Origin of the sequence: Agromyces sp. NPDC058104, from assembly GCF_042884835.1 — a bacterium.
GTDB lineage: Bacteria > Actinomycetota > Actinomycetes > Actinomycetales > Microbacteriaceae > Agromyces.
Map to the genome: position 1 here is coordinate 128571 of NZ_JBHVTD010000003.1, position 54451 is coordinate 183021.

Annotated in this window: 60 protein-coding genes and 2 tRNA genes (1 of these 62 running past the window's edge); 39 read left to right on the forward strand and 23 right to left on the reverse strand. The window is 70.8% G+C overall.

The window, feature by feature from the left end:
- Positions 1-138: 138 nt before the first annotated feature.
- The gene (locus ACFVTH_RS14380) at positions 139-1332 is read left to right on the forward strand and encodes a histidine kinase (RefSeq protein WP_387092211.1); all 1194 of its coding nucleotides are present in this window, start codon (positions 139-141) and stop codon (positions 1330-1332) included.
- A complete protein-coding gene (locus ACFVTH_RS14385; protein WP_387092214.1) occupies positions 1329-1997 on the forward strand; it encodes a response regulator in 669 nt (222 codons plus the stop codon). The genes ACFVTH_RS14380 and ACFVTH_RS14385 overlap by 4 nt, the downstream gene beginning before the upstream one ends.
- Before the next feature lie 4 nt (positions 1998-2001).
- Here the strand turns inward: ACFVTH_RS14385 and ACFVTH_RS14390 are convergent, their stop codons facing one another.
- Together ACFVTH_RS14390 and ACFVTH_RS14395 are read right to left on the reverse strand one after the other, a co-directional pair.
- Complete coding sequence (locus ACFVTH_RS14390) at positions 2002-2697, reverse strand: serine hydrolase domain-containing protein (protein ID WP_387092217.1); 696 nt, start codon at positions 2695-2697, stop codon at positions 2002-2004.
- A 2-nt stretch (positions 2698-2699) separates the two neighbouring features.
- The gene (locus tag ACFVTH_RS14395) at positions 2700-3011 is read right to left on the reverse strand and encodes a serine hydrolase (RefSeq protein ID WP_387092220.1); all 312 of its coding nucleotides are present in this window, start codon (positions 3009-3011) and stop codon (positions 2700-2702) included.
- A 104-nt stretch (positions 3012-3115) separates the two neighbouring features.
- Between ACFVTH_RS14395 and ACFVTH_RS14400 the strand changes: the two genes are divergently transcribed.
- The 3 genes from ACFVTH_RS14400 (at position 3116) to leuA (ending at position 7305) form a co-directional block, all read left to right on the forward strand.
- A complete protein-coding gene (locus ACFVTH_RS14400) occupies positions 3116-3877 on the forward strand; it encodes an ABC transporter ATP-binding protein (protein ID WP_386941683.1) in 762 nt (253 codons plus the stop codon).
- A gap of 11 nt (positions 3878-3888) precedes the next feature.
- Positions 3889-5274 (forward strand): FtsX-like permease family protein, encoded by a 1386-nt coding sequence (locus ACFVTH_RS14405; RefSeq protein ID WP_387092222.1) that lies wholly within the window; start codon positions 3889-3891, stop codon positions 5272-5274.
- 258 nt (positions 5275-5532) lie between these two features.
- Positions 5533-7305, forward strand: a complete 1773-nt coding sequence (gene leuA, locus ACFVTH_RS14410; RefSeq protein ID WP_387092225.1) for a 2-isopropylmalate synthase — start codon at positions 5533-5535, stop codon at positions 7303-7305.
- A gap of 52 nt (positions 7306-7357) precedes the next feature.
- Here the strand turns inward: leuA and ACFVTH_RS14415 are convergent, their stop codons facing one another.
- Entirely contained in the window at positions 7358-8044 is a 687-nt protein-coding gene (locus tag ACFVTH_RS14415) for a trimeric intracellular cation channel family protein (protein ID WP_387092228.1), read from the reverse strand.
- Between the two features lie 52 nt (positions 8045-8096).
- Here ACFVTH_RS14415 and recO point away from each other — a divergent pair, with 52 nt between their 5' ends.
- The 3 genes from recO to ACFVTH_RS14430 are packed head-to-tail and all read left to right on the forward strand — an operon-like array spanning position 8097 to position 10490.
- Positions 8097-8849: a DNA repair protein RecO gene (gene recO / locus ACFVTH_RS14420; protein WP_387092231.1), complete on the forward strand. Its 753-nt coding sequence runs from the start codon at positions 8097-8099 to the stop codon at positions 8847-8849.
- A 7-nt stretch (positions 8850-8856) separates the two neighbouring features.
- Positions 8857-9663: an isoprenyl transferase gene (locus ACFVTH_RS14425; protein ID WP_387092234.1), complete on the forward strand. Its 807-nt coding sequence runs from the start codon at positions 8857-8859 to the stop codon at positions 9661-9663.
- A 56-nt stretch (positions 9664-9719) separates the two neighbouring features.
- Positions 9720-10490 (forward strand): Pr6Pr family membrane protein, encoded by a 771-nt coding sequence (locus ACFVTH_RS14430; RefSeq protein WP_387092237.1) that lies wholly within the window; start codon positions 9720-9722, stop codon positions 10488-10490.
- Here ACFVTH_RS14430 and ACFVTH_RS14435 read toward each other — a convergent pair.
- Genes ACFVTH_RS14435 through ACFVTH_RS14460 form a run of 6 tightly spaced genes read right to left on the reverse strand, consistent with a single transcriptional unit; the run spans position 10487 to position 14814 of the window.
- Positions 10487-12199 carry an ABC1 kinase family protein gene (locus ACFVTH_RS14435; RefSeq protein WP_387092240.1) on the reverse strand — a complete coding sequence of 571 codons (1713 nt, stop codon included), beginning with the start codon at positions 12197-12199 and terminating at the stop codon, positions 10487-10489. The genes ACFVTH_RS14430 and ACFVTH_RS14435 overlap by 4 nt on opposite strands.
- Positions 12200-12250: 51 nt before the next feature.
- On the reverse strand, positions 12251-12823 hold the full coding sequence (locus ACFVTH_RS14440; RefSeq protein WP_387092243.1) for a PadR family transcriptional regulator: 573 nt from the start codon (positions 12821-12823) through the stop codon (positions 12251-12253).
- 43 nt (positions 12824-12866) lie between these two features.
- Positions 12867-13406, reverse strand: a complete 540-nt coding sequence (locus ACFVTH_RS14445) for an AAA family ATPase (protein ID WP_387092246.1) — start codon at positions 13404-13406, stop codon at positions 12867-12869.
- Positions 13407-13444: 38 nt separating this feature from the next.
- A complete protein-coding gene (locus ACFVTH_RS14450; RefSeq protein WP_387092250.1) occupies positions 13445-13618 on the reverse strand; it encodes a hypothetical protein in 174 nt (57 codons plus the stop codon).
- Positions 13615-14280 carry a DsbA family protein gene (locus tag ACFVTH_RS14455; RefSeq protein WP_387092252.1) on the reverse strand — a complete coding sequence of 222 codons (666 nt, stop codon included), beginning with the start codon at positions 14278-14280 and terminating at the stop codon, positions 13615-13617. Before ACFVTH_RS14455 ends, ACFVTH_RS14450 begins: the two co-directional genes overlap by 4 nt.
- Positions 14281-14337: 57 nt before the next feature.
- Entirely contained in the window at positions 14338-14814 is a 477-nt protein-coding gene (locus tag ACFVTH_RS14460; protein ID WP_387092255.1) for an aminoacyl-tRNA deacylase, read from the reverse strand.
- Positions 14815-14905: 91 nt separating this feature from the next.
- On the opposite strand from ACFVTH_RS14460, the gene dusB reads away from it, so the two are divergent.
- The 10 genes from dusB to ACFVTH_RS14510 all read left to right on the forward strand — a co-directional run bounded on the left by dusB (position 14906) and on the right by ACFVTH_RS14510 (position 27054).
- Entirely contained in the window at positions 14906-16078 is a 1173-nt protein-coding gene (gene dusB, locus ACFVTH_RS14465) for a tRNA dihydrouridine synthase DusB (protein ID WP_387092259.1), read from the forward strand.
- Positions 16079-16082: 4 nt separating this feature from the next.
- On the forward strand, positions 16083-17339 hold the full coding sequence (locus ACFVTH_RS14470; protein ID WP_387092262.1) for a deoxyguanosinetriphosphate triphosphohydrolase: 1257 nt from the start codon (positions 16083-16085) through the stop codon (positions 17337-17339).
- Positions 17340-17422: 83 nt separating this feature from the next.
- Positions 17423-19303 carry a DNA primase gene (gene dnaG / locus ACFVTH_RS14475; RefSeq protein ID WP_387092265.1) on the forward strand — a complete coding sequence of 627 codons (1881 nt, stop codon included), beginning with the start codon at positions 17423-17425 and terminating at the stop codon, positions 19301-19303.
- A gap of 188 nt (positions 19304-19491) precedes the next feature.
- The gene (locus tag ACFVTH_RS14480) at positions 19492-21120 is read left to right on the forward strand and encodes an ABC transporter substrate-binding protein (protein WP_387092267.1); all 1629 of its coding nucleotides are present in this window, start codon (positions 19492-19494) and stop codon (positions 21118-21120) included.
- 99 nt (positions 21121-21219) lie between these two features.
- Positions 21220-22308 carry an ABC transporter permease gene (locus ACFVTH_RS14485; protein ID WP_387092270.1) on the forward strand — a complete coding sequence of 363 codons (1089 nt, stop codon included), beginning with the start codon at positions 21220-21222 and terminating at the stop codon, positions 22306-22308.
- 1 nt (position 22309) lies between these two features.
- Positions 22310-23395 (forward strand): ABC transporter permease, encoded by a 1086-nt coding sequence (locus tag ACFVTH_RS14490; protein WP_387092273.1) that lies wholly within the window; start codon positions 22310-22312, stop codon positions 23393-23395.
- Positions 23392-25080 (forward strand): ABC transporter ATP-binding protein, encoded by a 1689-nt coding sequence (locus ACFVTH_RS14495; protein WP_387092276.1) that lies wholly within the window; start codon positions 23392-23394, stop codon positions 25078-25080. The genes ACFVTH_RS14490 and ACFVTH_RS14495 overlap by 4 nt, the downstream gene beginning before the upstream one ends.
- Positions 25080-25934 carry an ABC transporter ATP-binding protein gene (locus tag ACFVTH_RS14500; protein ID WP_387092279.1) on the forward strand — a complete coding sequence of 285 codons (855 nt, stop codon included), beginning with the start codon at positions 25080-25082 and terminating at the stop codon, positions 25932-25934. Before ACFVTH_RS14495 ends, ACFVTH_RS14500 begins: the two co-directional genes overlap by 1 nt.
- Entirely contained in the window at positions 25931-26893 is a 963-nt protein-coding gene (locus ACFVTH_RS14505) for an NAD(P)-dependent oxidoreductase (RefSeq protein ID WP_387092282.1), read from the forward strand. The genes ACFVTH_RS14500 and ACFVTH_RS14505 overlap by 4 nt, the downstream gene beginning before the upstream one ends.
- 88 nt (positions 26894-26981) lie before the next feature.
- A tRNA-Asn gene (locus tag ACFVTH_RS14510) sits at positions 26982-27054 on the forward strand.
- Positions 27055-27113: 59 nt separating this feature from the next.
- On the opposite strand, the gene ACFVTH_RS14515 is transcribed toward ACFVTH_RS14510, so the two are convergent.
- Together ACFVTH_RS14515 and ACFVTH_RS14520 are read right to left on the reverse strand one after the other, a co-directional pair.
- Positions 27114-28034, reverse strand: coding sequence for a patatin-like phospholipase family protein (locus tag ACFVTH_RS14515; RefSeq protein WP_387092285.1), 921 nt, complete (start codon positions 28032-28034; stop codon positions 27114-27116).
- A 245-nt stretch (positions 28035-28279) separates the two neighbouring features.
- On the reverse strand, positions 28280-28864 hold the full coding sequence (locus ACFVTH_RS14520) for a helix-turn-helix domain-containing protein (protein WP_387092288.1): 585 nt from the start codon (positions 28862-28864) through the stop codon (positions 28280-28282).
- A gap of 102 nt (positions 28865-28966) precedes the next feature.
- Here ACFVTH_RS14520 and speB point away from each other — a divergent pair, with 102 nt between their 5' ends.
- From speB to ACFVTH_RS14555, 7 genes are all read left to right on the forward strand, one after another.
- The gene (gene speB, locus ACFVTH_RS14525) at positions 28967-29959 is read left to right on the forward strand and encodes an agmatinase (RefSeq protein ID WP_387092291.1); all 993 of its coding nucleotides are present in this window, start codon (positions 28967-28969) and stop codon (positions 29957-29959) included.
- Between the two features lie 55 nt (positions 29960-30014).
- Positions 30015-30428, forward strand: a complete 414-nt coding sequence (locus ACFVTH_RS14530) for a YybH family protein (protein ID WP_387092294.1) — start codon at positions 30015-30017, stop codon at positions 30426-30428.
- 35 nt (positions 30429-30463) lie between these two features.
- Positions 30464-31867: a purine-cytosine permease family protein gene (locus tag ACFVTH_RS14535; protein WP_387092297.1), complete on the forward strand. Its 1404-nt coding sequence runs from the start codon at positions 30464-30466 to the stop codon at positions 31865-31867.
- The gene (locus ACFVTH_RS14540) at positions 31860-32510 is read left to right on the forward strand and encodes a cyclase family protein (RefSeq protein ID WP_387092300.1); all 651 of its coding nucleotides are present in this window, start codon (positions 31860-31862) and stop codon (positions 32508-32510) included. Before ACFVTH_RS14535 ends, ACFVTH_RS14540 begins: the two co-directional genes overlap by 8 nt.
- Positions 32511-32618: 108 nt before the next feature.
- Positions 32619-33854: a Fic family protein gene (locus tag ACFVTH_RS14545; RefSeq protein ID WP_387092303.1), complete on the forward strand. Its 1236-nt coding sequence runs from the start codon at positions 32619-32621 to the stop codon at positions 33852-33854.
- Positions 33847-34665, forward strand: a complete 819-nt coding sequence (locus ACFVTH_RS14550; protein WP_387092306.1) for an AzlC family ABC transporter permease — start codon at positions 33847-33849, stop codon at positions 34663-34665. Before ACFVTH_RS14545 ends, ACFVTH_RS14550 begins: the two co-directional genes overlap by 8 nt.
- Positions 34662-34967: an AzlD domain-containing protein gene (locus ACFVTH_RS14555; RefSeq protein ID WP_387092309.1), complete on the forward strand. Its 306-nt coding sequence runs from the start codon at positions 34662-34664 to the stop codon at positions 34965-34967. The genes ACFVTH_RS14550 and ACFVTH_RS14555 overlap by 4 nt, the downstream gene beginning before the upstream one ends.
- A 66-nt stretch (positions 34968-35033) precedes the next feature.
- On the opposite strand, the gene def is transcribed toward ACFVTH_RS14555, so the two are convergent.
- Positions 35034-35600, reverse strand: a complete 567-nt coding sequence (gene def / locus ACFVTH_RS14560; RefSeq protein ID WP_387092312.1) for a peptide deformylase — start codon at positions 35598-35600, stop codon at positions 35034-35036.
- A gap of 40 nt (positions 35601-35640) precedes the next feature.
- On the opposite strand from def, the gene ACFVTH_RS14565 reads away from it, so the two are divergent.
- The 5 genes from ACFVTH_RS14565 to ACFVTH_RS14585 all read left to right on the forward strand — a co-directional run bounded on the left by ACFVTH_RS14565 (position 35641) and on the right by ACFVTH_RS14585 (position 39623).
- Positions 35641-36558 carry a DMT family transporter gene (locus ACFVTH_RS14565; RefSeq protein ID WP_387092315.1) on the forward strand — a complete coding sequence of 306 codons (918 nt, stop codon included), beginning with the start codon at positions 35641-35643 and terminating at the stop codon, positions 36556-36558.
- Between the two features lie 157 nt (positions 36559-36715).
- The gene (locus ACFVTH_RS14570; protein ID WP_387092318.1) at positions 36716-37963 is read left to right on the forward strand and encodes a glycosyltransferase; all 1248 of its coding nucleotides are present in this window, start codon (positions 36716-36718) and stop codon (positions 37961-37963) included.
- Positions 37964-37973: 10 nt separating this feature from the next.
- Positions 37974-38047, forward strand: a tRNA-Ile gene (locus ACFVTH_RS14575).
- A gap of 84 nt (positions 38048-38131) precedes the next feature.
- Positions 38132-38971: a helix-turn-helix domain-containing protein gene (locus tag ACFVTH_RS14580; protein WP_387092321.1), complete on the forward strand. Its 840-nt coding sequence runs from the start codon at positions 38132-38134 to the stop codon at positions 38969-38971.
- Between the two features lie 61 nt (positions 38972-39032).
- Positions 39033-39623, forward strand: a complete 591-nt coding sequence (locus ACFVTH_RS14585) for a dihydrofolate reductase family protein (RefSeq protein ID WP_387092324.1) — start codon at positions 39033-39035, stop codon at positions 39621-39623.
- A 52-nt stretch (positions 39624-39675) separates the two neighbouring features.
- Here the strand turns inward: ACFVTH_RS14585 and ACFVTH_RS14590 are convergent, their stop codons facing one another.
- The gene (locus tag ACFVTH_RS14590; RefSeq protein WP_387092327.1) at positions 39676-40257 is read right to left on the reverse strand and encodes a YceI family protein; all 582 of its coding nucleotides are present in this window, start codon (positions 40255-40257) and stop codon (positions 39676-39678) included.
- A 65-nt stretch (positions 40258-40322) separates the two neighbouring features.
- The gene (locus ACFVTH_RS14595; protein WP_387092330.1) at positions 40323-41111 is read right to left on the reverse strand and encodes a helix-turn-helix transcriptional regulator; all 789 of its coding nucleotides are present in this window, start codon (positions 41109-41111) and stop codon (positions 40323-40325) included.
- Between the two features lie 359 nt (positions 41112-41470).
- On the opposite strand from ACFVTH_RS14595, the gene ACFVTH_RS14600 reads away from it, so the two are divergent.
- The gene (locus tag ACFVTH_RS14600; protein ID WP_387092333.1) at positions 41471-42514 is read left to right on the forward strand and encodes a zinc-binding dehydrogenase; all 1044 of its coding nucleotides are present in this window, start codon (positions 41471-41473) and stop codon (positions 42512-42514) included.
- 93 nt (positions 42515-42607) lie between these two features.
- A complete protein-coding gene (locus tag ACFVTH_RS14605) occupies positions 42608-43384 on the forward strand; it encodes a glucose 1-dehydrogenase (protein ID WP_387092336.1) in 777 nt (258 codons plus the stop codon).
- Between the two features lie 25 nt (positions 43385-43409).
- Here the strand turns inward: ACFVTH_RS14605 and ACFVTH_RS14610 are convergent, their stop codons facing one another.
- The 7 genes from ACFVTH_RS14610 to ACFVTH_RS14640 form a co-directional block, all read right to left on the reverse strand.
- Positions 43410-44408 carry a glutathione synthase gene (locus ACFVTH_RS14610; protein ID WP_387092339.1) on the reverse strand — a complete coding sequence of 333 codons (999 nt, stop codon included), beginning with the start codon at positions 44406-44408 and terminating at the stop codon, positions 43410-43412.
- Positions 44405-45586: a flavohemoglobin expression-modulating QEGLA motif protein gene (locus tag ACFVTH_RS14615; RefSeq protein ID WP_387092342.1), complete on the reverse strand. Its 1182-nt coding sequence runs from the start codon at positions 45584-45586 to the stop codon at positions 44405-44407. Before ACFVTH_RS14615 ends, ACFVTH_RS14610 begins: the two co-directional genes overlap by 4 nt.
- A gap of 121 nt (positions 45587-45707) precedes the next feature.
- Entirely contained in the window at positions 45708-46337 is a 630-nt protein-coding gene (locus ACFVTH_RS14620; RefSeq protein ID WP_387092345.1) for a response regulator, read from the reverse strand.
- Complete coding sequence (locus ACFVTH_RS14625; RefSeq protein ID WP_387093640.1) at positions 46330-47589, reverse strand: sensor histidine kinase; 1260 nt, start codon at positions 47587-47589, stop codon at positions 46330-46332. Before ACFVTH_RS14625 ends, ACFVTH_RS14620 begins: the two co-directional genes overlap by 8 nt.
- On the reverse strand, positions 47586-48290 hold the full coding sequence (locus ACFVTH_RS14630) for an ABC transporter permease (protein ID WP_387092347.1): 705 nt from the start codon (positions 48288-48290) through the stop codon (positions 47586-47588). Before ACFVTH_RS14630 ends, ACFVTH_RS14625 begins: the two co-directional genes overlap by 4 nt.
- A gap of 50 nt (positions 48291-48340) precedes the next feature.
- Complete coding sequence (locus ACFVTH_RS14635) at positions 48341-49258, reverse strand: ABC transporter ATP-binding protein (RefSeq protein ID WP_387092349.1); 918 nt, start codon at positions 49256-49258, stop codon at positions 48341-48343.
- A gap of 117 nt (positions 49259-49375) precedes the next feature.
- Positions 49376-49726: a hypothetical protein gene (locus ACFVTH_RS14640; protein WP_387092353.1), complete on the reverse strand. Its 351-nt coding sequence runs from the start codon at positions 49724-49726 to the stop codon at positions 49376-49378.
- Between the two features lie 102 nt (positions 49727-49828).
- On the opposite strand from ACFVTH_RS14640, the gene ACFVTH_RS14645 reads away from it, so the two are divergent.
- The 7 genes from ACFVTH_RS14645 to ACFVTH_RS14675 all read left to right on the forward strand — a co-directional run bounded on the left by ACFVTH_RS14645 (position 49829) and on the right by ACFVTH_RS14675 (position 53574).
- Positions 49829-50149 carry an ATP-dependent DNA ligase gene (locus tag ACFVTH_RS14645; RefSeq protein WP_387092355.1) on the forward strand — a complete coding sequence of 107 codons (321 nt, stop codon included), beginning with the start codon at positions 49829-49831 and terminating at the stop codon, positions 50147-50149.
- Positions 50146-50364, forward strand: a complete 219-nt coding sequence (locus tag ACFVTH_RS14650) for a hypothetical protein (protein ID WP_387092358.1) — start codon at positions 50146-50148, stop codon at positions 50362-50364. The genes ACFVTH_RS14645 and ACFVTH_RS14650 overlap by 4 nt, the downstream gene beginning before the upstream one ends.
- 42 nt (positions 50365-50406) lie before the next feature.
- A complete protein-coding gene (locus ACFVTH_RS14655) occupies positions 50407-50718 on the forward strand; it encodes a hypothetical protein (protein ID WP_387092361.1) in 312 nt (103 codons plus the stop codon).
- A gap of 183 nt (positions 50719-50901) precedes the next feature.
- Complete coding sequence (locus ACFVTH_RS14660) at positions 50902-51243, forward strand: ATP-dependent DNA ligase (RefSeq protein ID WP_387092364.1); 342 nt, start codon at positions 50902-50904, stop codon at positions 51241-51243.
- Positions 51244-51818: 575 nt separating this feature from the next.
- The gene (locus tag ACFVTH_RS14665) at positions 51819-52574 is read left to right on the forward strand and encodes a hypothetical protein (RefSeq protein WP_387092367.1); all 756 of its coding nucleotides are present in this window, start codon (positions 51819-51821) and stop codon (positions 52572-52574) included.
- Between the two features lie 59 nt (positions 52575-52633).
- Entirely contained in the window at positions 52634-53002 is a 369-nt protein-coding gene (locus ACFVTH_RS14670; RefSeq protein ID WP_387093643.1) for a phage holin family protein, read from the forward strand.
- Entirely contained in the window at positions 52999-53574 is a 576-nt protein-coding gene (locus ACFVTH_RS14675) for a DUF3618 domain-containing protein (RefSeq protein WP_387092370.1), read from the forward strand. The genes ACFVTH_RS14670 and ACFVTH_RS14675 overlap by 4 nt, the downstream gene beginning before the upstream one ends.
- A 105-nt stretch (positions 53575-53679) precedes the next feature.
- On the opposite strand, the gene ACFVTH_RS14680 is transcribed toward ACFVTH_RS14675, so the two are convergent.
- Together ACFVTH_RS14680 and ACFVTH_RS14685 are read right to left on the reverse strand one after the other, a co-directional pair.
- On the reverse strand, positions 53680-54438 hold the full coding sequence (locus ACFVTH_RS14680) for a DivIVA domain-containing protein (protein ID WP_387092373.1): 759 nt from the start codon (positions 54436-54438) through the stop codon (positions 53680-53682).
- Positions 54435-54451: the 3' end of a globin domain-containing protein gene (locus tag ACFVTH_RS14685; RefSeq protein ID WP_387092376.1), read on the reverse strand. The gene runs 1195 nt beyond the window's last position; only the last 17 of its 1212 coding nucleotides appear in the window; its start codon lies off the right edge, out of view; its stop codon occupies positions 54435-54437. The genes ACFVTH_RS14680 and ACFVTH_RS14685 overlap by 4 nt, the downstream gene beginning before the upstream one ends.

Below are 54451 nucleotides of genomic sequence, written 5' to 3' on the forward strand. Positions count from 1 at the left end.
GGTGGGCCGTGGGCAGCTCGGCCGGCTCGGGTTCTGATCGGAGCTCCTCGGCGTTCGGTGCGCTCCGCGCGTACGACTCGAGGATGATTCAGCCCGCGAACGGCGAATCCTCACCGTTCCAGCGCGTACGGTGGATCGGTGCCCACCAGGATCAGCCGCGCCAAGCTCACGACCGACATCGTGCTCGCCGGCGTGTTCGCGCTCGTGTGCCTGCCGTTCGCCCTGCTCGGCGGTGCCGCCGACCTCGTGATCCTGGCGGGCTTCACCGGCGCCCTCGCGATCCGCCGCTTCGACGTGCGGTGGTCGCTCGCGATCGCCTGGGCCTCCGCGCTGACGCAGATGCTCCTGCTGCGCGACCTGCAGCTCTACGACGCCGCGGTGCTCGGCGTGCTCTACTCCACCGCGGCGCACGGCGGCCGCGTCGTGAAGTGGCTGGGGCTCGGCTCGGCCGGGGTCGGCGCGCTCCTCGCCACCGGCTACCTCGCGGTCGTGAAGCCGCTGCTCGGCGGGGCGTCGGCGATCGGGGGCGGCGACGCGATCGGCATGCTCGTCCTCACCGGGATGCTCTTCGTCGCCTCGATCGCGGTGCTCGTCCTCGCCTGGACGGCCGGGCTCCTCGTGCGCGCCGTGCGCGACAACCGCGAGGTCGCGCGCCGCGAAGAGGTCGCGAACCGCGAGCGCGAGCTCGCGCAGTACCGCTACGTCGTCGAGCAGGAGCGCAACCGCATCGCCCGCGACATGCACGACGTGGTCGCGCACTCGCTCGCCGTCGTGATCGCGCAGGCCGACGGCGCGCGCTTCGCCGCGCGCACGCGGCCGGAATCGGTCGTCGACGCGCTCGGCACGATCGCCGGGGTCGCGCGCGGCGCGCTCGGCGACGTGCGGCTGCTGCTCGCCGAGCTGCGTCATCATGAGAGCGCGTCGCCCCAACCGGTGCTCGACGACCTCGAAGCCCTGCTCGAGCAGGTTCGCGCAGCCGGGCTCGACGTGCGGTTCACCGAGTCGGGTGCGCGCCCCGAGCTCGGCACCGGTCACCAGATCGCGGTCTACCGCATCGTGCAGGAGGGGCTCACGAACGCGCTCCGCCACGGTGACACGACCAAGCCGGTCGACCTCGAGCTCGCCTGGGACCAGGCGGGCGTCGAGCTCCGGCTCGTCAACTCCCAGCGGTCGGATGCCCCCGCGCCCGACTCGCACGCGTTCCGCCACGGCATCCCCGGCATGCGCGAGCGCGCGCAGCTCACTGGCGGCAGCCTGCACGCTGCGGCCGGCGAGGACGGCCTGTTCCGACTGACCGCCCGCATCCCCGCCCAACCCGGAAGGTCAGCATGAGCATCCGAGTCGCCCTCGTCGACGATCAGGCCCTCTTCCGCGCCGGCGTGCGCATGCTCGTCGAGTCGCAGCCCGACCTCGACGTGGTGGGGGAGGCGGGCGACGGCGTCGCGGCGATCGGCCTCGCCGCGGCCGAGCGCCCCGACGTCATCCTGATGGACGTGCGGATGCCGCTCGCGGACGGCATCGCGGCGACCGAGCGGATCCTCGCCGACGCCGATCGCGACGGCAGACCCGCCCCGAAGGTGCTCGTCCTGACGACGTTCGACCTCGACGAGAACGCCGCCCGTGCGATCCGTGCCGGGGCGAGCGGCTTCGTGCTGAAGGACGCCGACCCCGAGTTCCTCCTCGCGGCGATCCGCACGGTGCACCAGGGCAACCAGGTGATCGCCGCCTCGGCGACCCGCGCGCTGTTCGCGCACGTCGGCGCGGCCACCGCCGGTCGCCCGGCCCCCGCGGCCTGGTCCGAGCTCACGCCCCGCGAGCGCGAGATCTTCGCCCTCGCCGCACGCGGGCTCTCGAACAGCGAGATCGCCGCGTCCGAGTACCTGAGCGAGGCGACGGTGAAGACGCACGTGAGCCGGATCCTCGCGAAGCTCGGCCTCCGCGACCGGGTGCAGCTCGTGGTCTTCGCCTACGAGCACGACCTGCGGCCCGCCGAGTGACGCCCTACACGGTGTCCGTGAGCAGCGAGATGACCGGCCACGCACCCTCGGAGCTGTTACCGAGCACGCTCAGGGTCGTCGCGGTATCGCGGTTGTGAACTGAACGGAACGACACACCCGCGTCGTGCCCCTCGATGAAGAGTCGGGGGCTCGTCGTGCCGAGCGAGATGCCCATGCCGTATCGCACGCCCTCGAACCCCGGCCGGGTCATCAGCGCGAAGGTCTCCTCGTTCACGATCCGGCCGTCGGTGAGCGCACGCCAGAACCTGTGGAGGTCGTCGGCGGTGGTCCAGATGCCGCCGTCGCCGTTGCCCCGCACGGGCAGGTGCAGCACGTTGGTCCGGTCTCCCTCCTCGAAGAGATAGCCGAGGGCGGCGTCGCCCGGGAGTTCGTCCGCCCTCAGGAAGGACGTCCTCTCGAGACCGGCGCGTGCGCAGACCTCGGCCTCGACGAGGTCGTGGTACTTCGTGCCGCTCGCTCGCTCGGCGATCAGCGCGAGCACGACGTAGCCGCCGTTGCAGTACGCGAACCGGGTGCCGGGCGGGGACGCCTGCGGATGGCCGTCGACGACGGGCACGAACGCCTCGGTCTCGGCGAGGAGATGCACGGGCACCGACAGCACGTAGTCGGAGGCGTTCCAGTCGGCCGTCTCGTCGAGGTAGTCGCCGATGCCGGAGGTGTGGGTGAGGAGCTGTGCCACCGTCACGTCGTCGTCGATGAGCGGCAGGTCGGCACCAGGATGCCGCGGACGCGCGTGTCCAGCGACAGGACGCCCTCTTCGACGAGCCGGAGCACGGCCAGGGCGGTGAAGGTCTTGGCGCCGCTCGCGATCGCGAACCGGGTCAGCGTGGTGTTCGGCACCTGCAGCGCGCGGTGCGCGTACCCCTCGACCCGCTCGAAGCGGCGTTCGTCACCGACGTCGACTGTCACGACCCCGGTGAACGAGGCCTTCCGCACCGCGGCGTCGAGCGCGGCGCCGTCGGGAACCGGGTATGCGGCGGATTCGGCGTGCATCCTGCGAGCCTGACGGTGCGCCGTCGGCGTCATCCCAGAGGATGACGGCGAACCGTTCGATGGTCGGATGACCCGGGCCACGGTGCATCCGTAACGTCGAAGACATGCAGATCCAACCCTCTGACCTCGGTCTCATCGCCCGCGTCGCGGGCCTCGCCAAGCGCTACGGCCGCGGGGCCGGCTCGGTGACCGCGCTCGACGACGTCTCGCTCGGCCTCCGCCGCGGCGAGTTCACGGCGATCATGGGGCCCTCGGGCTCGGGCAAGTCGACACTCATGCACATCATGGCGGGTCTCGACTCGCCGACGGCCGGGCGGGTGTGGCTCGGCGACACCGACATCACCGAGCTCGGCGACGCCGCGCTCACGGTACTGCGCCGGCGCCGCATCGGGTTCATCTTCCAGTCGTTCAACCTCGTGCCGACCCTCGACGTGCGCGGCAACGTGATGCTGCCGTTCGAGCTCGACGGCCGTCGGCCGACCCGCGACGAGCAGGCGTGGATCGACGAGCTCTTCGACACGCTCGGCCTCGGCGGCCGCCTCACGCACCGGCCGCACGAGCTCTCGGGCGGCCAGCAGCAGCGCGTCGCCATCGCGCGGGCCCTCGCGACGCGCCCCGACCTCGTCTTCGCCGACGAGCCCACCGGCAACCTCGACTCCCGCACCGGGCGCGAGGTGCTCGGTCTTCTCGCGGTCGCGAGCGCCCGGTACGGGCAGTCGATCGCGATGGTGACGCACGACCCGGTCGCGGCGAGTCACGCCGATCGCATCCTGTTCCTCGCCGACGGCAGGATCGTGCGCGATGCGGGGCGCTCGACCCCCGAGGAGATCTCCGCGTTCATGCTGTCGATGGAGCTGGCGGCCTGATGCGCACCCGGATGAAGGACCAGTGGCCGACGCTGCTGGTCGCCGCCCTCGCCGGCACCTTCGGCGTGCTGCTGCTGCACGTGACCGGCCTGCTCGCCGCCGCGATCCGCGCCGACGACGTCACCGGGGAGAGCGACACCGTGGCCCTCATGCTCGGCTTCCTCGCGACGGTGTTCGTCGTCATCGCCGTGTACGTGAGCGCGATCGTCACCTCGAACACCGTGGCGACCGTCGTCGCGGGTCGCACCCGCACGATCGCACTGCTGCGGCTCATCGGCTCGAGCGCCCGCGCGCAGCGCGCCCAGATCGCCAAGGAGGGACTCGTGGTCGGGATCGCCGGCGCCGCGATCGGCGTCGTCGCCGGCACCGGTGCGGCCTACGGCGTCGAGCAGTTCGCCGTCGCGAACCGGATGCTGCCGCCGACCGAGTACGACTACCTCAATCCCGCCGTGGTGCTGCCCGCCGTCGCGGTCGTGCTCACCACGTGGCTGGCCTCCTGGGTGGGGTCGCGCCGAGTGCTCCGGGTGCGGCCGATCGAGGCGATCTCGAACTCGAACGCGCAGGACCGCGAGGAGCTCGGTCGCCGCAGGGGCCGCAACATCGCGGCGATCGTGCTGGTCGTCATCGGCATCGGCCTGCTCGTCACCGGCGTCGTGGTCGGTCTCACCGACCCGATGGGCGTGCTCATCGGCCTCGCCGGAGGCATCCTCTCGTTCACCGGCGTGGTGCTCGGCGCCGATGTCGTGATGCCGCCCGTGCTGCGACTCGTCGGTCGGATGTTCGGCCGCTCGCCGGCCGCGCGCCTCGCCGCCGAGAACGCCGTGCGCAACCCCGAGCGGAGCTCCCGCATGACGATCGGACTCGTCATCGGCGTCACGCTCGTCACCACCTTCTCGGTGACGATGGAGTCGTACCGGGCGATGCTGCTCGCCGCGCAGGAGGCGCAGCCCGAGGTGTACGCGGGCATCGAGACCATGCTCGACGCGACGATCGCCGTGTTCACGGTGCTCATCGGCTTCAGCGCGCTCATCGCCGCCATCGGCATGGTGAACACGCTCTCGCTGAGCGTGATGCAGCGCACCCGCGAGCTCGGGCTGCTGCGGGCGCTCGGCTTCGACCGGGGCCAGCTTCGCCGCATGATCGTCGTCGAGAGCGCCGCGCTCACGGTCGCCGCGACGCTCACCGGCCTCGTGCTGGGCTTCGGCTACGGCTGGGCCGGCGCGCAGGCGCTGCTCGGCGGTGCCCAGGGCGAGCCGGTGTTCGTCCTGCCGGGCGTGCCCTGGGTCATGATCGGCGCACTCGTCGTCGCGGCGGGCGTGCTGACGCTCGTCGCATCCATCGCCCCGGCGCGGCGCGCGATGCGCGTCTCGCCGGTGGTCGCCCTCGCGGTCGACTAGGGGGATCGCGAGGGACGGGAGGGAAGGGCGGGCGGCGGCCTCGGGGGAGGCCGCCGCCCGCTTCCGTGCGTCTGCAGCCCCCGCTCGCATCGCCCCGGCGTCACATGCATGCGGCCGCGGCGCTCGGATGTTAGCCTTGTGCCGTGCTTCACGGCCTGCTTCTCCTTAGCTGCCGCAGCGAGTCCTAGTTCGAAGGCCTCCCTCGCTGCGGAGTTCGTCGTCGGCTGAATCCATCCGAACAAGCGAGAAGAGCACCCCATGCAGAACACCCAGCAGCCCTCGGCGATGCCCGTCCACCGGTACCGCCCCTTCCACGAGCAGATCACGGTCGAGCTGCCCGACCGCACCTGGCCGTCCAAGCGCATCGAGCAGGCACCCCGTTGGTGCGCCGTCGACCTGCGCGACGGCAACCAGGCCCTCATCGACCCGATGAGCCCCGAGCGCAAGCGCATCATGTTCGACCTCCTCGTGAAGATGGGCTACAAGGAGATCGAGGTCGGGTTCCCGAGCGCGAGCCAGACCGACTTCGACTTCGTGCGCAGCCTCATCGACGAGAACGCGATTCCCGACGACGTCACCATCCAGGTCCTGACGCAGGCGCGCGACCACCTGATCGAACGCACCTACGAGGCGATCGTGGGCGCGAAGCAGGCGATCGTGCACCTCTACAACTCGACGAGCATCCTGCAGCGCGAGGTGGTGTTCCGCACCGACAAGCAGGGCATCATCGACATCGCCCTGCACGGCGCGCGCAAGTGCCGCGAGCAGGAGGCGACGATCCCCGGCACCACCGTCTACTACGAGTACTCGCCCGAGAGCTACACCGGCACCGAGCTCGAGTTCGCGGTCGACGTCTGCAACCAGGTGCTCGAGATCCTCGAGCCGACGCCCGAGCGCAAGGTCATCATCAACCTGCCGGCAACCGTCGAGATGGCGACGCCGAACGTCTACGCCGATTCGATCGAGTGGATGAGCCGCCACCTCGCGCACCGCGAGAACGTCATCCTCTCGTTGCATCCCCACAACGACCGCGGCACCGCCGTCGCCGCCGCCGAGCTCGGCTACCTGGCCGGCGCCGACCGCATCGAGGGCTGCCTCTTCGGCAACGGCGAGCGCACCGGCAACGTCGACCTCGTCGCGCTCGGCGTGAACCTCTTCACCCAGGGCATCGACCCGCAGATCGACTTCTCCGACATCGACGAGGTCAAGCGCACCGTCGAGTACTGCAACCAGCTGCCCGTGCCCGAGCGTCACCCGTGGGCGGGCGACCTCGTCTACACGGCGTTCTCGGGCTCCCATCAGGACGCGATCAAGAAGGGCTTCGAGGCGATGGCCGCGGAGGCCGAGCGCCGCGGGGTCTCCGTCGACGAGCTCGAGTGGGCCGTGCCGTACCTGCCGGTCGACCCGCGCGACCTCGGCCGCAGCTACGAGGCGGTCATTCGCGTGAACTCGCAGTCGGGCAAGGGCGGCGTGGCCTACCTGCTGAAGACCGACCACGCCCTCGACCTGCCGCGACGGCTGCAGATCGAGTTCTCCGGCGTCGTGCAGCAGAAGACCGACGCCGAGGGCGGCGAGGTCTCGAGCGACGAGATCTGGCGCGTCTTCACCGACGAGTACCTGCCGGCGCCGCAGAACCGACCCGACGAGAAGTGGGGCCGCTTCGAGCTGCTGAGCCTCCGCACCGAGAGCGCCCTCGACGGCGTCGTCAAGGTCCGCGTCGGGCTCCGCGACGGCGTCGAGCGCGTCGAGGCCGATGCGAGCGGCAACGGCCCGATCTCCGCGTTCCTCAACGTGCTGGGCGCCGAGGGCGTCGAGGTGAAGCTCCGCGACTACGTCGAGCACACGCTCTCGGCGAGCGGCGACTCGCAGGCGGCGGCGTACGTCGAGCTCGAGGTCGAGGGCACGGTGCTGTGGGGCGTCGGCATCGACGCCGACATCTCGACGGCGTCGCTGAAGGCCGTCGTCTCGGCCGTCAACCGCGCACTGCGCGTCCGCACCGCCGAGCCCGTGCTCCAGGCCGCCGGGGTCTGAACCGCCTTCGCCTCGCGCGGCGCCCGGGTCGACCTCGGGCGCCGCGCGCGGCTCAGCGGCGGATGACCGGCAGCACGCCGGTCTCCGTCGCGACCTTGCGGCGGTAGAGCATGCGCTGCTCGGGCAGCGAGAGGTCGAAGATCACCGCGAGCCACCGGATGATGCTCGTCACGACGATGCAGACCATGCCGGCGATGAGCAGCGGCACGCCGAAGGCGTCGAGGCCGACGAGCACGAGGCATCCGGCTGCCGCGGCGACCGCGTAGAGGGAGCCGACGTGCATGATCGCGACCGGCAGGCTCATCAGCATGTCGCGCAGGATGCCGCCGCCGACGGCGGCCGCCACGCCGACGAACACCGCGGGCAGCACCGGCAGGCCGAGGTCGAGCGCCTTCGTCGTGCCGAATGCGCCGAACATGCCGATGACGAGCGCGTCGAGCCCGACGATGACGCCGTTGAGGCGCTGGAGCGGCGAGGCGAGCAGCATGCCCACGAGCGAGGCGGCGACCGCGGTGACGAGGTACCAGTTGCTCTGCAGCGCGCCGATCGGCTGATTCAGCAGCAGGTCGCGGGTCATTCCGCCGCCGAAGCCCATCACGATGCCGACGATCGCGACGCCGAGGAGATCGAGGCGGCGTTCGCCGCGGAATCCGGAGGCGAACAGTGCGCCCTGCACGCCGCCGAGACCCACGGCGGTCAGGTCGAGCCAGAGGGGGATCGTGAACTCTGCGGTTTCCACGCTCACAGTGAATCACGGATGCCCCGGGCTGCAGAGATGGGAGAATCGAGCTGTGCCCGTGTACCGAGATGAAGCCGTCGTGCTGCGCACCCACAAGCTGGGTGAGGCCGACCGCATCCTCACCCTCCTGACGCGCGAGCACGGCAAGGTCCGTGCCGTGGCGAAGGGCGTCAGGCGCACGGGGTCGAAATTCGGCGCCCGCCTCGAGCCGTTCATGGTCGCCGACCTGCAGCTCTACGAGGGCCGCAGCCTCGACGTCGTGAACCAGGCCGAGTCGCTCGGCTCCTACGGCGCCCAGATCACGCAAGACTATGCCGCCTACACCGCGGCGAACGCCATGGTCGAGGCCGCCGACAAGCTCACCGAGTCCGAGGGGTCGCTGCAGCAGTACCTCCTGCTCGTCGGCGCGCTCCGCTCGCTCGCCCGCGGCGAGCACGGGGCGGGCCTCACCCTCGACTCGTACCTGCTGCGGGCCCTCGCCCTCGCCGGCTGGGCGCCGAGCTTCGGCGACTGCGCCCGCTGTGGTCGGCCGGGCGAGCACACGGCGGTCGTCGTGCAGCTCGGCGGGGTCGTCTGCGACGACGAGTGCGCCCCGCCCGGCACCCCGCGCATCGAGCGCACGACGGTGGCGCTGCTGGGTGCGCTCCTCTCAGGCGACTGGGAGTACGCCGAGGCCGCACCCGAGCGCGACCGCAACCAGGCGAGCGGCATCGTCGCCGCCTACACCCAGTGGCACCTCGAACGGGGACTCCGTTCGCTGCCGCACGTCAGCCGCGAGGCATCCGCCCCGCACCGCGCCCTCTGAGGAACCCGTGACCCCGAAGCCGTACACCCATCGCGACGCCGTGCCCTACAAGCCGATCGACTGGACGGGGGTGCACCCGCCCGCCTTCCCGAAGGGCTCGGTGCCCGAGCACGTCGCGATCGTCATGGACGGCAACGGGCGCTGGGCCAACCAGCGCGGACTCACCCGCATCGAGGGGCACAAGGCGGGCGAGGCCGCGCTGCTCGATGTCGTCGCCGGCGCGATCCAGGCCGGGGTGAAGCACCTCTCGGTCTACGCGTTCTCGACCGAGAACTGGAAGCGGTCGCCCGAGGAGGTGCGCTTCCTCATGGGCTACAACCGCGACGTGCTGCACCGTCGGCGCGACCAGCTCAACGAGTGGGGCGTGCGCATCCGCTGGGCCGGCCGCCGCCCGCGCCTCTGGGCCTCGGTCATCAACGAGCTCCAGTTCGCCGAGAGGCTCACGGCGGGCAACGACGTGCTGACGCTCACGATGTGCGTCAACTACGGCGGGCGCAACGAGATCACCGATGCGGTGCGCTCGATCGCCGACGACGTCGCGGCCGGCCGGCTGCGGCCCTCGGCGGTGAGCGAGAAGCTCATCGCGAAGCGGCTCTACGTGCCCGAGCTGCCCGACGTCGACCTGTTCGTGCGCTCCTCGGGCGAGCAGCGCACCTCGAACTTCCTGCTGTGGCAGTCGGCCTACGCCGAGATGGTGTTCCTCGACACCCTCTGGCCCGACTTCTCGCGCACCCAGCTCTGGGAGGCGATCGAGATCTACGCCCGCCGCAACCGGAGGTTCGGCGGGGCGATCGACGCGCCGACGACCGGCTGAGGCGAAGCTCCGCGAGGGACTCCCGCCGCCGCGGGGGACGACCTTAGGCTGGTCGGGTGACCGTCGACACCGCGCCCCAGCGACTCTCCGCACCGCCCCGCACCGGCTTCACGATCACGTGGGCGGTGCTCCGCATCGTGATGGCGGTGGCGATCATCACCGCGACGATCGTGACCTACCAGGGATCCTCCGCGTCGTGGCGGGAGGAGGGCTACGCCGACCTCGCCACCCTCAACGTCAACTTCTTCAGCTACTTCACCATCGAGTCGAACCTGCTCGCGGCGATCGTGCTGCTGATCGGCGCCGGGCTCGCGTTCGCGCGGCGGCTGCCCGGCCCGATGTGGTTCGCGATCCTGCGCGCGTGCGCGGTCACGTACATGGCCATCACGGGGATCGTCTACAACCTGCTGCTCCGCGGGCTCCCCGTGACCGGCGCCGGCGCGGACGCGCATCCCTGGACCAACGAGGTCATGCACGTGATCGGCCCGGTGTTCCTCGTCGCCGACTGGCTGTTCGCGCCCGGCCGCCCGCGGCTCGACTGGCGTCGCGTCTGGGTCATCCTCGCCTTCCCGATCGCGTGGGTGGCCTACACCCTCGTGCGCGGGCCGCTGGTGTTCGACCAGGTCCGGGCGATCGAGACCTGGTACCCGTACCCCTTCTTGAACCCGGCCAGACAGGAGAACGGCTACCTCGGCGTCTCCTTCTGGGTGGTCGTCATCGCGCTCGCCTTCGCCGTCGTCGCGGTGCTCGTCGTCTGGGTGTCGCGCCGATGGCCGAGCAACGCCGACACCGATTCCGCTGCGACGGCCGCGCGGTCGGGGAGCTAGCGTCGTCCGCGGCGCATCCGGCCGACGACCCCGGCGAACAGCGCGTGCAGCAACGGCAGCGCCGATGCGATCATCAAGGTCGTGCCGAGCGCGGGGTTCGGCACGAGCAGCAGCGCGCCGCCGATGAGCAGGGCGGCGAACAGCACGCCCGAGAGGATCCGGCGAGCGACGCCCTCCAGGCGATCGAGCCGTCGTTCGAGGCGTGAGGTGTCGAACGACATCCGGCCCTGGTCGGCCTTGGTGATGAGCGCGTCGACGCGCTTCGGCATGCCCCACATGAGCCCGGCGCTCGTCACGGCCTGCCCGAGGAGCTCCTGCACGACGTCGCCGCGCTCCTCGTCCAGGAGCTGCGTCGCGTACGGCTCCACGGCGTCCCATACGTTGAACTCGGGGTCGAGCGCGCTGCACATTCCCGAAGTGAGCGCCATCGCCCTGATGAGCAGCAGCAGGTGCTCGGGCAGCTGCAGCGGCAGCGAGCGCATGACGTCGCCGAACTCGACGCCGAAGTCGCGGAACTCGCGCGGGTCGACGTCCTTCAGCTGGGCGAAGCCCATGCCGCCGAAGCGTTCGAAGAGCTGCGTGAGCGCACGCTCGAGCTCGGCGGTGTCGGCCGAGGGCATGAGCACCCCGATCTCGTGCGCGGCCTCGATCATGCCGTGCCCGTCGCGCGACGCGACGGCGATGACGAGGGAGCGCAGGCCCGCCCGCAGCTCGCCGGGCACCTGGGCCATCATGCCGAAGTCGACGAAGGTCAGGCGCCACGGGATGTCCCGTGCGCCCGCGTCGCCCGTCGGCCCGTCGGCGCGCGGGGTCACGAAGATGTTGCCCGGGTGCGGGTCGGCGTGCACGAACGCGTGCGTGAACACCTGGTCGAACATGACCTCGGCGAACACCCGAGCGACGTCGGCGGGGGAGATGCCGGCGGCCCGCAGCGCGTCGGTGTCGTTGATCTTGATCGCCGTGACGTCCTCGAGGGTGAGCACGCGGCGGGTGGTGCGCTCCCACACGACGGCGGGGGCGTTCACGCGAGGCTCGTCGGCGAACGACTCGGCGAAGCGCTCGGCGTTCTGCGCCTCGTGCACGTAGTCGATCTCCTCGCGGCTCGTCTGGGCGAACTCCTCGACGAGCGCGGGGGCATCGACGTGGTCGGCGACGACGCGCACGCGACGGAGCCAGCCGGCGACCCGTCGGAGCGCCGCGAGGTCGACCGCCACGATCTGCTCGATGCCGGGGCGCTGCACCTTGACGACGACCTCGTCGAGCCCGGTGTCGGCGGCATCGCCCGCGGCGAGCCGGGCGCGGTGCGCCTGCCCGAGCGAGGCGGCCGCGACGGGGACCTCGTCGAACCTGGCGTACACCCGGTCGAGCGGGGCGCCGAGCTCGGCCTCGGCGAGCGCGCGGATCTCGGGGAACGGCACCGCAGGGACCTCGTCCTGGAGGCCGGCGAGCTCTGAGGTGATCTCGGGCGGCAGTACGTCGAGCCGGGCGGAGAGGAATTGGCCGACCTTGATCATCAGCCCGCCGAGGTCGACCGCGAGCGCGCGGAACCGTTCGGCGAGACGACGCATCCTCCGCTCGCGCGAGCGGTCGGCGATGCCGCCGAGGCCGAGCTTCGGCAGGACGAGCTCGAACCACCAGATCTGCACGAGCTGGCGCGCCGCGAACCCGAGGATGCGGCGTGAGCGCGCGCGGTGGGCACCGTCGGTCATGCCGCCATCTTCTCGCGTCGCGACGGATGCGGCACCCGGGGCGGCACCCGGTCAGCCCTCGGCGAGGATCGAGTAGAGCCGGCGACGTGCCTCGTCGAGCACGGTCACCGCCTGCTGGATCTGCTCGGGCGAGCCGCTGCGACCGAGCTGCGCGGCGGCCGCAGCGAGCTCGACGCCCGCCTTCGAGAGCGCCCGGTGGGCGCCGCCGCCGGCCGAGGAGGACTCCCACGGTGCCGGTCGGTCGGCTGCTGCGGCCACCTCGGCCCGGCCGGCCTCGGTGAGCGAGTAGGTCTTGCGGCCCTGCGTCTCGTCGGCCACGATCAGCCCCTCGTCGGCCAGGAGCTGCAGCGTCGGGTAGACGGACCCGGCGCTCGGCTTCCACGAGCCGCCGCTGCGCTCGTCGATCTGCTGGATGATCTGGTAGCCGTGCATCGGCTGCTCGGCGAGGAGGGCGAGCACTGCGGCACGGACGTCGCCGCGGGCCATGCGCCGCATGCCGGGGCGCTGCTCGAACGACGAGCGCAGCTGCTCCATCGCCTCCCAGATGGCGGCACCCGGGTTGCCGCCTCCCGCGCCTCCGAAGCCGGTTCCGCCGAATCCGCCGGTCGAGCGATTGCCGTTCATGATGACCTCCCGCGATATGCGAACGATACTCAACGATATATCGCTAGCGCGGGGAAGGGAAGGCCCGGCGCAGCCAGGCCTCGGCCTCCCGAGGGGCCCGCAGGCGCACCACCTCGAGCCCGGGGTTGCGGGCTGCGGCCTCCTGGACGAGTGCCGCCCGCGTGCCGTGCGTGCGCCACGCCCAGCGCACGATGTGCTCGGGATCGGTGAGGATCGTGTGGAACGGCGCCTCGCGGTTGCCGTTCCACAGCTCTTCGCGGCGCAGTCGGCGGCGCAGCGTGCGCGCGATCACTTGTCGCATCACCCGCGCGCGCGAGTAGTCGAGGAAGACGAGGAGCTGCCCGCGCTCGGCGAGCATGGGCTGCACGACGCCGTACTGCCACTCGGTGACCCAGCCGGCCTGCGAGGTGAACGCGTCGACGTCGTCGACGAAGCTCGGCCGCGGCGTCCAGTCGGGGCCGTGGAAGAGCGCGTCGATCTCCTGGTACGGCAGGCCCGACGCCGCTGCGATCCGCCGGGCGAGCGTCGTCTTGCCCGCGCCGCTCGCGCCGGCCACGAGGATGCGGTGCGGGTGCTCGGGCATCCGACCACTCTAGGCGCCGCCGAGCGCCGGGCTCCGGGCTACTCGGCCGAGGGCCCGGGTACGTAGCAGACGTCGCCCTCGCAGACCATGGCGCCGGCGGCGCCGGGCAGCAGGGTGAGGGGCGAGGCGGATGACCCGGTGCCCGCGCCGCTCGCGGAGCTCGCCTCGAGCGGGGTCGAGCCAGAGGCATCCGCCTCGATCTCGAGGCTCACGCGGCCGCGCCGTCGCGCTCGCCCGCGACCTGGGTGAGCACCTGGCCGAAGACCTCGGCGGGCTGCGCGCCCGAGACGCCGTACTTGCCCTCGAAGACGAAGAACGGCACGCCGTTGATGCCGTACGCACCGGCCTGCGCGATGTCGGCCTGCACGTCGGCGGCGTAGCGGCCCGACTCGAGCGCCTCGCGAGCGCCGTCGGCGTCGAGCCCGGCGTCGACGGCGAGCGAGACGAGCTCGTCGACGCGGCCGACGTGGCGGCCCTCGGTGAAGTACGCCTTGAAGAGGCGCTCCGAGAGCTCGAGCTGACGGCCCTGCGCCTTCGCGAAGTGGAGCAGCTCGTGCGCCTTCAGCGTCTTGGTGTGCTGGAGCGCGTCGAAGTCGTAGTCGAGGCCCGCGTTCGCGGCGACCCCGGTGACGTGCTGCAGCATCTGCTGGACGCGCTCGGCGGGGAGGCCCTTGTGCTTGGCGAGGAAGTCGATCTCGCTGCCCTCGAAGTCGACGGGGGTGTCGGGGGCGAGCTCGAACGAGTGGTACTCGATCTCGACGTCGGGCGCGTCGTCGCCGAGGGCGGCGAGGCCCTCCTCGAAGTGGCGCTTGCCGATGTAGCACCACGGGCAGGCGATGTCGGACCAGATGTCGATCTTGATGGGGGAAGTCACGATGAATGCGAACGCATCGGGTGCGCCGGGCATTCCCGAAACGGTCGAACCCCTCCGCTACTCGGGGTCGCTGAGGTCGGCGACGGTCGCGTCGAACGCGGCGATGAGGGCGTCGGCCTCGACGAAGAGGCTGCGGCCGTGCTCGCCCGCGCCCATCGACACGCGCCGGCCCGCGATCGTCTCGTCGACGAACACGGGCCACGAGTTCGTCGAGCCGAGCGGCGTGATCGTGCCGCGCTCGTAGCCGGTGGCGGCGAGCGCGAGCGAGGCGTCGGGAAGCTGCAGCTTGTTCACGCCGACGAGGGCGCGCAGCTTCGGCCAGCTGATCTTGCGGCCGCCGGGCACGAGGGCGAACAGGTAGGTGTCGTCGCTGCGCTTGACGACGAGCGACTTCACGATGTCGCCGGGGGAGATGCCCATGAGCTCGGCCGCCTCCTCGAGACTGCGTGCGGCGGGCCGCTCGATGATCTCGACGTCGAGGCCGCGTTCCGCGGCATCCGCGCGAACCCGTTCGGCGCCCGTGAGCTGCGTCATCTCGTCCTCCCCAAGGTCGGTTGCAGTGAATCCTAGGCGCGCACGGCCGCATCGGGCGAGCTCACCCCGATCTCTGGGAGAATCGACGGTGATGTCCACAACCACCACGCTTCCCGCAGGCCCGCTCGCGATCGGCGGCATCGAGCTCGACGTGCCCGTCGTGCTCGCGCCCATGGCCGGCATCACGAACACGGCGTTCCGCAGGCTCTGCCGCGAGTTCGGCGCGGGCCTCTACGTCTCCGAGATGATCACCTCGCGAGCGCTCGTCGAGCGCACGCCCGAGTCGATGCGGCTCATCACGCACCACGAGTCGGAGACCCCGCGGTCGATCCAGCTCTACGGCGTCGACCCCAAGACGGTCGCCGAGGCGGTCACCATGCTCGTCGCCGAAGACCGGGCCGATCACATCGACCTCAACTTCGGATGCCCCGTGCCGAAGGTCACCCGCAAGGGCGGCGGCTCCGCCCTCCCGTGGAAGACCGGGCTCTTCCGCGACATCGTCGAGGGAGCCGTGACGGCCGCGGGCGACATCCCGCTGACGGTGAAGATGCGCAAGGGCATCGACGCCGACCACCTCACCTACCTCGAGGCCGGCCGCATCGCCGAGGGCGCCGGCGTCTCGGCGGTCGCGCTGCACGCGCGCACCGCGGCCGAGTTCTACTCGGGCCAGGCCGACTGGTCGGCCATCAGCAAGCTGAAAGAGACCGTGACGAGCGTCCCGGTGCTCGGCAACGGCGACATCTGGTCGGCCGCCGACGCGCTGCGCATGGTCGACGAGACCGGGTGCGACGGCGTCGTCGTCGGTCGCGGATGCCTCGGGCGCCCCTGGCTCTTCGGCGACCTCGCCGCGGGGTTCCGCGGTGAGCTCGACGGCGGCGACGGCGCCCTGTTCCAGCCGTCGCTCGGGCAGGTCGCGCAGACGTTCCGACGGCACGCCGAGCTCCTGACCGAGTTCTTCGACAGCGAGGAGCGCGGGTGCCGGGACATCCGCAAGCACGTCGCCTGGTACTTCAAGGGCTACCCGGTCGGCGGCGACCTGCGGGCGCGCCTCGCCACCGTCGAATCGCTCGCGATGCTCGACGACCTGCTCGGCACGCTCGACTGGTCGATGCCCTACCCGGGCGAGGGCGCCGAGGGGCCGCGCGGTCGCGCCGGCACGCCGAAGAACCCGACCCTTCCCGAAGGCTGGCTCGACTCGCAAGAACTCGCGGGCCATGAGGCCGTGACCCTCGTCGACGCCGAGCTCGACACGAGCGGCGGGTAGCCCGGTGGCGGATCGACTCTTCGGCGGCTACGAGGCCGCCGACACCGAACGGCTGCTGCCCGAAGAGCACTCCTCGCGGCGCAGCGACTTCGCCCGCGACCGCGCGCGGCTGCTGCACTCGAGCGCGCTGCGTCGCCTCGCGGCGAAGACGCAGGTGCTGAGCCCGACCTCGGGCCTCGACTTCGCACGCAACCGGCTGACGCATTCGCTCGAGGTCGCCCAGATCGGCCGCGAGCTCGCCGCGAACCTCGCGCTCGACCCTGACGTCGTCGACACGGCCTGCCTCGCCCACGATCTCGGCCACCCGCCGTTCGGCCACAACGGCGAGAAGGCGCTCAACGACTGGGCCGCCGACATCGGCGGCTTCGAGGGCAACGCGCAGACCCTGCGCCTGCTCACCCGACTCGAGCCCAAGGTCTTCGGCGACGACGGCCGCAGCTACGGACTCAACCTGACGCGAGCGAGCCTCGACGCGAGCTGCAAGTACCCGTGGCCCGAGGCGACCGGCGTGGCCGACCCTTCCGGGCGGCAGAAGTTCGGCTTCTACCACGACGACGTCGCGGTGTTCGAGTGGCTGCGCGCGGGCGCGCCCGAGCGGCGGCTCTGCATCGAGGCACAGGTGATGGACCTCTCCGACGACATCGCGTACTCGGTGCACGACTTCGAGGACGCGATCGTCGGCGGCTACATCGACGTCGCGGCCCTCGGCGACCGCGTCGACCACGACGAGCTCGTCTCCTCGATGCACGAGTGGGTGGGCGGCGCGATCTCGCACGACGAGCTCATCGCGGCGTTCGACCGCCTCGACTCGCTCGACGGGTGGCTCGACGAGTGGACGGGCAGCCGTCGCGACCAGGCCCGACTGAAGAACCTCACGAGCCAGCTCATCGGGCGCTTCGCGCACGCGGCCACCGAGGCCACCCGTTCGGCGTTCCCGCTCGCGAGCCTCATCCGCTTCGACGCCGACGTCGTCGTGCCGCGCGAGATCCAGGCCGAGATCGCGGTGCTGAAGGGCATCGTCGCGGCATTCGTGATGTCGCGCAACACGCGCCAGCCGATCTACCTCCAGCAGCGACAGGTGCTCGCCTCGCTCGCCGACGCGCTGCACGTGAGCGGCGACGAGCACCTCGACGCGGGCTTCGCCGAAGACTGGTCGGCCGCGGCCGACGACGCCGCGCGCAAACGGGTCGTCGTCGATCAGGTCGCGAGCCTCACCGACCAGTCGGCGCTCAGCTGGTACGAGCGGCTCGTGCAGCGCTGAGCGGCGCGGGCGGCTCGGTCGCGCACCGGCACGAGCCGCCCGGCACCGCCCAGTCAACCGTCGACCGAGATTAGGATGTGAGCATGGCGGGCCGAATTCGACAGAGCGATGTCGACGAGGTGAAGGCCCGCACGAACATCGCCGACATCATCGGCGACCACGTCAGCCTGAAGTCGGCCGGCGTCGGCTCGCTGAAGGGGCTCTGCCCGTTCCACGACGAGCGCAGCCCGAGCTTCAACGTGCGCCCCGGGGTCGGCTACTACCACTGCTTCGGCTGCGGCGAGTCGGGCGACGTCTACACCTTCCTGCAGCGCATGGACCACGTCTCGTTCACCGAGGCGGTCGAGCGGCTCGCCGGGCGCATCGGCTACGAACTGCACTATGAAGACGGCGGGCAGGCGCCCGACCACGGCAACCGCGCGCGGCTGCTCGCGGCGAACCAGGCCGCGGCCGACTTCTTCGTCGAGAAGCTCGGTGCTCCCGAGGCCGAGATCGGCCGCCGGTTCCTCGGCGAGCGCGGCTTCGACGCCGAAGCCGCCCGCCGGTTCGGCGTCGGCTTCGCGCCCAAGAGCTGGGACGCCCTGACGAACCACCTGAAGTCGAAGGGCTTCTCCACCGAAGAGCTGAGTGCGGCCGGCCTCGTCTCCCAGGGCGATCGCGGGGTGTACGACCGGTTCCGCGGCCGCCTGGTCTGGCCCATCAGGGACGTCACGGGCCAGACGGTCGGCTTCGGCGCGCGTCGCCTGCTCGACGACGACAAGGGCCCCAAGTACCTGAACACCCCCGAGACGGCGGTCTACCACAAGTCGCAGGTGCTCTACGGGCTCGACCTCGCCAAGCGCGACATCTCGAAGACGCACCGCGTCGTCGTCGTCGAGGGGTACACCGACGTCATGGCCTGCCACCTCGCCGGGGTCACCACCGCGATCGCCACCTGCGGCACCGCCTTCGGCGTCGACCACATCAAGGTGCTGCGGCGCGTGCTCGGCGACGACTCGGGCGTCGGCGAGGTCGTCTTCACCTTCGACGGCGACGCCGCGGGCCAGCAGGCCGCGATGCGCGCCTTCGCCGAGGAGCAGCGCTTCGCCGCGCAGACCTTCGTCGCCGTCGCCCCCGACGGACTCGACCCCTGCGACCTGCGGCTCGCCCGCGGCGACGGCGCGGTGCGCACCCTCGTCGAGTCGCGCACCCCCATGTTCGACTTCGTGATCCGGCACACGCTGAGCCGCTACGACCTCGAGACCGTCGAGGGACGGGTCGGTGCGCTCCGGGCGGCGGCGCCGATCGTCGCCGAGATCCGCGACGCCTCGCTGCGGCCCGGCTACACGCGCGAGCTCGCGCGCATGCTCGGCATGGAGCTCGCCGAGGTCACGCGCGCGGTGCGCGGCGCCGGCGGAGGTGGGCGCGGTCGCGGGCCGGCCGCGCCGCAGAGCACGCGGGCGGAGGCATCCGCACCGCTCGACGCGAACGTGGGCGAGTCGACCGAGCGCCCCTTCTCGATCGCGACGCTGCCGAACGACCCCTCGACGAGGCTCGAGCGCGACGCGCTCCAGGCGATGCTCCAGTACCCCGAACGGGTCGGCGACGAGCTGCTCCGGCACGCGGTCGACTCGCGATTCGGGGATGCGACGCTCGCCGTCGTGCGCGACGGCGTCGCCGCGGTGCTCGGGTCGACCGACCCGGGGCTCCGCGTCGATCGCGTCGTCGCCGAGGTCCCAGCCCCGTTCGCGGGCGTGGTGCAGCAGCTCGCCGTGCTGCCGGTGCCGCAGCGCAACGACGCCGAGCTCGAGGCCTGGGTGCGCGGGGTGGTGAGCTCGCTCATCGACCGCGAGCTGCTGCGCCAGAAGTCCGAGCTGCTCGGGCGGCTGCAGCGGCTGTCGCCGGGCGACCAGGCCACATTCTCGGCGCTGCAACGCGCCCTCGTCGAGCTCGAGCAGGAGCGCCGGGCACTGCGCGCCGACTGACGGAATCCGTCGCGGTGCGACGCCGCGCGACGATCCGTTGCGCGCAAGGTTGCAGATCGGTAAACATTCCGACGTTCGAGGGCACCTCCCTGCATCGTTCCGGATCGTTGTGCTACCTCTGAGTGATACGAGAACGCGCCGTGGTAGCCGCGGCGCGCTTCAGTCCTGACAGGAAGAGGTAGACGGATATGACATCCGCAACCAAGAACGGCCGCCGCGCCCTCATCGCGGTGGCCGGATTCTCGGCGGCCGCACTCGTGCTCGCCGGCTGCTCGGCCGGCGGCGGCGACGGCGACGACGCTTCGGGCGGCTCGATCACGGTCGGCACGACCGACAAGGTCACGACGCTCGACCCGGCCGGTTCGTACGACAACGGTTCGCTCGCCGTGCAGACGCAGGTCTTCCCGTACCTGCTGAACACCGACTACAACAGCACCGACGTCGTGCCCGACCTCGCCGAGACGGCCGAGTTCACCGCGCCGACCGAGTACACCGTCACGCTGCCCGCCGGTCTCAAGTGGGCGAACGGCAACGACCTCACCTCGTCCGACGTGAAGTTCTCGTTCGACCGTCAGCTGAAGATCGCCGACCCGAACGGCGCGTCGAGCCTGCTCTACAACCTCGAGAGCGTCGACGCCCCCGACGACACCACCGTCGTGTTCCACCTCAAGGCCGAGAACGACCAGGTCTTCCCGCTCATCCTCACGAGCTTCCCGGGTGCCATCGTCGACGACGAGGTGTTCTCGGCCGACGCCCTCACCTCCGACGACGACATCGTCGAGGCGAAGGCGTTCGGCGGCCCGTACCAGATCGCGAGCTACGACTTCAACAACCTGATCTCGTTCAAGAAGAACCCCGAGTACAAGGGCCTGCTCGCCGACGCGGCGACCGACACGGTCAACCTCAAGTACTACGCCGAGTCGTCGAACATGAAGCTCGACGTCCAGGAGGGCAACATCGACGTCGCGTACCGCAGCCTGTCTGCGACCGACATCGAAGACCTCAAGGGCAACGACGAGGTGAACGTCGTCGACGGCCCGGGCGGCGAGATCCGCTACATCGTCTTCAACTTCGACACGCAGCCCTACGGCGCGAAGACCCCCGAGGCCGACCCGGCCAAGGCGCTCGCCGTCCGTCAGGCCGTCGCCGACCTCATCGACCGCGAGGAGCTCGGCGAGCAGGTCTACAAGGGCACCTACACGCCGCTGTACTCGTACATCCCCGCCGGCCTCGCCGGTGCGGTCGAGCCCCTGAAGGAGCTCTACGGCGACGGCGCCGGCGCCCCCGACGCCGCGAAGGCGAAGGAGGCCCTCGAGGCCGCCGGCGTCACCACCCCGGTCGAGCTGAACCTCCAGTACTCGAACGACCACTACGGCCCCTCGTCGGCCGATGAGTACGCGCTCATCAAGGACCAGCTCGAGGCCGACGGCCTGTTCACGGTGAACCTGCAGACCACCGAGTGGGTGCAGTACTCCGAGGACCGCGTCGCCGACGTGTACCCGGCCTACCAGCTCGGCTGGTTCCCCGACTACTCGGACGCCGACAACTACCTCACGCCGTTCTTCCTCAAGGAGAACTTCCTGAGCAACCACTACGACAACCCCGAGGTCAACGACCTCATCCTCGAGCAGGCCGTGACGACCGACGTCGACGCGCGCACCGCGCTCATCGAGGAGATCCAGGAGAAGGTGGCGGCCGACCTGTCGACCGTCCCCTACCTCCAGGGCGCCCAGGTCGCAGTGACCGGCACCGACATCGACGGTGCGGTCCTCGACGGTTCGTTCAAGTTCCGCTTCGCCTCGCTCACCAAGGGCTGAGCGACATGAGCGACTAGAGTCGCTTGCAGACCGGAACGGGTGGCCCGCTCTTCGTGAGCGGGCCACCCGCATTCGAGCCACACCCCTGATTGGCGAACATTGACCTCAACGACGACGGCCGCCACCGGCGCTGGTCCCACCCCGAAGCGATCCACGAGATCCTCGGGCGGCAGCCTCGGCCGCTACATCCTCATCCGCGCACTCCTCATCATCCCCACGGTGTTCATCCTGGTGAGCGTGGTGTTCCTCCTCATGCGCACCACCGGTGATCCGATCACCGCGGCGCTCGGCGGCCAGCTGCCGCCCGACCAGCTCGCGGAGCGCATCCACGAGGCGGGCTTCGACCGCCCGCTCATCGTCCAGTACCTCGAGTACATGGGCGGCGTCTTCACCGGCGACTTCGGCATGACCATCAGCGACAACCGGCCCGTCACCGAGGTGCTCGTCACCTACGGCAGCGCAACGGCCGAGCTCGCGTTCTACTCGCTGCTCGTCGCCTTCGCGGTCGGCATCCCCTTCGGCCTCATCGCGGCCTACTACCGCGACAAGGGCCAGGACGCCCTCCTCCGCGTCTTCGCGATCCTCTGCTACGCGACGCCCGTTTTCTTCGCAGGCCTCCTGCTGAAGCTCGTGTTCGCCGTCTGGCTGAAGTGGCTGCCGGTCGCCGGTCGCGCCTCGACCGGGGCGACGATCGAGATGGAGTTCCTCCCGAACAAGACGGGCTTCTACACGATCGACGCCATCATGACGGGCGACCCCGCGGTGCTCGGCGACGTGCTCGCGCACGCCGTGCTGCCCTCGATCGCGCTCGGACTGCTCACCGCGGGCGTGTTCCTCCGCCTCGTGCGCACCAACGTCATCGGCACGCTCGGCACCGACTACGTCGACGCGGCCCGCTCGCGCGGCGTCGCCGAGTCGCGACTGCTGCGCAAGCACGCCTACCGTCCGGCCCTCATCCCGATCATCACGGTCATCGGCCTGCAGATCGCGCTCCTCCTCGGCGGCGCGGTGCTCACCGAGACCACGTTCGAGTGGAAGGGGCTCGGCTTCCAACTGGTCGAGTACATCCAGGCGCGAGACTTCGTCGCCGTGCAGGGCATCGTCGCCCTGCTCGCCGTCATCGTGGCGCTCACGAACTTCATCGTCGACATCATCGCGGCGCTCATCGACCCGAGGGTGAGGTACTGACATGTCGACCACGCAATCGACCCCCATCGCAGCGCCCGTGCCGAAGCGCCGGCTCCGCGACCGCATCCCCGTCGTGCACCAGCTCCGGCAGAGCGTGGGCCTCCAGCGCGGCATGCTCGTCACGGGCCTCGTCGTCACCGCGCTCTTCATCCTGACCGCGATCTTCGCGCCGCTGCTCGCGCCGTACGGATTCGCGCAGCTGCGCGACGCCGACGGACCGTTCGGCAGCCAGCAGCCGCCCTCGGCCGAGCACGTGTTCGGCACCACCGTCGGCGGCTACGACGTGCTCTCGCGCGTCATCTGGGGCGCCCAGACGGCGATCCTCGTCATCATCATCGCGGTGACCCTGTCGCTCGTCGTCGGCGTGCTGCTCGGTCTCGTGTCGGGCTACTTCGGCGGCTGGCTCGACCGGCTGCTCGTCGTCGTCTGCGACGCGATCTACGCGTTCCCGTCGCTCCTGCTCGCGATCGTCATGGCGATCGCCATCTCGGGCGGGCAGTCGAACCTGTGGGGCGGCGTGTTCGCCGCGGCGCTGTCGATCACGGTGGTGTTCATCCCGCAGTACTTCCGCGTGATCCGCGCCGAGACCGTGCGCATCAAGGCCGAGGCCTTCGTCGAGTCGGCGAAGGTGCTGGGCGCCTCGAACAGCCGCATCATGTTCCGTCACGTGCTGCGCAACGCGACCCGCACACTGCCGCTGATCTTCACGCTGAACTCGTCGGAGGCGATCCTCACCCTCGCGGGCCTCGGCTTCCTCGGCTTCGGCATCGAGCCGACCGCGGCGGCCGAGTGGGGCTACGACCTCAACAAGGCGCTCTCCGACGTCACGAGCGGCATCTGGTGGACCGCGCTCTACCCGGGTCTTGCGATCGTGCTCGTGGTGCTCGGCATCACGCTCGTCGGCGAGAGCCTCAACGACCTCGCCGACCCGCGCCTGCGCGGGCGGCGGCGGGTCGCGCAGTCGGCCGGCGTCGTCGCCGAGACCTCGGTCGTGCCCGGCGGCACGCTGACGGCGGGGCCGGGCGGCCTCTCCGGACTGGAAGACGAAGCCACATTCGACGAACACGGGATCGAGGTCAAGCCGTGAGCACGGTGGTCAGCATCGAAGGGCTCGGCGTCTCGTTCGCGACCGACGCCGGCGCGGTGAAGGCGGTCGACGGCGTTTCGCTGTCGGTGGAGCGCGGCGAGGTGCTCGCCATCGTCGGCGAGTCGGGCAGCGGCAAGACCGTGACCGCCAAGACGATCCTCGGGCTCCTGCCCGAGACGGCGACGGCGAGCGGGGCGGTGATCCTGTCGAACAAGGCCGGCACGGCCGAGCACGACGTGGTCTCGGTGCCGAAGCGCACGCTGCGCGCCATCCGGGGCACCGACGTCGCGATGGTCTTCCAGGAGCCCTCGACGGCGCTCAACCCGGTCTACACGGTCGGATGGCAGATCATCGAGGGGCTCCAGGCGCACTCCGACCTCTCGAAGAAGGAGGCCCGCGCGAAGGCGATCGACGTGCTTCGACGCGTCGGCATCCCCGAGCCCGAGGTGCGCATCGACCACTATCCGCACGAGTTCTCGGGCGGGCAGAAGCAGCGCATCGTGATCGCGATGGCGCTCGTGCTCGACCCCGGGCTCATCGTCGCCGACGAGCCCACGACGGCGCTCGACGTGACGGTGCAGGCCGAGATCCTCGACCTGCTGCGCCGCTGCCGCGACGAGTTCGGCATGGGCATCGTGCTCATCACCCACAACATGGGGGTCGTCGCCGACCTCGCCGACCGCGTCGCCGTCATGTACCAGGGCAAGGTCGTCGAGGAGGCGGACGCGAAGCAGCTCTTCTCGGCTCCGCAGGCCGACTACACGAAGGCGCTGCTCGCCGCGGTGCCGTTCGTCGGCACCGGCTCGGCCAAGGCCGAGGCGCGCGCCGCGGCACGACCCGAGGGGTGGGCCGAGCAGGCGCCCGTCGTCGCCGCGCAGGGGCTCGAGATCGTCTATCCGGGCCGCTTCGGCCGTCCCGGCTTCCGCGCGGTCGACGGCGTCGACCTCGCGATCCGGCCCGGCGAGGTGCTGGGGCTCGTCGGAGAGTCGGGCTCGGGCAAGACGACGATCGGGCGCGCGATCGCCGGACTCACCAGGGTCACGGGCGGCTCGCTCCGCGTGCTCGGGCATGAGATGAACGGGTTCTCCGAACGCGAGTTCCGGCCGCTGCGAAGCCGGATCGGCTTCGTCTTCCAGGACCCGGCGTCGAGCTTCAACCCGCTGCTGACGATCGCCGAGTGCGTCGCCGAGCCGCTCATCATCCACGGCCGGGCCGGCGACGCCGCAGCGGCGCGCCCTCGCGTCGACGAGCTCCTCGAGGCGGTGCAGCTGCCGAAGGCGTACGGCGACCGCTACCCGCACGAGCTCTCGGGCGGCCAGCGTCAGCGCGCGAGCCTCGCGCGTTCGCTCGCCCTCGAGCCCGAGCTGCTCATCGCCGACGAGCCGACGAGCGCGCTCGACGTCTCGGTGCAGGCCCGCGTGCTCGAGCTCTTCGCCGAGCTGCAGCGCGAGTTCGGCTTCGCGTCGCTGTTCATCAGCCACGACCTCGCCGTCGTCGACCTGCTCGCAGACCGCATCGCGGTGCTGTACCACGGGCGGCTCGTCGAGGAGGGCACGGGTGCCGAGGTGCTCGGTGCGCCGAGCGACCCGTACACGCAGCGCCTGCTCGCCTCCCTGCCCGTGCCCGACCCGGTCGTGCAGGCCGAACGCCGAGAGGAACTCCGCCGACTCCGGGAGGCGGACTGATGCGCGGCACGGCACACGGGTACCCGATCGTCCTGAGCGACCTGTCGCTCGAGTATCCGCCGCGCGGTGCCAGTCCCGCGCACGTCGCCGTGCACGGCCTGTCGCTCCAGGTCGCGCCGGGCGAGGTGCTCGGGGTGCTCGGCAGCGCGGGCAGCGGCAAGTCGACGCTCGCGAAGGTGCTCTCGGGCGTCGCCTTCGAGACGCGGGGCAACGAGGCGCGCCCGGTGATCACGGGCGGTCAGGCGACCGTGCTCGGGCAGCCCCTGCGGGGGCTTCCGAAGCGCAAGGTGGCCGAGTACCGCTTCCACGTCGGCTACCTGCCCCAGGACGCCGCGTCGACGCTGCCGCCCGACCACAGCGTCGCCGAGATCATCGGCGAGCCCATCCTCGAGCGCGATCGCCGCTACAACGCGAGGGCGCTCGCGACCCGGGTGGCCACCATGCTCGACGGGGTGCGTCTGCCGCTCGGCATGCTCGAGAAGTACCCGTACGAGCTCAGCGGCGGGCAGCGTCAACGCGTCGCCCTCGCACGCGCGCTCGTCCTCGGACCATCGGTGCTCATCGCCGACGAGCCGACGGCCGGCATCGACCTGACGGTGCGCGACGCGGTCGCGCAGCTCATCGCCGAGCTCGGCGAGCGGCACGCGTTCTCGGCGGTGCTGATCAGCCACGACCTGCCGGTGCTGCGCAGCATCGCCGACCGCATCGCGGTGCTCGATCGGGGTGAGCTCGCCGCGATCGGCACGATCGACGAGGTCTTCCACGACCCGCATCACCCCTACGTCCAGGCCCTCGCGGGGGCGCTCGACGGCGGGCACGCGGTGATCGACGACCTGGCCGAGCCCCTGGCATGACGGATGCCTCGGCCGCGCGCGGCACGTCGGGCGCCCGCGGCACGATCGCGGTCGTGCCCGATGCCGAGCCGGGGCTGGTCGCCGCGGTCGAGCGCGCCGGGGGAGTCGTCGCCCCGCTCGGCGGGCGCACGCGCGGCATCGTGTGGAGCGGTTCATCGGGCGGCACCGCCCTCGTCGAGGCGCTCCGGCGCGCACCCGGGGTCGAGTGGGTGCAGCTGCCCTGGGCCGGCATCGATCCGTTCGCCGAGGTGCTGCCGTCCTTCCGCGGTGACGGGCGGGTCTGGACGAGCGGCAAGGGCGTCTACGCCGTACCGGTCGCCGAGCACGCGCTGACGCTGACGCTGGCGCTGCTCCGTCGGCTCCCGCGACGGGTGCGCGCGGGCGAGTGGCGCCGCGATCACGCGAGCCGCAGCCTGCACGGGGCCGAGGTCGTCATCGTCGGCGCGGGCGGCATCGCGACGGAGCTGCTCCGGCTGCTGGCGCCGTTCGGTGCCCGCGTCTCGGTCGTGCGCCGGAGCGGCGGCGACGTCGAGGGCGCCGCGCAGACGGTGACGCTCGACCGTCTGGGGGAGGTCGCGACGGGTGCCGACGCGCTCATCGTCGCGGCCGCGCTCACCAGCGAGACCCATGGCGCGGTCGACGCGGAGGTGCTCGCCGCGCTCGCGCCGGGCGCCGTCGTCGTGAACGTGGGGCGCGGCCCGATCGTCGACACGGTGGCACTCGTCGCCGCGCTCGACTCGGGGCACCTCGGCGGTGTGGGGCTCGACGTCACCGATCCCGAGCCGCTTCCGGCGGGCCATCCGCTGTGGAGCTCGACCGATTGCGTGATCACGCCGCATGTCGCCGACGCGATGGCGACCACTCCCGCGCTGCTCGCGGCACGGGTCGAGCACAACGTGCGCGCCTTCCTCGGCGAGGCCGAATTCGTCGGCTGCATCGACCTCGACGCGGGGTACTGAGCCTCGACTCGAGGGCGCTCAGAAGCGAGGCCGCCTCGAATTGGGAGTCGGGGCATCCCTTTGCTAGAGTATCGATGCGCGCAAGCGATCCTCCATAGCTCAATTGGCAGAGCAATCGGCTGTTAACCGATAGGTTCTTGGTTCGAGTCCAAGTGGGGGAGCGAACAAGCCCCGCATCTCTCCGAGATGCGGGGCTTCTGCGTTCGTGCCGGGGTGCGGTTCAGGCCCAGAAGGGCCGGAGCCGAGCCGCAAGGGCGACGCCCTGCTCGTACCCGGCGCGAGCGGCTGCCGGGCGCAGCGACAGGTCCATCGCATCGGCGCCGAACAGGTGCTCGGCATCCCGACCGGGGAAGATCGTCTCGACCAGGCTGCCGCGGGCGCGGAGCTCGTCCAGTTGGGTCGAGAGGTGCGTGCCCCACTCGATCGGGGTCAGCGATCGGCCGCCGAAGGGCGAGAGCACGAGCACGCGGTCGTGCCCGGCGGCGAGGTCCGCGTTCTCGGCGTTCGATCTGAACCCGCCGTCGAGATAGCGGTGCTCGCCGATCGCGTAGGCGAAGCCGCTCGAGCAGCTGGCGGCGACCGCGTCGACGAGTTCGACGCCGCTGCGCCGGTCGAACGCGACCGGCTCGCCGGTGTCGGCGTCGATCGCGGTGAGGAGCACCGCGCGTTCCGGCCAGCCTGGCTCGGGCAGACGCGCGGCGACGGTGGCGCGCCATTGCGACTGGCGGGCGGGGCCGTTCGAGCCCGGGAGCTCGAGCGCAGCCGCGCCCACTCGGCGGCGCAGTTCGGCGGCGTCGCGCGAGGCGTCGATGAGGCGGTGCATCCGATCGAGGTGGTCGTGCACGGCCGTGCGGGCGTGGGACCGATCACCGCTGGTGGCCTGCGGACGGGGGCGTGCCGGCAGCGGCGCGAGCGCGGCGTCGTACAGTTCGCCCGGCCGCGCGCCGGCCAGTTGCGCCGCCGCGGTCGCTCCGGCCGAGGTGCCGATGGTCAGCTCGGCGTCGGTCACGTCGAGCCCGCCGGCGTCGAGGCCGGCGACGACGCCGATCAGCCAGGCGTTGCCGGTCGATCCGCCGCCGCCGAGCACCAGGGCTCGGCGCAGGGCCGGCGAGGGAGATGCGGAGAGGGAGTTCGAGTTCATTGGAGTCGCCTTTCGCGATGCGTAGAGGGCGCTCCGGGTGGCGACTAGCCCAGTCGCGCGATCGTGGACGGCGGGGGAGCACCCACTGCGGATACTGCGTTCATGGGTCTCACCTCCTGTCGACGGGTCACGATCGACCCGACCGTAGCACAGGAGTGCGCTCGGCCGTCGTGCGCTGGCCGCTGGGACCGGCGACGCCTGCGTCGACGACGCCGTCGGCGTCGGCGTCGGCGTCGATCGACACCCTACGAGGCCCCGCTCCAGGGCGCGGGGACGATGATCCAGGCGACCTCGGCGCCGTCGTCGCCCGCCTCCCAGCTGTGCGGCTCGCGACCGGGGAAGGTGAGCGAGTCGCCGGCTGCGAGCTGCACGGCACGGTCGACGAAGCGAGCCGTCACCGATCCCTCGAGGACGTGGAGCACCTCGACGTCGCTCGAGATCGTGTAGAGCTCGGCGCCGCCGGACGCACCCGGCGCCATCGAGGAGCGGATCACCTGCACCCGCGACTCGCTGCGCGGCGAGACGAGCCGCTCGACGACGCCGGTGCCGCCGAAGTTCACCCGGGGTGCGTCGTGCAGCGAGACGTGCTGGATCTCGGGTTCGGCGAAGAGCGATCCCATCGTGAGCGACAGCACCTGGCAGAGCTGCACGAGGGTGGCCACGCTCGGCGAGGTCTCGTCGCGCTCGAGGCGGCTGAGGAACCCCTTGGTGAGCCCGCTCGCCTCGGCGACCTGGGCGAGGGTGAGCCCCTGTGCCGTGCGCGCGTTGCGGATGCGGGCGCCGATCGCGAGCGGCGAGTCGCTCGGGACGGGCGGAACGGGTCGGGGCACCTGCGCCTCCTCGGTACGGACGGCTCGTTGCCGTTGACAGCCCGCCGTGGGCGCCGTAGCATGGCCGCAAAGTTTCACCAAGGATACCAAAGGTTTACGAATATGCAACACAATGAGTCGGCCGTCACCACAGGGTCCGGCGCAGCCGCCGCGAGGCCCGAGCCCATCGGTCCCGTCGACGCGAGCCGGGTTCCGCGCTTCGCCGGCATCGCCACCTTCGCCCGTCTGCCGCGCCTCGACGAGGTCGCGCACGCCGACATCGCCGTCGTCGGGGTGCCCTTCGACAGCGGTGTGAGCTACCGTCCCGGCGCCCGCTTCGGCCCGTCGCACGTGCGCGAGGCCTCCCGCCTGCTGCGCCCCTTCAACCCCGCCCAGGGCGTGCTGCCCTTCGCCGTCCAGCAGGTCGCCGACGCCGGCGACATCGCGGTCAACCCGTTCGACATCGACGAGGCCGTCGCCGACGTCGAGGCCGGCGCCCGCGCGCTCGACGAGCGCGCCGACCGGCTCGTCGTCATCGGCGGCGACCACACGATCGCCCTGCCCCTGTTGCGCGCCGTCACCGCGAAGCACGGTCCGGTCGCGGTGCTGCACTTCGACGCGCACCTCGACACGTGGGACACCTACTTCGGCGCTCCCATCACCCACGGCACCCCCTTCCGTCGCGCCTCGGAGGAGGGCCTCATCGACCTCACGGCGAGTATGCACGTCGGCACCCGCGGCCCGCTCTACGGCGTCGAGGACCTCACCGACGACGCGCGTCTCGGCTTCGCGATCGTGACCAGCGAGGACATCGAGGAGCAGGGGGTCGAGGCGGCGATCGAGCGCATCCGCGCCCGCATCGGCGACAAGCCCCTCTACATCTCGATCGACATCGACGTGCTCGACCCGGCCCACGCGCCGGGAACGGGCACTCCCGAGGCCGGCGGGCTCACGAGCCGCGAGCTCCTCCGCATCATCCGCTCGCTCGCCGACAAGCGCATCGTCGGCGCCGACGTCGTCGAGGTCGCCCCGGCTTACGACCACGCGCAGTTGACGGCGGTCGCGGCATCCCACGTCGCCTACGAGCTCATCAGCGCGATGGCGCCGCGCGGCTGACCCGAGGCACCGCTGTCCGCCCGTCCCGCCCTGACTCCGATCGAAGGAGATCGACATGACCCGTGAACCCGCCCACGACGAGGTGCTCGCCGCCGCCGACGCCATCGTCGACGCGTTCGCCGCGACCGACGGCCCGCGCTACTTCGCCGGCTTCGCCCCCGACGCGAGCTTCATGTTCCACACCGAGCCGGCCCGGCTCGACGACCGAGCCGCCTACGAGGCCCTCTGGGCCGAGTGGACGGCGGGCGGCTGGCACGTGCTCTCGTGCGAGTCGACGAACCGGCTCGTGCAGGCGTACCCGGGCGGCGCCGTGTTCTCGCACGACGTCGCCACCCGCGTCGACACCGGCGACGGGGAGGACGCGTACCGCGAGCGGGAGACGATCGTCTTCCGGGTCGACGGCGACGCGATCCTCGCCGTGCACGAGCACCTCTCGCCCCTGCCCGGCGCTGAGGCACCCACCGCCTGACGACCCACCCCGACCTCCACCCCCGAGGAGAAGCAATGTCGCTCTACACCCGTCTCGACCGCCGCCTCGCCGAACAGGCCGACAACTCCGGGCCCGTGCGCGGCACGCTGTCGACGCCGCGCATCGGCATGATCTGGCTGGCGGCGAACCTCGTCGTCACCACGCTGCTCACCGGCACCCTCTTCATCCCCGCCGTCGACTTCGGCGTCGCGATCACGATGATCGTGCTCGGCACGCTCGGCGGCGCCGTCGTGCTCACGCTCGTCGGCAACATCGGCACCCGCACCGGCCTGCCGACGATGGCCCTCACCCGCGGCGCCTTCGGAACTCGCGGCGGCTACCTGCCGATGGCGGCCAACGTCATCATCCTCATGGGCTGGAGCTGGGTGCAGGCGATGCTCGCCGGCGTCACCGTGAACTACCTCGTCGAGGGCCTCACGGGCTTCTCGAGCCCGATCCTCTTCTCGGTGCTCTGCCAGACGATCGTGGTGATCCTCGCGATCTTCGGCCACGAGGGCATCGCACGCGTCGAGCCGTGGCTCGCCGTGCTCATGCTCGCGATCATCGCGTGGATCTTCGTGATCGCGTTCTCGAGCTTCGGGCCGAGCTCCTACCAGGCGATCCCGGTCGACCTGTCGATCGGGTACACGCCCGCGATCGTGCTCGACAGCGTCATCGCGACCGCCGTGTCGTGGACGGTGCTGTCGGCCGACTTCAACCGGCTCGCGGTCTCCAGCCGGGCCGGCATCCTCGGGTCCGGCATCGGCTACACGCTCTCGACGGTCATCGCGATGACGCTCGGTGCCACGGCGATCGGCTACGTCATCCTCTCGGGCGGCGAGGCCGCCGCGTTCGATCCGGGCGTGCTGGTCGCGGCATTCGGCGCGCCGATCGCGATCGTGATCTTCGTCTCGGTCATGGCGACGAACTCGATGGTCGTCTACGGCATGACCACGTCGATCGTGAACGCGAGCGCGGGCCGCGCGAAGCTGCGCTTCCTGCCGACCGCGCTCGTCGTCGGCGTGATCTCGATCCTCGGCTCGACCTGGCTCGCGCTGCTCGACCAGTTCACGACGTTCCTGACCGTGATCGGCGCCTTCTTCGTGCCCGTGTTCGCGATCATGATCGTCGACTACTACCTGATCAAGCGCTCGTCGTACACCCGCGACCTGCTCGAGCCCCGCGGCGGCCGGTACTGGTACCTCGCGGGCGTCAACTGGATCGCGGTTGGCGCCTGGGCGATCGGCGCGGTCGCGTCGTACCTCATGGTCTACGTGTGGCCGAGCCCCGTCGGCGCGACCATCCCCGCGTTCGTCATCACCTTCGTGCTCTACCTGATCGCCATGCTGCCCGAGCGGGCCCGCCACGTGCGCGAGCCGAGCGTGCACCTCGCCGGGATCGAGGCGAACGACGGCGCGGATGCCGCGGCGCATGCGTGAGCTCAGCCGGCCCGTCATGGGCGGGATGCGGGTCTACCCGGGCGATCCCGACGTGCGCGTCGAGTCGGCGCTCGAGCTCGCGGCCGACGGCGTCGACGTGGCCCTGCTGCACCTCGGCTCGCACACCGGCACCCATCTCGACGCACCGTCGCACACGGTGGCGGGCGGGCGGACGACCGGCCGCATCGCGCTCGACGAGCTCGTGGGGGAGGCGCTCGTCGTGCACCTCACCGGGCTCGCCCCGCGCGCCCGCTACGGACTCGCCGAGATCGAGGCGGCGCTCGGGGCTCCGCTCGCCGCGCGGATCGAGCCGATCGTGATCGTCGACACCGGCTGGGCGCGGCACTTCGACACCGACACGGCGCTCGATCACCCCGCACTCGACGCGGCCGCGGCGGCCGAGCTGGTGCGACGCGGCATGCACGTGCTCGGCGTCGACACCCTGAGCCCCGACCTCACGGGCGGGGACGGCGGGTTCCCGGTGCACGACGCGGTGCTCGGCGCCGACCACCTCATCGTCGAGAACCTCAGCGGGCTCGACGGGCTGCCGGTGCGGGTGCGGGTGGGGTTCTTCCCCCTGCGGGTCGATCTCGACGGCGCGCCCGTGCGAGCCGTCGCCTTCGACGTCGACCTCGGAGAGTAGCCCGCGCGTCGTTCATTGCGCGAGGTGCAACCTTGCGTCGCATTATGATCACTTAGCCGCCCGAACTGATACTCTCAGGCGAGAGATGTTCAGTTGGAGGGAGTGCAGGTGACGCATCCCATCGAGGCGCACGATTGGCCCGCGCACGACGTCGAGCGGCTTCCCTGGCGGCAGACGGTGCGCGGCGGCAGCCGCGACGACCGCACGCTCGACCACGTCGACGCGAGCGTCCCGCCGATGATCGCCGAACTCGATCTCCAGGCCCCGCCCAGCCTCGCGGCGGCGTGCGAGCGCGCCGTCGTCGAGATCGCCCGCGCCGAGCATGCGACCGGCGGGCTCGCCGCGCTCGGCCGGTTCCTGATGCGCACCGACTCGGTCGCCTCGAGCCGCATCGAGTACGAGGATGCCAGCGCGGAGGACTTCGCGCGCGCCCTCGCCGGCAGTCGCTCGAACAGCTCGGCGCAGAGCATGGTCGCCGCGACACGGGCGCTGGCCGGTCTCGTCGACGACGCGGGCGCGCGCCGCGAGATCACGTGCGACGCGATCCTCGAGGCGCACCGCCGGCTGCTCGGCGAAGACCCCCTCGACGGTCGCTACGCCGGGCGCTGGCGCACGATGCAGAACTGGATCGGCGGCAGCGACCACGCGCCGCGCGCGGCGCTCCACGTGCCGCCCGCCCCGGGCCGGGTCGAGGCGCTCATGGACGACCTGGTCGTCTACCTCAACCGCGACGACGTGCCCATCGTCGTACAGGCCGCCGTCGGGCACGCGCAGTTCGAGTCGATCCACCCGTTCACCGACGGCAACGGGCGGATCGGCCGCGCCATCATCAACGCGGTGCTCCGGCGCCGCGGCGTCACCGGCACGAGCGTGGTGCCCGTGGCGAGCGCGCTGCTCGCGCAGCGCGAGCGCTACTTCGCCTTCATCGACGACTACCGGGCGGGGCGGGTCGCGGCGTTCGTCGCCGACCTCGCCGAGGGGCTGCGGCTCGCGGCCGAGGAGTCACGGGTCTCGGCCGAGCGGCTCATCGAGCTCCCGCATGCGTGGGCGGAGGCCGTTCCGTTCCGAGCCGACTCCGCGGGCGCGAAGCTCATCGCGGCGATGCTCGATCACCCGGTCTTCTCGATCGACGAGATCGGCCGCGTCACCGGGTCGGGCCCGGCCAACCTCGCCCCGGCGGTGGCCCGGCTCGAGGAGGCCGGCGTGATCCGCGAGATCACGGGCCGCAAGCGCGACCGCGCCTGGCTCGTGACCGACGTCTCCGGCGAGCTCGACGACCTCGAGCTGCGCATCGCCGGCCGCATGGCCGCCGACGCCGCGACGACCGGGGAGCGCGATGCCTGAGCAGCCCGACGAGGTCCTTCCCGAGAACACCGAGAAGCCCGAGAACGCGGACGGCGCGGAGAACCCCGGCGAGCCCGCGCCCGAGGCGGTCGCGGCCGCCCGTCGCGCCGCCCGTCGCGCCGCTCGTCGCGACGGCTTCGCCGTCGGCCTCGCGACCGCGGTGTACGGCATCTCCTTCGGCGCGCTCGCGGTCGCCTCGGGCCTCGACGTCTGGCAGACCTGCTTCCTCAGCCTTGTGATGTTCACCGGCGGCTCGCAGTTCGCGCTGGTCGGCGTGCTGGCCTCGGGCGGTGTCGCCGCCGGCGGTTCGGCGATCGCCACGGCGGCGATGCTCGGCATCCGCAACGTCATCTACGGCATGCGCATGAAGCCCCTCGTCGCCGCTCCCGACCCCGACGGCCGCCCGGCGAGCATCGGGCGCCGCGTCGCGGCCGCCTGGCTCACGATCGACGAGTCGACCGCCGTCGCGCTGGCGCAGTCCGACGACCGTGCGGCACGCACCGGCTTCTGGGTCACGGGGGTCGTCATCTTCGTCGGCTGGAACGTCACGACGCTCGCCGGCGCGCTCATCGGCGACGCGATCGGCGACACCCGCGCCTGGGGCCTCGACGCCGCGGCCGCGGCCGCGTTCCTCGGACTCCTCTGGCCGCGCCTCAAGCAGTTCCAGGCGGGCGCCGTCGCCGTCGGCGCCGCCGTCGTCGCGACGCTCACGACCCCGGTGCTGATGCCCGGCATGCCGGTGCTCGTCGCCGCGGTCGTCGCCGTCGCGGTGGGGTGGTTCGACCTGTTCTCCCGGAGGCGCGCGGCATGACGACGTGGCACATCATCCTCGTCGCGTCGGCCGCGACGCTCGCCCTCAAGCTGGCGGGTCACCTCGTGCCCGCGGGCTTCCTCGAGCGCGAGCGGCCGGCGCGCATCGCCGACCTGCTGACGGTGGCGCTCCTCGCAGCGCTCATCGCGGTGCAGACCCTCGGCGCCGGCCAGGACATCGTCGTCGACGCTCGCGTCCCCGCGGTGATCGTCGCGGCGGCGCTCTACGCGCTCCGCGTGCCCTTCGTCATCGTCGTGATCGTCGCGGCGGCCGTCGCCGCCGGCATCCGGGCGTTCACCTGACCGGATGCCACGTGCGCACCGCCGCACGTGCGTGCGACGGGTCGCGCGCGGCATCCGCCGGCGAGGTCAGCCCTCGAGGTCGTCGACGCCGGGCATCCACTGCTGGCCCGGGCGCCCCCAACCGAGCTTGCGGCTGATCTTCGCGACGATCTTCTGGTCGCGCTCACCGAGCCGGTCGGTGTAGAGGGTGCCGTCGAGGTGGTCGAACTCGTGCTGGAAGATGCGGGCGAGCCATCCGTGCGCCTCGATCTCGAAGGGCTTGCCGTCGAGGTCGGTGGCGCGGAGGATCGCGTGCTCGGCGCGGCGCAGCCCGAAGCGCTCGCCCGGGAACGAGAGGCAGCCCTCCGACTCCTCGTCGAGGTCGGGCTCGCCTGCGGGCGGGGGAGTGATCCACAGTTCGGGGTTGATGGCGACCCCGCGCCACTTCGTGCCCTCCTCGTCGACCCAGCCGTAGGTGAAGAGGCGCAGGCCGACGCCGACCTGCGGAGCGGCGAGCCCGACCCCGGGCGCCTTGTCCATCGTCTCGAACAGGTCGTCGACGAGCGTGCGGAGCTCGTCGTCGATGGTCTCGACGGGGCGGGCGGGGGAGTGCAGCACCGGATCACCGGAGATTCGAATGGGGAGCACGGCCATTCGGCAAGGATATCTGGCGGTGAACGGGTAGGGTCGTTGCGTGGATCCCGACCTGACCGAAATCGTCGAGCAGATCCCGCTCGACCCGCAGACCTTCATCGGCATCCCGCTCGCGCTCATCGGCGCGGTCTTCCTCTCGCTCGGCGCGCAGTTCCAGCACCGCGGCGTGGTCAAGGTCGAGTCGAACACCGTCGACACCCTCGGCAAGGGGCTCAACCTCAAGCAGCTCGCGCTGCTCCTCGCCCGTCCGTCGTGGGTCATCGGCACGCTCATGCTCGGTCTCGCGATCGTGTTCCAGCTTTCGAGCCTCTACTTCGCGCCGCTGATCGTGGTGCAGCCGCTCGGCGCGATCGCGCTCGTCGTCACCTCGATCGTGAACTCGCGCGTCAACCACGTGAAGCTGAACCGCAAGTCGATCATCGCGATCATCATGTGCGTCGGCGGCGTGTTCCTCTTCGTCGGCGTCGCCGCGTTCACCGCCGTCGACAAGCCCGTCACCGACCGTCAGCTGATCATCATCCTCATCATCCTGGCGGTCGTCCTGGCGATCGCCGGCATCACCTTCGTGCTCTTCCGCGCGAAGATCCGGGCGATCTACTACGTGATCATGGCGGGCATCGTCTACGGCTTCGTCGCGACCCTCGCGAAGGTCGTGCTCGGCAAGATCGAGCAGGGCGAGTTCGGGTGGCTCACCGTGCTCTGCATCGGCGGCCTGCTCTCGGCGACCGCCATCGGCGCGTACTTCGTGCAGAACGCCTACGCCTCGGGCCCGCCCGACCTCGTCATCGCCGGCCTCACCGTCGTCGACCCGCTCGTCGCGGTCGTCATCGGCATCGCAGTGCTGGGCGAGGCATCCCAAGCGCCGCTCTGGGCCATCATCATCTACATCGTGTCGGGCGCGATCGCCGTGTGGGGCGTCTTCCAGCTCGCGAAGAACCATCCGCAGACGCGGCTCTGAGCACCGCTCGCGGCGAGCTTCCGACATGCGCGCACGGCACCCGCTCGGCTGCGCTGCGTAGACTAAGGTCGGATTCAGTCCGCCGCGCCCATCGCGCGCGCCGCGCACTCGACGGGACCGACCGTCCCGCCCCCAGAACTGTGAGGAACCACGACCCGTGTCTGACACCCCCGGTGCGAGTACGCCCGCCGGCGCCGAGCCCGATCGCCCCCTCAAGATCCTGATCGGCGCCGACACCTTCGCCCCCGACGTCAACGGGGCAGCCCGGTTCGCCGAGCGCCTCGCCGCAGGCCTCGTCGAGCGCGGCCACGACGTGCACGTCATGGCCCCGGCCGCGAGCCGCAAGCACGGCACCTGGAAGGAGGTGCACGAGGGCCAGGAGCTCACCGCGCACCGCCTGCTGAGCTGGCGCTGGTACCCGCACGACTGGCTGCGCTTCGCACTGCCGTGGCGCATCAAGCAGAACAGCGCCCGCGTGCTCGACCAGGTCAAGCCCGACGTCGTGCACTTCCAGTCGCACTTCGTCGTCGGTCGCGGTCTCTCGATCGAGGCGCAGAAGCGCGGCATCCGCATCATCGGCACCAACCACGTCATGCCCGAGAACATGCTCGAGTTCTCGCTCGTGCCGAAGGCCTGGCAGGAATGGGCCGTCGGGCTCGCGTGGAAGGCCGCCGGTCGCACCCTCGGTCGCGCCGAGGCCGTCACCACGCCGACCCGTCGCGCCGCGCAGTTCCTCGAACGCCACACCGACCTCGAGAACGTGCATGCGATCTCCTGCGGCATCGACGCGCACAAGTACTCGCCCGACTGGGAGCCCCGCACCGAGAACCGCATCCTGTTCGTCGGCCGCGTGACCGGCGAGAAGCAGATCGACGTGCTGCTGCGCGCCCTGACGCTGCTGCCCGCCTCGCTCGACGCGAAGGTCGAGATCGTCGGCGGCGGCGACCAGAAGCGCAACCTCGAGCACCTCGCGGTCGAGCTGGGCATCGCCGACCGGGTGACCTTCACCGGCTACGTCACCGACGAAGAGCTGCGCGAGGCGTACCACCGGGCATCCGTGCTCGCCATGCCCTCGATCGCCGAACTGCAGTCGATCGTGACGATGGAGGCCATGGCCTCGGCGCTGCCCGTCGTCGCCGCGAACGCGATGGCGCTGCCCCACCTCGTGCACGACGGCGAGAACGGCTACCTCTTCGAACCGTCGAACCCCGACGACCTCGCCGCGAAGCTCCGCACCGTGCTCGAGGCCTCGCCCGAGGAGTACCGGCGCCTGAAAGAGGAGTCGATCCGGCTCATCGCCGCGCACGACATCCAGCGCACGCTCTCGACGTTCGAGAGCCTGTATCGTGGGAGGCCGGTGACCGACCCGGTCACCGATGTCGCACCGGCAGCGCTCCCCGAGTGACGCGGCGCGCGGGGCGGTAGCTCAGCCGGTCAGAGCAGTGGACTCATAATCCATCGGTCACGGGTTCAAGTCCCGTCCGCCCTACGAACCTCGCTTCATCCGGGTATCTGACGGCGAACGAAGCCGCCGACGCCCGAATCCGCAGGATGCCTCGGCCATACTGTCAGCGTGGAGTACCTGTCCAGAGTGCCCGGCCCACCGCTCGACGGGCTGATCGACGACCTCTACTATCTGGAGGGCGTCCCGCCGTACTCCCGGCTGATGCTGCCGGCGGCGCCCGCGCCGCTGCTCATCGTCAACCTCGGGCCGCTGTTCCTCGTCCGAGCGGGCAACGACGTCGGTGCCGTGGAGTACGCCGACGGCTGCGCGGTCGCCACGCCCACCCGCGCGTGGGAGTTCGGTTACCCGACGCCGACTCGATCCGTGGGCGTCCACTTCAAGCCGTGGGGGCTGGCACCGTTCATCCCGATGCCCGCGGCCGAGTTGTGCGACCGACCTGTGACGCTCGAGCAGATCTGGGGCCGGCCCGCTGTCGCCGGTTTGCGCGACCGACTGAGCGCAGCGGACGCACCGCACGACATGCTGGTGCTGCTCGAGGAGGAACTGGTGCGACGGCTGCGCCCGATCAACGGCCTCGACCTCGTCAGCCGGATGAGCGGCGCCATCGCGGAGACCGGCGGAGCGGTGCCGATCGGCGACCTCGACGTGGCCTCGCGCCCCAGCAGCACGTACGTGGCGATGCGGTTCAAGGAGATCGTCGGCGTGACGCCGAAGCGGCTGGCGCGCAGCTACCGGTTCACCGCCACCGTGCTCGCGATCGACGTGGCGGCGCCGATCGACTGGTCAGACGTCGCCGCTCGCGCAGGCTACTTCGACCAGGCCCATTTCGTCCACGAGTTCCGGGAGTTCACCGGGCTCACGCCCACCCGGTACGTGGAGGTCCGGCAGCGCTTCCTTCGCGAACATCCCGACCATGCGCTCGAGGGCTGGCCGCTGCCGGCCGAGTGATTTCTTACAAGCGCGACCACGCCCGATGCGCGAGACTCGGGAACCGGCAGAGGAGGAACCCATGGGCAACGTGGTCATGAATGCGTCGGTCTCGCTGGACGGCTTCATCGCTGGTGAGAACGACGATCCCGGTCCACTGTTCGAATGGTTGGTGAGCGGCGACGTGCCGTTGGACGACAGCGGCGTGCTCAACGTGTCGCAAGCGTCCTACGATCACATCCGTCCGTACTGGGATGAGATCGGGGTGACGATCGCCGGCCGCCACGTCTTCGACCTCACAGACGGCTGGGACGGGCAGCCTCCGAGCGGGATCGATCACGTCGTCGTCGTGACGCACCGGCCCGCGCCCGACGGCTGGGATGCCAGTACGCCGTTCCACTTCGTCGAGGGCATCGAGGCGGCCATGGCAACCGCGAAGGAGCTCGCGGGCGACCGTATCGTCGAGGTCGCTGCGGGCGACGTCGGCGGCCAGATGCTCGCCGCCGGTTTCGTCGACGAGGTACGCCTGGACGTGGCGCCGGTCGTGCTCGGGGCCGGCAAGCGCTATTTCGGATCAGTCGACACGCAGCATCTGCTGGAGGGGCCGGACATCGTCGTCCAGGGCAACCGGGTACTTCACCTGCGCTATCGCGTGCGTCGTCGAACGACCTGAGCCGAGCACGCAGCGGACTCGGGATCGCGCCGCGTGAACCGGCCGGCCGGGGTCAGCTCGCCTCGGCCGCGCCCTCAGCGTCGCCCGTGCGCTTGATCACCGAGATCTCGAACTCCAGGGTGATCTTCTCCGAGACGAGCAGGCCACCGGTGTCGAGCGGCATGTTCCACTCGAGGCCGTACTCGCGGCGGTCGATCCGGCGAGTGCCCTCGAAGCCGGCGCGGAGCTCGCCGGCGGCGTCGGTCTGCGCGCCCGTGAACTCGATCGGGATGGTGACCGGCTTCGTGACGTCGCGGATCGTCAGGTCGCCCGAGACGACGAGGGCGTTGTCGTCGACCTCCTCGATCCGGGTGCTGCGGAAGGTGATCTCGGGCCACTTCTCCGCGTCGAAGAAGTCGGCGCTGCGCAGGTGCTCGTCGCGCTGTGCATTGCGGGTGTCGACACTGGCCACCTTGAGCGTGATCTCCGCGGTCGACTCGCTCGGGTCGGAGAAGTCGACGTGGAAGCTGCCGGTCACCTCGTTGAACGCACCGCGGACGGTGGTCACCATCGCATGCTTCGCCGAGAAGCCGATGCGGGTGTGCGCCGGGTCGATGTCCCAGTCGCCGCTCAGGTCGGGTCGGTCATCGGTCATGACGTTCGATTCCAATTCGTTCGACATAGGCGACCAGTCTTTCACGACCAGGCTGAGTGTCGGCTTCACGGAACTTCGCTCGACCTGTCGTCCGAGGTGGTCACGTGGGGAGGTCGGTACTGATTGCGGCCGGCGTGGCGACCCAGCTGGCGAGGAGTCTGATCCGGTCCTCGTGAGGGGTCCCGGGCTCGGCCGTGTAGATGTTGAGCGTGCGGGCCGCGCGGCTCGGGTCGGCCAGTTCTGCGGAGGGTGAGCTCGAGGTACCCGACCACCGGGTGGTCGAGTCGCTTGATTCCCTCATGACGGCTGCGGACGTCGTGCGAGGACCACAAGCGAGTGAAATCGTGGCTTCGGGTCGAGAGCTCCCCGATGAGCTCGCGCAACGTCCGGTCGTTGGGTTCACGTCCGGCTTCGGCTCGCAGAAGAGCGACCGTCGCGGATGCGCCGCCCTCCCAGTCGACGAAGAAGTCACGGGAGGCGGGGTCCAGGAAGTGGAAACGGGCGAAGTTCGCTCTTCCCCCGATGGTGGTTGGGCTGTCGAACATAGGTGCATGGAGTGCACGGCCGAGTGAGTTGCTCGCAAGGACGTCCAGGCGGCCGTTGCGGAGGAACACAGCGGACATGGTGACCGAGTCGATGAGCCACTTGACGGAACCCTCGACGTTCACGTCTTTCGGGCGAGCCGCGGGCTTGATGGTCGGTCGCGCCGCCTTGGCGAGATCGAGCAGGTAGGCACGTTCATCGTCGTTGAGTTGCAGCGCGCGCGCGACGGCAGTGAGGACTTCTTCCGAGACGCCGGTGATATGTCCTTTCTCGAGGCGCGTGTACCACTCAGTGCTGACCCCGGAGAGCACGGCGACCTCCTCGCGGCGGAGGCCTGGGACGCGACGGCGGCTTCCGGCAGGGAGCCCGACCTGTTCAGGGGCGAGACGTCCTCGCCTGCTGACGAGGAAGTCCCGAATGTCGTCTCGGTTGGTGCTCGGGATGTCCATGACATCAACGGTAGCCCCGCACGCCGGGCCGTGCGGGGGGAGAGGTTGTCCCCCCGATAACCGCGACCTCCCGCGCAGCCCAGAAGGCGGGTGGGATGGGTGATGTCGCCGCCAGCTCCGCGGCCGTCGTCGCTCTCACGCTCGTTTCAGCCGTGCTCCGCGGCCGCGGCCAGCGCCAGTGACAACCCCACCCCTCACCGATCAGCGAAGGAAGAAGCATCATGCGCGCAATCCTCATGTACGGCGCCGGCGATGTTCGCATCGAGAACGTCCCGGACTCCCGCATCAAGAACTCGACCGACGCACTCGTGCGGATCACGGCATCCTGCATCTGCGGATCCGACCTGCACCCCTACCACTCGATGGACCCGGCCAGTGGGCCCGCCCGCATGGGACACGAGTTCATCGGCATCGTCGAAGAGGTGGGCGCCGACGTCGTCACGGTGAAGAAGGGCGACCTGGTCGTCTCGCCCTTCGCGGTCTCCGACAACACCTGCGCCATCTGCGAAGCGAACCTTCAGACCTCGTGCCTCCACCACGAAGCCAATTTCTGGGACGGCATTCCAGACGAGGGTGGTCAAGCGGAAGCCGTTCGCGTGCCCCTCGCGGACGGCACGCTCGTGAAGCTGCCCGTTGCGGCCGACTCTGCGCTGATCCCGTCCCTGTTGACGTTGTCAGATGTGCTCGGCACCGGATATCACGCCGCTATCGCCGGAGGCGTGGGCGCCGGCACGTCCGTCACCGTCATCGGTGACGGTGCGGTCGGCCTACTCGGAGTCCTGTCGGCGAAGCGACTCGGTGCCGAGCAGATCATCCTGATGGGCCGGCACCAGGCGCGCACCGACCTCGGGCGCGAGTTCGGCGCCACTGACGTCGTCTCGACCCGCGGCGCCGAGGGCATCGCGAAGGTGCGCGAGCTCACCGGTGGGCACGGGACTCATGTCGTCCTGGAAGCCGTCGGGTACATGTCCGCCTACGAGCAGGCCCTCGGCGTCGTCCGCCGCGGTGGCGTCATCAGCCGCGTGGGCGTGCCTCAGTACGAAGATGCTCCGATCGGGATGGGCAGTCTCTTCCGCCACAACATCCGCCTCGCCGGGGGACCGGCGCCGGTCCGCGCCTATATCGACGAGCTCATGCCCGACATCCTCGACGGGAAGATCAACCCCGGCAGGGTGTTCGACGCCACCACCGACCTCGATGGCGTGCCGACCGGCTACCAGGAGATGGACGACCGCAGGAGCCTCAAAGTCCTCGTGACCCCGTAACCGTGGCTCGCGAGTGACAGCGTGAACCCCGCAGTCGTGAGCCTGGCTATTCCCATGAAAGAGCTGACTATTCCCACAAATGAAAGGACGATCATGTCGACGAAGAACCCGCGCTACGACTTCAGCGGGCAGGTGGCCCTGGTCACCGGCGCCGCCTCTGGAATGGGGCTGGCGGCGGCCCGGGCCTTCGCCGAGGCCGGCGCAGCGGTCGTGCTCGCCGACCTCCATCACGACGCGGTCGACCGAGCCACCCAGTCGCTCATCGATGCAGGCCATCAGGCGCTCGGCGTCGTCTGCGACGTCACTGACGAGGCGCAAGCGGCGGCAATGGTCGACAGAACGGTCGAGGCTTTCGGCAGATTGGACACGGCCTTCAACAATGCCGGCATCCAGGCACCCCCGGCCGACGCAGCCGACGAGGCAGCAGAGGACTTCGACCGAGTCACCGCGGTCAACCTGCGCGGCGTCTGGGCCGCCCAGAAGCACGAGCTGCGGCAGATGCGCGCCCAGGGATCCGGCGCGATCGTCAACAACTCGTCCCTCGGGGGCCTCGTCGGACTGCCCGAGCGAGCGGCCTATCATGCCTCCAAGCATGGAGTGATCGGCCTGACCAAGAGTGCGGCCGTCGAATACGCACCACGAGGCATCCGGATCAATGCCATCTGCCCCGGCGTCATCGAGACCCCCATGGTCGCCGAGATGCTCGAAGGCCAGGCCGAGGCCATGGCCGGGATCATGCAGCAGCAGCCGATCGGTCGCCTCGGGAAGGCGGATGAGATCGCGGCCGCCGTCATGTGGCTCTGCAGCCCTGCCGCGAGCTTCGTGATCGGCGTCGCGCTGCCGGTCGACGGCGGCTTCACCACCCACTGACAGGGATGGCGGGCGCATGCGCGCCTCAGGCGCCGGCGTTCACGCGGTGTTCGAGGGCCTCGACGACGGTGTCGGCGATGTCGATGCCGTACAGCCGCTCGACGCTCTGGAACCCGCCCGGGCTCTCGGGGTTGATCTCCACCACCTTGTCGCCGATCACGTCGATGCCGACGAGGAACATGCCGTCGGCGCGGAGCTTGGCGCCCATCGCCTCGACGATGCCGAGCTCGTTCGCACCCAGCTCGAGGGGCACCGAACGGCCGCCCGCGCTGATGTTGGCGCGCGGGTCGTTGCCCGTGGGCACACGTCGGAAGGCCGCCGGCCTGCCGTCGCGCTCGAGAATGCGGCCGTCGAGCAGGAACAGCCGCACATCGCCGTCCTTGGCTCCATCGATGAACTCCTGGACGATGGCGTAGCCGTCCTGCAGGACCGCCTCCGTCATCTGCGCGAGGTTGGTCTCCTCGGGGCCCTCGATCATGAAGACGTTGCGGCCCTTCGCCCCGTACAGCGGCTTGACGACACTGTGACCGACCTCGTCGACGAACTGCTGGATCGCCTCGGGGCTGCGTGTCACCAGCGACCGCGGCCGGACCCGCTCGGGGAACTCCTCGAGGTAGAGCTTGCTGGTCGCACGATGGAGGGTGTTCGGGTCGTTGACCACCGTCACGCCCCGTGCCGCGAGCATCTGGCCGAACACCACGCCCATCGGGCTGGCCCACGGTCGCTCCTGAAGGTCGTCGATCGACTCGTTGCGCAGGACGAGCACATCCAGCTCGTCCAGCACGATCCGCTCGGCGTCGCGCGCCTTGATGCCCTCCATGAAGCTCGCGAGCGTGTCGTCGTCCTTCCACCTCGCGGCGCGCGCGCGGCCGGCGAACAGCCCGTCGCTGCTGCCGAACTCGAGATCGCCGACGCCGAGGTACCAGGTCTCGTGTCCGCGCCTGGCGGCCGCCCTGGCGAGTCGGGTGGTGGTGTACTCGTCGATCTCGGTGTCGACGTCGTTGACGAGGAATGCGAGCTTCATGCCGCCATCCCCTCCCGGTAGAGGTCGGTGACCGTCGCGCCCGCGCGCAGCTTCTCCAAGCGCTCCTGCGCCCCGGGCACGTCGAGCCAGCGCGGTCGGATCCAGGGTTCGTGCAGCACCTCGCGGTCGAGCAGGTCCTGCACCAACGGGATGTGGTCGAGGGAGAGCTTGCCCACGAGCAGGACCTCGAGGCGACTGCCCTCGGCGAGCGCATCGAGGATGCGCGTGATCCCACGGAGGTAGATCGCATCCTTCACCGAACCCCCGCCGACGACGACGCGGACGGCGATCGACCACGCGGTGCGTGCCGGGATGTGGTGGTCGGCCCGCAGCGATTCGAAGATGTCGAGGAACCCGGCACCCTCGAGCATCTTGCCGACGGCGACCACTCGGGCGGCGAGCACGCGCAGCCGCCGCGGGTCGAGACCGCCGGTCAGGAACTCGGCGAGCACGGCGAGGCCCTCCTGGGTCTCGTCGTAGCCGGGCAGTCCGATGGTGAGCAGCGTCAGCGGCTGCCGGGCGCCGTTCTGGTAGGTCACCACGTGGGTGCCGACCTCGTGATGCAGCAGCGGCTCGACCCGGTCGGCCCGGAAGGCCGCGGACTCGGGGATGAGCAGATGGCCGAACGACACCATCAGATCGGCGACATCGTCGCGGACCTCGACGTGCACCGGGAAATCGGGGTAGAGCTCGCGGTACCGCTCGAACTCCGCACGTGCCGCGTCGGCGAACGCGCCGGCGGTCACCGTCTGGGTGCTGGGCGCCTGCGGGGGGATGGTCTCGAGCAGCTCCTCCGCCGCCGAAGTGAGCGGCGGGGACACCGTTCCGTAGAGCTGCAGCGACCCGTACAGGAACCTCGAGGTGTCGCGGTCCTCCAGGGCGGTGATCTGCCGGGTGATCTCGTCGCGCTTCGCCCGGAAGAGCGTGTGCAGCGCGGGGTCGTCGACGTTCTCGACCTCGAGGTCGTACAGCTCGCGGTGCGTCAGGTCGGGATCGAAGTCCAACGGGCGCAGCCGCAGCGTCGGGGCGGTGCTGAAGTCGCTGCGTTCGAAGTCCGCCCATGCCTCCGCCGCGTTGACCGGCGTGAGGTTGACGAGCAGGTTCACGCGCCGTTCGATCTCGGTGAGCCGGGCGTCGATGTCGAGGGCGGGAGTCAGCAGCTCGGAAAGTGATGACATGTCACGAACGTAGCAACGCGGTCGCGACCGCCCAACCCCTTGCGCTGACGGGCCTCTTCGTCCAAGAGAGCGTCCGCGCGGGGGTCGCGGGCCGGCTCGTTCCCGGTGCGCAGGGCCTGAGTCAGTCGAGCAGCCCGCGCTGGAACCCGACGGCGACCGCAGCGGCACGGTCGTTGACGTCGAGCTTCGCGTAGATGTGCAGGATGTGCGTCTTGACCGTCGCCTCGCTGATGAAGAGGCGGGCCGCGGCCTCTCGATTCGTCGTGCCCACCGCGATCAGGCGCAGCACCTCGAGTTCACGGGCGCTGAGCGGCGACTCGGGCTCGCGCAGACGGCCCATCAGCCGCGTCGCGACGGCGGGGGAGAGCACGGCGTCGCCGCGGGCCGCGGACTCGACGGCGCGCATGAGCAAGTCGCTCGGCGCGTCCTTCAGCAGGTAGCCGGTCGCGCCGGCCTCGATCGCGGGGAGCACCTCGCTGTCGGTGTCGTAGGTGGTGAGCACGAGCACGCGCGTCGTGAGTCCGAGCTCGCTGAGCTGCTTGATCGCGCTGACCCCGTCGACGCGTGGCATCCGCAGGTCCATGAGCACCACCGCGGGCTCGAGCGCGCGCGCGAGGGCGACCGCCTCGGCACCGTCGGCGGCCTCGCCGACCACGTCGAAGCGGGGGTCGCCGGCGAACATGCCCCGAAGGCCGTCCCTGACGATCGGGTGGTCGTCGGCGATGAGCACGCGGATGACGGACTCAGGCATCGGCACTCCTCGTCGTCGGCGGGGCCGGGGGGGACGCGATCGGCACGCTCGCGGAGATCGCGGTGCCGGCACCCGGCTCCGACTCGATCTCGAGTGCGCCTCCGACGCGGGCCACGCGCTGACGCATCGAGGTCAGTCCGAACCCTCGATCGGCCTCGCTGCTCGACCGCGCGGCGTCGAAGCCCGCGCCGTCGTCGCGGACATCCAACGTGACGAGGTCGTCCATGTACGAGAGGGTCAGGCCGACCCTGCTCGGGGCGGCATGCTCGCCGGCGTTCGCGAGTGCCGCTTGCGCGACGCGCAGCAGCGTCACCTCGACCTCGGGATGCAGCGGCCGGACCTCGCCCGTCGTGGCGAGTTCGACGGCGATCTCGTGCCGCCGCCCCCATTCGGTCGCGACGCCCGTGATCGCGTCGGGCAGCCGCGCCGATTCGAGTTCCGGCGGAGCGATCGCATGCACTGAGCGGCGAGCCTCGGCGAGGCTCTCGCGGGCGAGCGCCTCGGCGTTCGCGAGGTGGCGGCGCCGCACGTCGTCGCTGCCGAGTTCGCCGGCGCGGTCGGCGGCCTGCAGCTGCGTGACGATGCCGGCGAGCCCTTGGGCGATGGTGTCGTGGATCTCGCGGGCGAGCCGCTGGCGCTCGTCGAGGACGCCCGCCTCGCGGGCCTGGACGAGCAACTGCGCGTGCAGGCCCGCGTTCTCCTGGATCGTCTCCTCGAGCTGCGCCACCACGCGTTCGCGCTCGGCACTCTGCGCGCTCGTGGCGTCGCCGAGACTGCTGAACAGCACGACGAGCGCGACGATGGCGCGGATGAAGAGGAGATACGTGAGCACGGGCACCGGTGCAGGCTCGGGGAGTCCGCCCATGTAGGTCGTCACGGTGATCGCGGCCGTTCCCGTCAACCCCACGAGCCGCCACCAGCCGCGGAGGTACTGCCAGGAGTGGAGGTACCCGACGAAGCCGAAGAGGCCCGCGAACCACGCGTCCCTGGTGCACAGCACGGCGATGAGCAGGAGGAGACCGGCGACGTACACGGCGCCGGGTGTGCGTCGCCGGCTCATGAGCCACATCCAGGCCGCCGCCAGCAGCACGAGCCACAGGGTGATGAGCCGGTCGCCCCAGTCGTGCGACCCGGTGAGCATCGCCAGCGCGGTCGACGCGGCGAGCAGCAGGTACGGTGCGACGGCCATCACGCGCAGCAGCCGCTGCTCGCGCAGTGCGAGCTGCTTCGCCGTCACCGCCATCGTGCTCACTCCCAACGGAAGAACCTGGCTGCTGCGAGGCTCACGACCACCGCGAAGCCGGCCATGACCCCGAGCAGCAGGGGATCGGGCGCCGCTCCCGTCCAGACCTCGTGCAAGCTCTGGCGGAACGCACCGAGCGGGGTGAACTCCCCGACTTCCACCAAGATAGCGGGCATCTGCGAGACCGGCTGCATGAGTCCGGCGAGGTAGGCCATCGGGAAGTAGAGGAGGACGCCGATGCCGTTCGCGGCGCGACCGCTCGGCGCGAGGGCGGCGATCAGCAGTCCGATGGCGAACATCGTCGCCGTGCCGAGGGCGAACACGGCGATGAAGCTCATGGCGTTCGCGGGGAGCCGCGCGCCGAGCACGGCAGCGGCGACGGCGAGCAGTGCGCCGCAGCTCACGAGCGCGAGCACGAACTGGAGGAGGAGCTGCACCGCCAGCAGGCTCGCCGGTCGCACGGGCGTCGTCGAGAGCCGACGGAGGATGCCCTTCTCGCGGTACGTCGCGAGGGCCGTGGGCATGAGATAGAGCCCGACGAGGCCGATCGCCACGGCGATCGTCATCGGCAGCAGGGTCGTGTCGTCGGGGCCGATCGAGCTGCCGAAGACGATGAGGATGAACATCGGGATGAGGACGGTGAACAACGAGCCGGGCTCGCGGGCGAGCAGCTTGGTCTCGACGACGGCGAGCTTCGCGGTTGCAGACATGGGGGCCTCCAGAGAACGGGGTCGGATGCTTCGGGGCGGATGCGTCGGGCTCAGGCGTCGAAGTCGCGGCCGGTGAGGGCGGCGAAGGCGTCGTCGAGGGTGCGCGTCTCGATGCGCAGGTCCGAGACGAGTACGTGCTCCCGGGCCAGGAGCGACGTCACGCCGGTGGCGAAGTCGCCCCGGCCCGAGACGGTCACCACGGCGCCGCTGCGCCGCACCGACGTGACGCCGGGCAGGTCGCGCACGGCGACGAGTGGCTCGTCGGAGACATCCGATGCCAGGCGGAATCGCATCGAATGCTCGGCGTCGACGCCGTCGATGAGCCCGGCCGGCGTGTCGAGCGCCACGACGCGCCCGCGATCGATGACCGCGACGCGGTCGCACAGTTCCTCGATCTCGTCCATGAAATGGCTGACGAGCACGACCGTCACGCCGCTCGCCCTGACCTGCTCGATGAGCTCCCAGGTCGTCCGGCGGGCCTGAGGATCGAGTCCGGTCGTGAGCTCGTCGAGGAACGCGACCCGCGGCGCGCCCACGAGCGCGAGCGCGATGATGAGGCGCTGCTGCTGGCCTCCCGACAGCTTGGCGAAACGGGTGTTCCGGAGCTCGGCGAGACCCCACTCCTCGAGCAGCTCGCGCCAGTCGCGCGGGTGCTCGTAGAAGGCGGCGTAGAGGTCGAGCGCTTCCCAGACCTTCAGGTGGTCGGGCAGGTCGGTGTGCTGCAGCTGCACGCCGATGTGCTGCTTCAGCCGACGACCGTCGTCGACGGGGTCCAGCCCGAGCACGCGCACCGAGCCGCTGTCGGCCGTGCGGAGTCCCTCGATGATCTCGACCAGGGTGGTCTTGCCCGCGCCGTTCGGTCCGAGGATGCCGAAGATCTCTCCCTCCTCGACCGAGAGCGAGATTCCGTCGAGGACGGTGCGACCGCCGTAGCGCTTGGTGAGTTCGATGACGTCGATGACTGGCATGACTCGAGCCTCGCGCCATTGCCGTCGGCCGTCATCGGCCCGGTGGTGCCGATCTCGGCGGCCCCGGCTGATCTCGGAATCCACCGATCGGTCGATGTGCCGCCGGGCGCACCGCGGTCACCTCCCGAACGGGCCCTCGAGGTCGTCGGGGTCGAGCCCGATGTCGAGCATCTCGTCGGGCCATGCGACGGTCGACGGCTGGATCTCGCGAGTCCTGCGTTCGAGGTCCTCGACGAGTTCGGGATCCGTGAATTCCTCGATGGAATCGGCGATGGGCGTGGAGTAGAGCTGGCTCGCCGGGCCGATGAGCAGGTGTGCGGAGATGACGGATCCGCCCTCGCCGAGCACGGGAATCGTCACGATGTCGGAGGTGTGCACGTCGGCGAGGGCCCGGGCGTACCGGAGCACGGCCTTGCTCACGGCATCCGGGGTGATCAGATGCCCGTTCGCGTAGTGGAGTCGCCTCATGCCCCGAGTATGCGCGCATCGGCCCGCGGCGCAAGGGGGGTTGCGCGGCCGCGAAACGGTGTGAGACTGTGCCCGATCGCAACCGGAAGAAGGGAGTCCGCCATGGGCAAGTTCATGTACGAGGCGCTTCGCGTGGACTTCGAGGATCGCGTCCTCGCTCATCTGCAGTACGTCATCGGGGCGAAGCTGCGCCGGGGCGAGTCCTTCCACTTCTCCTGGCGCGACGACGCGTCGATCGGCGACGGCCGAACCACGATCTGGATCCATCCGTCGGCGACGATCGTGTACAAGTACTACGGCTCGAGGCCGCCGGCGATCAATCGTGCCTGGATCGAGGCGCTGAGCCAGGCCGCGAACTCCAGCTCGGGCCTGCACCTCGTGCCGGAACCGGACGAGCAGGCGAGGAGCGGGGGCGAATCATGAAGCGGATCGACGTCTACTACGGGGGACAGCACTACTCGATCTCGGGTCGTGACTACGACGAGGTCCGGGAGGAGGTGCTCGCCGCGATGGCCGCCGGGCCCACGTGGCTCCGCGCGAACATCGGGGAGGGCCGCAACGTGGCGGCGGACCTGCTCATCACCCCCGGGGTGCTCCTGTCGCTGGTACCCGTCGAAGACCCCGCGATCGACGACTGAGCACGGCGTGGCGCGCGGCGAGCGAGAGAGGATCGTGAGCAGATGCAACAGGTCCGGGTCAGGTTCGACGGGCGCGAGTACCTTCTTCCGCAGGACGAGGACCCCGAGGTCGTGATGGCGAACATTACCGCGCTGGTGCGCGCGGGCGGCGGCTTCGTCGAGACGCTGCACACCGCCACGAGGAGGGTGAGCATCTTCGTCTCCCCAGGCATGACGCTCTCCGTCGAAGTGGTCGAGGTCGACGACGTCGACGACGAGGAGGTCAGCGTCGATGCGCTCGAGTCCTGGCTCGCTCGACCGCAGCCCGAGTCGGTCGACGACTTCGACGATCTCGACGAGTTCGGGCTGGGGTGAGCGCGTGCGGTCCTGCAGGACGGCCGCCGAGGCAGGACGTACCGAACGTCCCTCGAATCCCCCGAATTGGGGCTTGAGCGAATAGCGTCGACCTTGTATCAGCTCCGTCGCGAAGTTCTCTCGGCATATCGGTATCGGCCCCGGTGACCGTTCCATGCAGAACCTGCACGGAGGCGAACGGCCATGGGCACGTTCATCTACAATTCGACGCTCGAGATCGAGATCGAAGATCGAACACTCACGCATCTGCAGATCGTGATCATCGACAAGTTCCGGCGTGACGAGCGGTTCGCCGCGAGCTTCCGGCACCAGGGGCGCGCGATCACGATCTGGCTGACCCCTCGGTCGCCCCTCGAGTTCGTGTACGCCGGCAATCGCGTGCCGTCGGTCAACCACGCCTGGCTCGAGGCGCTCTCCGACGTCGCCGGGATGTCCGGCGTCCTGCGCATCGTGAACGAGCCGCTCGAACACGCTCCCTCCGTGGTCCGCGAGCCGAGTCCCGACCGGGAGCACGCCGTCTCCTGAGGCGCCGCGGTGCGCCGTCCTCGTGAGGAGGCGCTCACCGACCCGCGCCAGCATCTGCGCACCGCGAGGCGCTGCATCGGCTCGCCGCTCGCGCCGGGGGCGCCGGAGGAACGGCGAGTCGTGACGGCAGGCGGTGGGACGTCGGGAGCATTCGCGCTAGCGCCCGCCGTCGCTCGGCTGGAGCAGGACCCACGTCTCACCGCACCGCACGCAGACGGCCATCGACGGCGGCCGAGGAAGGTCGGCCTTCGCGGGCGACGCCCGCATGATCCGCACGCCCGGGGCCCGGCAGTTCCGGCAGATCATATCGGCACCTCCTCGCCGCGATGGTCGGATGCAGGTCGGCGGAGACGCGCCGCGCCCGACGGTGCGCTCACGGTAGTTGCGGAGCGGCATGTGGAGTAGGGGCTTGACACCGAGCCCCCGTCGACCGCTCGACGAGGTCGAGGCACGACGCCGGGTCCCACGCTGCGCCTCGCGCGGTTATACGCGCTGATCGCACGGATGGGAAGTCCCTCCTCCAGAAAAGTTCTCCGACCTAACGTGACCGTGAAGCACGAAAGGAAGGCAGGCCCATGAGCAATCTGGATGCAACGGACGCCGAGGGCGGCTGGCCCGCCGACACCACCGGGGCGATGCGCCCGAGCGACGACCGCAACCGCGGCACGCAGTCGGCCGGTGCGGATGCGGGCGATGCGGCGCACCACGTCGTGGACGCCGCGAAGCAGGAGACGCGATCGGTCGCGTCGGAGGTCGGCCGGCAGGCGAAGAAGCTCGCCGGTCAGGTCGGCGACGAATTCCGAGGGCAGGCTGCGCAGCAGCAGACGCGCGCCGCGGACGCCCTGCATGCGGCGGGGACCTCGTTCTCGAAGATGGCCGACAGCTCCGACGACGGTGGCTACGCACCGCAGCTCGTGCGAGCCGCAGGCGAGCGGGTCGATGCCGTGGCCACGTGGCTCGGCACCCGTGACCCGGCGGGCGTCGTCGACGAGGTGAAGCGGTTCGCCCGCCGGCGCCCCGGCGTCTTCATCGCCGTCGCCGTGGGCGCCGGCCTGGTCGTCGGGCGCTTGGTTCGCGCGCTCGCCTCGTCGTCGAACGACGGGCCGTCGGGCTCGACGGCCGGGGCGCTCGGCTCCGGCTCCACGGCGAGGCCCGGCGCCGCGACCGGTGTTCGATCGGGCGACTCGGTGCCGAGCGACCCCTTCGGCGCGCCGAGCGTGCCGCCGCTCCGTGAGGCCCCGGCGCGCGGCGCCACCACCGTCGGCGTCACGGGCACCGGCAGCGGGGGACCCGCACCCGGTACGGCAGGCGAAGCGGGTGATCTGCGGTGAGCGACCCGGGATTCCACGACCCGCGCACGCCGTCGGAACGACAGGCCGAGGCGAGCACGATCGGGCAGCTCCTCTCCGAGGTGTCCCGCGACATCTCGACGCTCATGCGTCAGGAGGTGGAGCTCGCCAAGGCGGAGCTCAAGGAGTCTGCGGGGCGGGCGGGGAAGAGCGCCGGCATGTTCGGCGGCGCTGGCGTCGCCGGCTTCCTCGCGCTCACGTTCCTGTCGATCGCCGTGTGGTGGGGGCTCGGGTACGTGATGGGCAACGCCTGGTCCGCGGTCATCGTCGCGGCCGTCTGGGGAATCGTGGCACTCGTGCTCGCGCTCGTCGGGAAGCGCGAGATGGAGTCGATCACCGGCATGCCCGAGACCGTGGAGACGATCAAGGAGATTCCCGACGCACTGAAGCGAAATGAGGAGAACCGATGAGCAACCCCGACGTGATCCGCGAAGACATCGAACGCACGCGGACGGAACTCGGCCAGGACGTCGACGCCCTCGCCGATAAGGTGAACCCGAGCAAGGTCGCCGAGCGACAGGGACGCAAGGTGAAGCACGCGTTCACGAGGCTGAAGGACCGCGTGATGGGGGCGGCGTCCGACGCCGGCCACGACGCGCGGGACGCGTTGTCGGACGCGGGGTCGGCCATCGCCGATGCACCGCAGAAGGTCGCCGCCACCGCACAGGGCAACCCCATCGCCGTCGGACTGATGGCGTTCGGTGCAGGCCTGCTCGCGGCCTCGCTCATCCCCGCCTCGAGGGCCGAGGAACGGGTCGCCGAGAAGGCGAAGGAGGCCGCCGAGCCGCTCGTCGACGAGGTGAAGGATGCGGTGAAGGACTCCGCCGAGCACCTGAAGGCACCGGCCCAGGATGCTGCGACCGCGGTCAAGGACAGAGCAGCCGAGGCGGTCGAGACCGTCAAGGAGGAAGGCGCTGACGCGGTCGAGGGCATGCGGACCGACCCCGTCGCCGGTCAGCCCGGCGCCACGGGGCGTCTCTGACCGAACAGGCCGCGACGCGGCCCGAGTCGATTCAGACTCGGGCCGCGTCGCAGGGGATCGGTGTCCGCGCGGGCGTCCGACGCCCCGACCGCCGCACGGTCGCGATCAGGGCTTGATGTAGGTCTGCCGTTGAATGGCGGGTTCGGGCGGCACCGCGGGCAGCCAGTCGGGCTCCTCGTCGACGAGCTCGCGGTCGTCGACCGCGGCGGGCGGCGAGGCGCTCGTCGGCGCACTCTCGGGATGCGGAAGGTTTCCGAGCCGGTCGACCTGCTCGGTCAGGGCCTCGAGCACCGACCGCAGCTGCACCTGCGCGACCTTCGCGTAGGTGCGCACGTACTCGATCTCGGGCATCGAACCGTGAGATGCGGCATCGGGTGCGGCTGCACCGGCCACGGCGTGCGCCTCTTCGGCGCGCGCGGCGCGTTCGAGCACATCGCGGTACTCCTCGCGCGCGGCGAGCACGAGGTCTCGCGCGTACTGCTCGGCGTCGGCGACCGCGCGGTCGGCGATCGTCTGCGCCTGCGAGAGCAGGTCGACGGCGCCGAGCGTGACCTCCTCGTCGTGCTTCGCCTCGGCGGTCGAGCTGAGTCGCGCATTCTCGGCGCGCAGTGCGTCGATCTCGCGGCGATCATGCTCGGCCGCGGCGCGCACGGTGTCGATCGCCTCGTTGAGCTCGGCGAGGAACTCGTCGATCTCGGAGCGGTCGTAGCCCGCCCCGATGTGGCGCACGGTGAACTTCGCCGGGTCGGTCTTGGGAAGCCGGGCGATGGCATGGGCGAGGTCGACCACGGCGACCGGGCCGGGAGCGGGCGCCGGCGTCGGAAGGGCGTCGGGCTGCAGTTCGTTGTCAGGGTCGGGCGTCATCGTGCACTTCCCA

What these genes read in the sequence shown, in the direction of transcription:
- ACFVTH_RS14385 (WP_387092214.1), top strand. Translation starts at nt 1,329, where the DNA reads ATGAGCATCCGAGTCGCCCTCGTCGACGATCAGGCCCTCTTCCGCGCC.
- ACFVTH_RS14395 (WP_387092220.1), bottom strand. Translation starts at nt 3,011, where the DNA reads ATGCACGCCGAATCCGCCGCATACCCGGTTCCCGACGGCGCCGCGCTC.
- ACFVTH_RS14400 (WP_386941683.1), top strand. Translation starts at nt 3,116, where the DNA reads ATGCAGATCCAACCCTCTGACCTCGGTCTCATCGCCCGCGTCGCGGGC.
- ACFVTH_RS14405 (WP_387092222.1), top strand. Translation starts at nt 3,889, where the DNA reads ATGAAGGACCAGTGGCCGACGCTGCTGGTCGCCGCCCTCGCCGGCACC.
- leuA (WP_387092225.1), top strand. Translation starts at nt 5,533, where the DNA reads ATGCAGAACACCCAGCAGCCCTCGGCGATGCCCGTCCACCGGTACCGC.
- ACFVTH_RS14435 (WP_387092240.1), bottom strand. Translation starts at nt 12,199, where the DNA reads ATGACCGACGGTGCCCACCGCGCGCGCTCACGCCGCATCCTCGGGTTC.
- ACFVTH_RS14440 (WP_387092243.1), bottom strand. Translation starts at nt 12,823, where the DNA reads ATGAACGGCAATCGCTCGACCGGCGGATTCGGCGGAACCGGCTTCGGA.
- ACFVTH_RS14445 (WP_387092246.1), bottom strand. Translation starts at nt 13,406, where the DNA reads ATGCCCGAGCACCCGCACCGCATCCTCGTGGCCGGCGCGAGCGGCGCG.
- ACFVTH_RS14460 (WP_387092255.1), bottom strand. Translation starts at nt 14,814, where the DNA reads ATGACGCAGCTCACGGGCGCCGAACGGGTTCGCGCGGATGCCGCGGAA.
- dusB (WP_387092259.1), top strand. Translation starts at nt 14,906, where the DNA reads ATGTCCACAACCACCACGCTTCCCGCAGGCCCGCTCGCGATCGGCGGC.
- dnaG (WP_387092265.1), top strand. Translation starts at nt 17,423, where the DNA reads ATGGCGGGCCGAATTCGACAGAGCGATGTCGACGAGGTGAAGGCCCGC.
- ACFVTH_RS14480 (WP_387092267.1), top strand. Translation starts at nt 19,492, where the DNA reads ATGACATCCGCAACCAAGAACGGCCGCCGCGCCCTCATCGCGGTGGCC.
- ACFVTH_RS14490 (WP_387092273.1), top strand. Translation starts at nt 22,310, where the DNA reads ATGTCGACCACGCAATCGACCCCCATCGCAGCGCCCGTGCCGAAGCGC.
- ACFVTH_RS14500 (WP_387092279.1), top strand. Translation starts at nt 25,080, where the DNA reads ATGCGCGGCACGGCACACGGGTACCCGATCGTCCTGAGCGACCTGTCG.
- ACFVTH_RS14505 (WP_387092282.1), top strand. Translation starts at nt 25,931, where the DNA reads ATGACGGATGCCTCGGCCGCGCGCGGCACGTCGGGCGCCCGCGGCACG.
- ACFVTH_RS14515 (WP_387092285.1), bottom strand. Translation starts at nt 28,034, where the DNA reads ATGAACTCGAACTCCCTCTCCGCATCTCCCTCGCCGGCCCTGCGCCGA.
- speB (WP_387092291.1), top strand. Translation starts at nt 28,967, where the DNA reads ATGCAACACAATGAGTCGGCCGTCACCACAGGGTCCGGCGCAGCCGCC.
- ACFVTH_RS14530 (WP_387092294.1), top strand. Translation starts at nt 30,015, where the DNA reads ATGACCCGTGAACCCGCCCACGACGAGGTGCTCGCCGCCGCCGACGCC.
- ACFVTH_RS14535 (WP_387092297.1), top strand. Translation starts at nt 30,464, where the DNA reads ATGTCGCTCTACACCCGTCTCGACCGCCGCCTCGCCGAACAGGCCGAC.
- ACFVTH_RS14540 (WP_387092300.1), top strand. Translation starts at nt 31,860, where the DNA reads ATGCGTGAGCTCAGCCGGCCCGTCATGGGCGGGATGCGGGTCTACCCG.
- ACFVTH_RS14550 (WP_387092306.1), top strand. Translation starts at nt 33,847, where the DNA reads ATGCCTGAGCAGCCCGACGAGGTCCTTCCCGAGAACACCGAGAAGCCC.
- ACFVTH_RS14555 (WP_387092309.1), top strand. Translation starts at nt 34,662, where the DNA reads ATGACGACGTGGCACATCATCCTCGTCGCGTCGGCCGCGACGCTCGCC.
- def (WP_387092312.1), bottom strand. Translation starts at nt 35,600, where the DNA reads ATGGCCGTGCTCCCCATTCGAATCTCCGGTGATCCGGTGCTGCACTCC.
- ACFVTH_RS14585 (WP_387092324.1), top strand. Translation starts at nt 39,033, where the DNA reads ATGGGCAACGTGGTCATGAATGCGTCGGTCTCGCTGGACGGCTTCATC.
- ACFVTH_RS14590 (WP_387092327.1), bottom strand. Translation starts at nt 40,257, where the DNA reads ATGACCGATGACCGACCCGACCTGAGCGGCGACTGGGACATCGACCCG.
- ACFVTH_RS14600 (WP_387092333.1), top strand. Translation starts at nt 41,471, where the DNA reads ATGCGCGCAATCCTCATGTACGGCGCCGGCGATGTTCGCATCGAGAAC.
- ACFVTH_RS14605 (WP_387092336.1), top strand. Translation starts at nt 42,608, where the DNA reads ATGTCGACGAAGAACCCGCGCTACGACTTCAGCGGGCAGGTGGCCCTG.
- ACFVTH_RS14610 (WP_387092339.1), bottom strand. Translation starts at nt 44,408, where the DNA reads ATGAAGCTCGCATTCCTCGTCAACGACGTCGACACCGAGATCGACGAG.
- ACFVTH_RS14615 (WP_387092342.1), bottom strand. Translation starts at nt 45,586, where the DNA reads ATGTCATCACTTTCCGAGCTGCTGACTCCCGCCCTCGACATCGACGCC.
- ACFVTH_RS14620 (WP_387092345.1), bottom strand. Translation starts at nt 46,337, where the DNA reads ATGCCTGAGTCCGTCATCCGCGTGCTCATCGCCGACGACCACCCGATC.
- ACFVTH_RS14630 (WP_387092347.1), bottom strand. Translation starts at nt 48,290, where the DNA reads ATGTCTGCAACCGCGAAGCTCGCCGTCGTCGAGACCAAGCTGCTCGCC.
- ACFVTH_RS14635 (WP_387092349.1), bottom strand. Translation starts at nt 49,258, where the DNA reads ATGCCAGTCATCGACGTCATCGAACTCACCAAGCGCTACGGCGGTCGC.
- ACFVTH_RS14640 (WP_387092353.1), bottom strand. Translation starts at nt 49,726, where the DNA reads ATGAGGCGACTCCACTACGCGAACGGGCATCTGATCACCCCGGATGCC.
- ACFVTH_RS14645 (WP_387092355.1), top strand. Translation starts at nt 49,829, where the DNA reads ATGGGCAAGTTCATGTACGAGGCGCTTCGCGTGGACTTCGAGGATCGC.
- ACFVTH_RS14650 (WP_387092358.1), top strand. Translation starts at nt 50,146, where the DNA reads ATGAAGCGGATCGACGTCTACTACGGGGGACAGCACTACTCGATCTCG.
- ACFVTH_RS14655 (WP_387092361.1), top strand. Translation starts at nt 50,407, where the DNA reads ATGCAACAGGTCCGGGTCAGGTTCGACGGGCGCGAGTACCTTCTTCCG.
- ACFVTH_RS14660 (WP_387092364.1), top strand. Translation starts at nt 50,902, where the DNA reads ATGGGCACGTTCATCTACAATTCGACGCTCGAGATCGAGATCGAAGAT.
- ACFVTH_RS14665 (WP_387092367.1), top strand. Translation starts at nt 51,819, where the DNA reads ATGAGCAATCTGGATGCAACGGACGCCGAGGGCGGCTGGCCCGCCGAC.
- ACFVTH_RS14675 (WP_387092370.1), top strand. Translation starts at nt 52,999, where the DNA reads ATGAGCAACCCCGACGTGATCCGCGAAGACATCGAACGCACGCGGACG.
- ACFVTH_RS14680 (WP_387092373.1), bottom strand. Translation starts at nt 54,438, where the DNA reads ATGACGCCCGACCCTGACAACGAACTGCAGCCCGACGCCCTTCCGACG.